The 57,671-nt window shown below is 58.6% G+C and carries 29 protein-coding genes and 1 pseudogene (2 of these 30 only partly in view); 16 read left to right on the top strand and 14 right to left on the bottom strand.

Annotation, left to right across the window (positions count from 1 at the left end):
• The 6 genes from LT85_RS09320 to LT85_RS09295 form a co-directional block, all read right to left on the bottom strand.
• Positions 1 to 18,444, bottom strand: the 5' portion of a protein-coding gene (locus LT85_RS09320; RefSeq protein ID WP_038487793.1) for a non-ribosomal peptide synthetase. The gene continues 1,107 nt to the left of window position 1, outside the view; only the first 18,444 of its 19,551 coding nucleotides appear in the window; the start codon lies at positions 18,442 to 18,444; its stop codon lies off the left edge, out of view.
• Positions 18,445 to 18,521: 77 nt separating this feature from the next.
• A complete protein-coding gene (fabD, locus tag LT85_RS09315) occupies positions 18,522 to 20,429 on the bottom strand; it encodes an ACP S-malonyltransferase (RefSeq protein ID WP_038487790.1) in 1,908 nt (635 codons plus the stop codon).
• A gap of 171 nt (positions 20,430 to 20,600) precedes the next feature.
• Positions 20,601 to 20,873, bottom strand: a complete 273-nt coding sequence (locus LT85_RS09310) for an acyl carrier protein (RefSeq protein ID WP_216595056.1) — start codon at positions 20,871 to 20,873, stop codon at positions 20,601 to 20,603.
• Complete coding sequence (locus tag LT85_RS09305) at positions 20,870 to 22,141, bottom strand: aminotransferase class I/II-fold pyridoxal phosphate-dependent enzyme (RefSeq protein ID WP_038487787.1); 1,272 nt, start codon at positions 22,139 to 22,141, stop codon at positions 20,870 to 20,872. The genes LT85_RS09310 and LT85_RS09305 overlap by 4 nt, the downstream gene beginning before the upstream one ends.
• Before the next feature lie 38 nt (positions 22,142 to 22,179).
• The gene (locus tag LT85_RS09300; protein WP_216595055.1) at positions 22,180 to 23,208 is read right to left on the bottom strand and encodes an NAD-dependent epimerase/dehydratase family protein; all 1,029 of its coding nucleotides are present in this window, start codon (positions 23,206 to 23,208) and stop codon (positions 22,180 to 22,182) included.
• On the bottom strand, positions 23,205 to 39,461 hold the full coding sequence (locus LT85_RS09295; protein WP_038487782.1) for an SDR family NAD(P)-dependent oxidoreductase: 16,257 nt from the start codon (positions 39,459 to 39,461) through the stop codon (positions 23,205 to 23,207). The genes LT85_RS09300 and LT85_RS09295 overlap by 4 nt, the downstream gene beginning before the upstream one ends.
• A gap of 283 nt (positions 39,462 to 39,744) precedes the next feature.
• On the opposite strand from LT85_RS09295, the gene LT85_RS09290 reads away from it, so the two are divergent.
• The 7 genes from LT85_RS09290 to LT85_RS09260 all read left to right on the top strand — a co-directional run bounded on the left by LT85_RS09290 (position 39,745) and on the right by LT85_RS09260 (position 44,282).
• A complete protein-coding gene (locus LT85_RS09290; RefSeq protein ID WP_216595054.1) occupies positions 39,745 to 39,987 on the top strand; it encodes a hypothetical protein in 243 nt (80 codons plus the stop codon).
• A gap of 150 nt (positions 39,988 to 40,137) precedes the next feature.
• The gene (locus tag LT85_RS09285; RefSeq protein ID WP_038487780.1) at positions 40,138 to 40,422 is read left to right on the top strand and encodes a hypothetical protein; all 285 of its coding nucleotides are present in this window, start codon (positions 40,138 to 40,140) and stop codon (positions 40,420 to 40,422) included.
• Between the two features lie 47 nt (positions 40,423 to 40,469).
• Positions 40,470 to 41,360, top strand: coding sequence for a LysR family transcriptional regulator (locus tag LT85_RS09280; RefSeq protein ID WP_038495640.1), 891 nt, complete (start codon positions 40,470 to 40,472; stop codon positions 41,358 to 41,360).
• 136 nt (positions 41,361 to 41,496) lie between these two features.
• Positions 41,497 to 42,168: an epoxyqueuosine reductase QueH gene (locus LT85_RS09275; RefSeq protein WP_038487777.1), complete on the top strand. Its 672-nt coding sequence runs from the start codon at positions 41,497 to 41,499 to the stop codon at positions 42,166 to 42,168.
• 39 nt (positions 42,169 to 42,207) lie between these two features.
• Positions 42,208 to 42,390 (top strand): hypothetical protein, encoded by a 183-nt coding sequence (locus LT85_RS09270; RefSeq protein ID WP_038487772.1) that lies wholly within the window; start codon positions 42,208 to 42,210, stop codon positions 42,388 to 42,390.
• Positions 42,381 to 42,803 carry a hypothetical protein gene (locus LT85_RS09265; protein ID WP_038487770.1) on the top strand — a complete coding sequence of 141 codons (423 nt, stop codon included), beginning with the start codon at positions 42,381 to 42,383 and terminating at the stop codon, positions 42,801 to 42,803. The genes LT85_RS09270 and LT85_RS09265 overlap by 10 nt, the downstream gene beginning before the upstream one ends.
• Before the next feature lie 21 nt (positions 42,804 to 42,824).
• On the top strand, positions 42,825 to 44,282 hold the full coding sequence (locus LT85_RS09260; protein WP_038487767.1) for a methylenetetrahydrofolate reductase C-terminal domain-containing protein: 1,458 nt from the start codon (positions 42,825 to 42,827) through the stop codon (positions 44,280 to 44,282).
• A 225-nt stretch (positions 44,283 to 44,507) separates the two neighbouring features.
• On the opposite strand, the gene LT85_RS09255 is transcribed toward LT85_RS09260, so the two are convergent.
• The 4 genes and pseudogenes from LT85_RS09255 to LT85_RS09240 all read right to left on the bottom strand — a co-directional run bounded on the left by LT85_RS09255 (position 44,508) and on the right by LT85_RS09240 (position 47,661).
• The gene (locus LT85_RS09255; RefSeq protein WP_038487764.1) at positions 44,508 to 45,017 is read right to left on the bottom strand and encodes a flavin reductase family protein; all 510 of its coding nucleotides are present in this window, start codon (positions 45,015 to 45,017) and stop codon (positions 44,508 to 44,510) included.
• A gap of 119 nt (positions 45,018 to 45,136) precedes the next feature.
• Positions 45,137 to 45,503: pseudogene (locus tag LT85_RS09250) on the bottom strand (transposase); the annotation flags it as partial.
• 118 nt (positions 45,504 to 45,621) lie between these two features.
• On the bottom strand, positions 45,622 to 46,650 hold the full coding sequence (locus LT85_RS09245) for a methionine synthase (protein ID WP_172656964.1): 1,029 nt from the start codon (positions 46,648 to 46,650) through the stop codon (positions 45,622 to 45,624).
• Between the two features lie 27 nt (positions 46,651 to 46,677).
• Positions 46,678 to 47,661, bottom strand: coding sequence for a DUF1852 domain-containing protein (locus tag LT85_RS09240; protein ID WP_038487759.1), 984 nt, complete (start codon positions 47,659 to 47,661; stop codon positions 46,678 to 46,680).
• Between the two features lie 650 nt (positions 47,662 to 48,311).
• Between LT85_RS09240 and LT85_RS09235 the strand changes: the two genes are divergently transcribed.
• Genes LT85_RS09235 through LT85_RS09210 form a run of 6 tightly spaced genes read left to right on the top strand, consistent with a single transcriptional unit; the run spans position 48,312 to position 52,646 of the window.
• On the top strand, positions 48,312 to 48,971 hold the full coding sequence (locus tag LT85_RS09235; RefSeq protein WP_052134952.1) for a GbsR/MarR family transcriptional regulator: 660 nt from the start codon (positions 48,312 to 48,314) through the stop codon (positions 48,969 to 48,971).
• 7 nt (positions 48,972 to 48,978) lie between these two features.
• The gene (gene cydP, locus LT85_RS09230; RefSeq protein WP_038487756.1) at positions 48,979 to 49,206 is read left to right on the top strand and encodes a cytochrome oxidase putative small subunit CydP; all 228 of its coding nucleotides are present in this window, start codon (positions 48,979 to 48,981) and stop codon (positions 49,204 to 49,206) included.
• On the top strand, positions 49,203 to 50,795 hold the full coding sequence (locus LT85_RS09225) for a cytochrome ubiquinol oxidase subunit I (RefSeq protein WP_038487754.1): 1,593 nt from the start codon (positions 49,203 to 49,205) through the stop codon (positions 50,793 to 50,795). The genes cydP and LT85_RS09225 overlap by 4 nt, the downstream gene beginning before the upstream one ends.
• Positions 50,796 to 50,806: 11 nt before the next feature.
• Positions 50,807 to 51,946, top strand: coding sequence for a cytochrome d ubiquinol oxidase subunit II (gene cydB, locus LT85_RS09220; protein WP_038487751.1), 1,140 nt, complete (start codon positions 50,807 to 50,809; stop codon positions 51,944 to 51,946).
• 35 nt (positions 51,947 to 51,981) lie between these two features.
• On the top strand, positions 51,982 to 52,155 hold the full coding sequence (cydX, locus tag LT85_RS25860) for a cytochrome bd-I oxidase subunit CydX (protein ID WP_038487748.1): 174 nt from the start codon (positions 51,982 to 51,984) through the stop codon (positions 52,153 to 52,155).
• Positions 52,152 to 52,646 carry a DUF2867 domain-containing protein gene (locus LT85_RS09210; RefSeq protein WP_038487745.1) on the top strand — a complete coding sequence of 165 codons (495 nt, stop codon included), beginning with the start codon at positions 52,152 to 52,154 and terminating at the stop codon, positions 52,644 to 52,646. Before cydX ends, LT85_RS09210 begins: the two co-directional genes overlap by 4 nt.
• On the opposite strand, the gene LT85_RS09205 is transcribed toward LT85_RS09210, so the two are convergent.
• Positions 52,639 to 52,878 carry a hypothetical protein gene (locus tag LT85_RS09205; RefSeq protein ID WP_038487742.1) on the bottom strand — a complete coding sequence of 80 codons (240 nt, stop codon included), beginning with the start codon at positions 52,876 to 52,878 and terminating at the stop codon, positions 52,639 to 52,641. The genes LT85_RS09210 and LT85_RS09205 overlap by 8 nt on opposite strands.
• A 126-nt stretch (positions 52,879 to 53,004) precedes the next feature.
• On the opposite strand from LT85_RS09205, the gene earP reads away from it, so the two are divergent.
• The gene (earP, locus tag LT85_RS09200) at positions 53,005 to 54,150 is read left to right on the top strand and encodes an elongation factor P maturation arginine rhamnosyltransferase EarP (RefSeq protein ID WP_038487739.1); all 1,146 of its coding nucleotides are present in this window, start codon (positions 53,005 to 53,007) and stop codon (positions 54,148 to 54,150) included.
• A 138-nt stretch (positions 54,151 to 54,288) separates the two neighbouring features.
• Positions 54,289 to 54,858: an elongation factor P gene (locus LT85_RS09195; protein WP_038487736.1), complete on the top strand. Its 570-nt coding sequence runs from the start codon at positions 54,289 to 54,291 to the stop codon at positions 54,856 to 54,858.
• A 327-nt stretch (positions 54,859 to 55,185) separates the two neighbouring features.
• Here the strand turns inward: LT85_RS09195 and LT85_RS09190 are convergent, their stop codons facing one another.
• Complete coding sequence (locus tag LT85_RS09190) at positions 55,186 to 56,439, bottom strand: MFS transporter (protein ID WP_081992198.1); 1,254 nt, start codon at positions 56,437 to 56,439, stop codon at positions 55,186 to 55,188.
• Positions 56,440 to 56,661: 222 nt separating this feature from the next.
• Entirely contained in the window at positions 56,662 to 57,096 is a 435-nt protein-coding gene (locus tag LT85_RS09185; protein WP_038495631.1) for an Rrf2 family transcriptional regulator, read from the bottom strand.
• 110 nt (positions 57,097 to 57,206) lie between these two features.
• Between LT85_RS09185 and LT85_RS09180 the strand changes: the two genes are divergently transcribed.
• On the top strand, positions 57,207 to 57,494 hold the full coding sequence (locus LT85_RS09180) for a helix-hairpin-helix domain-containing protein (protein WP_038487732.1): 288 nt from the start codon (positions 57,207 to 57,209) through the stop codon (positions 57,492 to 57,494).
• A gap of 14 nt (positions 57,495 to 57,508) precedes the next feature.
• Here the strand turns inward: LT85_RS09180 and mmsB are convergent, their stop codons facing one another.
• A protein-coding gene (mmsB, locus tag LT85_RS09175) for a 3-hydroxyisobutyrate dehydrogenase (RefSeq protein WP_038487728.1) crosses the window boundary here: on the bottom strand, positions 57,509 to 57,671 show its end. The gene runs 731 nt beyond the window's last position; only the last 163 of its 894 coding nucleotides appear in the window; its start codon lies beyond the right edge, outside the window; the stop codon is at positions 57,509 to 57,511.

Genomic DNA, 57,671 nt, shown 5'->3' with positions numbered 1-57,671 from the left:
AGCATCCTGCAGTTCCTGCGCCGTGTGCCAGCCTGCGATCTCTATCATGCCGGAACTGCCGCGTTCGGCCCATGCCAGCATGCCGCGTTGCAGTGCGCTGAACGGGAACGCATCCTCCCTTGGCGCCGCCGCTATGGCCTCGAGATAGCTGGCGAATTGCGTTTCGTGAGCAGCAGGCAGCTGCTCGACAGGAGGCAATCCCAGCGCGCCGATGCCTTGCGATTCAAACCTCGAAGCGGCGCTTTCGAGGTTCTCGCATATCCGGATGAAATCGGGCCGACCCTCGCTTCCCATCTTGCTCAGTTTGTCTTTCAGCTCCCCTGCCCTGGACGAATCGGCTTGCTCGACCAGCAGTACGGCCACCTTTCCTCCAACGGCATCCAGCGCCATGTTCTTGCATCGCCAGCCACGGCTTTGCAGCCAATCGTCCAGGCCGAGGTCGTTCAGCGAGGACGCCGCGCCCAGCGTCCTGAGCGTACGCTGTTGATACACATCGGTGACGCTCAGCGACAAGCCTTGCTCACGCAAGCGGCCAAGCATGCGCACCAGCAGGATCGAACTGCCGCCGAGATCGAAGAAATTATCGCCGCGGCCGACTTGCGGAACATTCAGCAATTCTTGCCAGACCGCAGCAATCAGCCGCTCGGCGGCGCCTTCCGGCGCTTCGTAAATTGCTTGCTGAAATGCGCTGGCGGCGAGTGCCGGCAAAGCTTTCCGATCCACCTTGCCATTGCCGTTCAAGGGAAATACATCGAGCGCCATGATCGCCGCCGGGATCATGTAGTCCGGCAGCGTCATGCGCAAGTGCACTTTCAACTCATCCACCGCCACAACACCTTTCAGCGTGACATACGCTGCCAGTTGCGTATTGCCGGTTCCGAGTTCGCACGCTACCACCACCGCCTCACGTACGCCAGGGTGATTGAGCAGGCTGCTCTCGATCTCGCCCAGTTCAATGCGGAAACCGCGGATCTTTACCTGGAAGTCTTTACGGCCGATATATTCCACCTGGCCGTCGGGCCAGCGGCGGCCCAGGTCGCCGGTCAGGTAAAGACGCTGTTCGGCGGCGTGCCGTGCATACGGGTTGGGCCGGAACTTGCTCTGTGTTTCCTCGGGACGGTTGATGTAACCCCGCCCGACCGCCGGGCCGGCCACCGCAATCTCGCCCACTGCGCCCAGCGGCACCCGTTGCAGCAAGTCGTCGACCAGATGCATTTGCGCATTGGCGATAGGCGTTCCGATCATTACGCGCTCGACAGGCGCATAGATCGGATGAAAAGTGACGCCATCCGAGCACTCCGCCGGACCGTAGTGATTCATCAGCGGCAAGTCCGGATAGCGCTCGAACCAGCGTGCAACCAGCTCCCGCGGCAACGCTTCGCCCACCGAAATGACCCAGCGCAGATGCGGCAAAGAACGGACGTGCTGCAGCACCGCCTGGATCAGCGAGGGCACCGGCTCCCAGATCGTCACGGCCTGCCGATGGAGGCAAGCCAGCAGCGCTTCGGGATCGCGGGCGACGTCGCTGGCGACCACGTAGACCTTGGCCCCCAGCAGCAAGCCGGTAAGGAACTGCCATACAGAGATGTCGAAGCACTGCGGCGCTGTCTGCGCGATCACATCATCCGATGACATCGACAACAGTTCGTGTTTCGCACGGATGTTATTGATCATCCCGCTATGTTCGATCATCACGCCTTTGGGCTTGCCGGTAGAGCCAGAGGTGAACAGCAGATAGGCCAGGTCGCCGGGAGCAGGCGGCGCCAAGTCCAGCGCCGGGGTTGCTGTTGTTGCGGCGGCAACCAGTTCCACTGTCGAAACCACCTTGTCCGCCAGCCAATGGCCGTCGAGCCAGGCGCGCTGCACAGCCAGCTGATCGCCGACCACCACCAGGCCGGGCTGGGCCTCCTGGATAATTTCGAGCCATCGCTGCGTCGGATGGCTAGGATCGAGCGGCAGATAAGCGCCGCCAGCCTTCAGCACAGCGATGATCATCACCAGCAAGTCAGTGCCGCGCTGATCAAGCAACGCCACCGCCTGGCCGCCGCCGATACCTCGCTCCCGCAGCGTTGCCGCCAGCCGTGAGGTAAGTTCATGCAGCTCGCGGTAGGTAAGTTGCCTGGCTTCGCATTGCACGGCGATGCGGTCCGGTGTGCGCAAGGCCTGGGCTGAGAACAGCTCCGGCCAGCTGCGTTCGATCAGCTCCGGCCTGTAAGTATCGTTGCAAGCCGATAGCCAGCGCGCCTCTTGCGCACCGAGCACATCCAGCTGCCGCACCTGCTGCCCTTGCTCATCTGCCATGGCGCGCAGCGCGTGCTTGAAATAGCCCAGCCAACGCTCGACCGTACCATGGTCGAACAGCGCCGTGGCATATTCCAGGCCGCCCGTAATGCAGCCATCGATTTCGGCCAGGTCCAGCGACAGGTCAAACTTGGACGGCCGATAAGCTATGGGCTGAGGCGCGATGCGCAAACCGTCCAGCTCGACTGCCCCGGCCGCACCGGCCACATCCCCGCTGAGCCAGTTGAACATGACCTGGAACACCGGCGTATGCGCCAGGCCACGCGGCGGCTGCACCGCTTCCACCACGTGCTCGAACGGTATCTGCTGATGCCGCTGCGCGCCCAGTGTCTGCTGTTTCACGCGCTCCAGCAGATCGGCCACCGTCAGATCACCCGACAGGTCGATCCGCAATGCCAGCATATTGACGAAGAAACCGATCAGCGACTCCACCTCCACCTGGGTGCGATTGGCCACCGGGCTGCCGATCACCAGGTCCTGCTGTCCCGACAAGCGGCTGAGCACGATGGCCCAGCCCGTCAGCAGCGTCATGAACAGGGTCGCGCCGCGGTCGCGGCTGAAGCTCTTCAATGCCGCTGTAAACTCCGCATCCAGGACTACCGGAACATAGCCGCCGTCGTATACCTGCTGAGCTGGACGTGGGCGGTCGGTCGGCAGCTCCAGCAGCGTGGGTGCGCCGTTCAGGGTGTCGCGCCAGTAATCGACCTGCTCCTGCAGCCATACGCCCGCCAGGCATTGGCGCTGCCAGACAGCGTAGTCGGCATACTGCACCGCCAAGGGCGGCAACGGGTCGGCTGCGCCGCTCCGGTAGGCGTTGTAGAGCACGCCCAGTTCATGAATCAGCAATCCTTGCGACCAGGCGTCGGTCACGATATGGTGCAGGGTCACCAGCAAAATATGCCGGTCTGCCCCCAGTACAAGCAGGCGGCCACGCACCGGCGGACAGCCGGCCAGATCGAAAGGCGTATGCATCTCCTCCTCGATCAGCGGCTGCAGGCGCCAGGCGTCGGCCGGGGCGCTGAGATCATGTTCCGTCAGCCTGAAGCCATGATCAGCGGCAGCGATGCTCTGATGCGGCTCGCCGCCGATCAGCGCAAAGCGAGTCCGCAACACTTCATGGCGGGCAACGATACGGTCCAGCGCGCGATATAAAGCGGCACGGTCGAGTTTTCCCTGCAGATCCAGCATGCCGGGCAAGTGATAGGTCTCGCTGCTGCCTTGCATTTGCGACAAGAACCATAGCCGCTGTTGGGCGAACGACAATGGCAGCGGGCCGTTACGGTCTGTCGGCACGATGGCCGGATTATCGCTGTCGACTGCGTTGACAAGCACGCGCGCAAAGTCCGCGAACACAGGGAATGCGAACAGATCGGCAATGTTCACCTCGATCTTCAGCTCTTGCCGCAACCGCCCGACCATACGTGCGGCCAGCAGCGAGTGGCCGCCTAAATCGAAGAAGCCGTCGTCCCGGCTGACGCGCTCGATCTGCAGCAATTCCTGCCAGATCTGGGCCAAGGTCATTTCAAGACTTCCACGCGGCGCATGGTAGGTATCAGCCTCAGCTTTGATCTCAAGCGCCAGCAGCGCCTTGCGATCGACCTTGCCATTGCCGTTCAAGGGCAAAGCATCCAGCAGCACGACGGCGGCCGGGATCATGTAATCCGGCAGCGATGCGCGCAGATGCGCCTTGATCTGCTCTGCGCTCACCGCGGTTTTTAGCGTGACATAAGCCACCAGTTGCTTGTCGCCGCGAGCCGTTTCGGATGCCACCACTACTGCTTCACGTACCGACGGATGTCTGGCGAGGCCGCTTTCGATCTCGCCCAGTTCGATGCGGAAGCCACGGATCTTGACCTGGAAGTCTTTGCGGCCAATGTATTCCACCGTGCCGTCGGCAAAGCGCCGGCCGAGGTCGCCGGTCAGGTAAAGACGCTCTTCAGTCGCATGGCGCGCATACGGATTGCGGCGGAATTTGGCCTGTGTTTCCTCATTGCGGTTGAGATAGCCGCGGCCGACCACAGCGCCGGATACAGCGATTTCGCCGACCACGCCCAGCGGCAGCAGCCGTAGCTGGTCGTCCACCAGGTGCATTTGCGCATTGGGCATGGCTGCACCGATCAGCACGCGCTCAACTGGAGCGTGGATTGGATGGAAGGTGACATCGTCCGAGCATTCGGCCGGGCCGTAGTGATTCATCAGCGGCAAATCCGGATATTGCTCGAACCAGCGCTCGACCAACTCACGCGGCAGCGCCTCGCCGACCGAGATGACCCAGCGCAGATGCGGCAGCGGCCTGCGGTACGGCAATGCAGCCTGGATCAGCGACGGTACCGGTTCCCAGATCGTCACCCCTTGGCGGTCGAGACATTCCAGCAGCGCTTGCGGATCGCGTGTGACGTCGTTGGCGACGATATACACCTTCGCCCCCAGCAACAAACCCGTGAGGAATTGCCATACCGAGATATCGAAGCATTGCGGCGCAGTCTGGGCGATCACGTCGTCTGCCGACATCGCCAACGGCGCAACCTTGGAACGCATGTTATTGACCATGCCGCGATGTTCGATCATCACGCCCTTAGGCTTGCCGGTCGAGCCCGAGGTAAACAGCAGGTAGGCCAGGTCGTCCAGACTTGGAGGTAACAGCTCCTCCGCAGTGCTTGCGACAGCCAGCAGGCCGGCCGTCGAACGCAACTTATCGGCCTGCCAATGCTCCTCAAGCCAGCTTCGCGGCTCGGCCAGCGTGTCGCCGACCACCAGCAGGCAAGGCTGTGCTTCATGCAGGATATCCAGCCAACGCAGCGTCGGATGGGTCGGGTCGATGGGCAAATAGGCGGCGCCTGCCTTGAGCACGGCGATAATCATCACCAACAGGTCGGTGCCGCGGTGATCTAACAAGGCCACAGTCTGCCCGGGCGCCACGCCCTGCCGCCGCAAAGCCGTCGCCAGCCGCGACGTGCGCTGATGCAGCTCGCCGTAGCTCAGTTGCGCCGTTTCACATTGCACAGCGATGCGCTCAGGCGTGCGCAAGGCCTGGGCTGCGAACAGCTCCGGCCAGGTGCGGTCGATCAAATCCGGCCGGCAGGTATCGTTGAAACTGAGCAGGCGGCGCTTTTCTTCCGCGCCAATCAGATCCACTTGCCGTACGCACTGCTGTTCCTGCTCCACCATTGCCCGCAATGCACGCTCCAGGTAGCCGCTCCAGCGCTCGATCGTCTGCCGTTCAAACAGCGCGGTCGCGTATTCCAGGACGCCGCTAATGCAGTCGCCGGCTTCGGCCAGGTCGAGCGTGAGGTCGAACTTGGACAATACTCGTGGCGCGCTCTGCGGTAATATCTGCAAGCCGTCCAGGTTGATCGCGTCGGCGACATTCTCGCTCAGCCAGTTGAACATAACCTGGAATATCGGCGCATGCGCCAGGCTGCGCGGCGGCTGCACCACCTCCACCACCTGCTCGAACGGCATCTGCTGATGCCGTTGCGCAGCCAGCGTTTGCTGCCTCACGCGTTGTAGTAATTCACCCACCGCCGGTTCTCCCGACAGGTCGATGCGTAGCGCTAGAGTGTTGACGAAGAAGCCGATCATCGGCTCCAGCGCCGCCTGCATGCGATTTGCCACCGGACTGCCGATCACCACGTCTTGCTGCCCGGACAAGCGGCTGAGCACGATGGCCCAACCCGTCAACAGCGTCACGAACAAGGTGGTGTCGTGACGGCGGCTCAGCTCTTTTAAGGCCGTCGTCAGTTCCGCATCCAAAGTGAAAGCCACCACGTCGCCGTCGTATTTTTGCTGCGCCGGACGCGGCCAGTCGGTCGGCAGCTCCAGCAGCGCCGGTGCGCCAGCCAGGTTGGCATGCCAGTAGCCGCTCTGCGCCTGCAGCCAGCTCCCCCCCAGCGACTGGCGTTGCCAGGCTGCGTAATCGGCGTACTGTACCGTCAACGCGGGCAGCGGATCTTCAGCACCCATGAGGTAAGCGTTATAAATGATGCTTAGCTCACGCACCATCAACGCCAGCGACCAGGCGTCAGTGATGATATGGTGTTGCGTGAGCAGCAACACATGCTCTTCCGCATCCAGCACGATCAGGCGGCCACGAAGCAGCGGACCGGAAGCCAGGTCGAACCCCGCGCCGGCCTCCTCCTTGATCAGCGCCGGCAGACGTTGCTCGGCATCGGCCGCGTGGCTGAGATCGTGCTCGATCAGGGCAAAGCCCTGCCCGGCGGCGTCGATGTGCTGGTACGGCTCGCCGCCGGCCAGCCTGAAGCAGGTGCGCAGCACTTCGTGCCGCTCCACGATCCGGTCCAGCGCGCGCCGCAGCGCCTTGTGATCCAGCCTGCCCTGCAGACGCAGCACACCGGGTACGTGGTAAGTCTCGCTTACTCCTGGCATTTGCGACAGCAGCCACAGCCGTTGCTGCGCCAGCGACAGGGGCAAGCCGCCGTTGCGGTCGACCGGCGCAATGGGCGGCAGCGCATGGCTGCCTGCGTTTTCCACGAGCGCCGCCAGATCGGCAAGCACCGGATTTGCCAGCAAGTCCACCACCCCAAGATCCACCCCAAGCTGTTCGCGCAAGCGCGTGACGGCGCGCATCGCCAGCAATGAATGGCCACCCAGCTCAAAGAAATTGGCGGTAGCGCTAATCTGCTCCGGTTGCAATTTCAGCACCGATGCCCAGATCTCGGTCAATACGGTTTCGTTTGCAGTGCGCGGCGCAACATAAGCCGCTTCAAAGCCGGCGCCGACGTCTGGCTGCGGCAATGCCTTATCATCAAGCTTGCCGTTAGCGGTGAGCGGTAGCTGGTCCAACGGCACAATGTACTGAGGCACCATGTATTCCGGCAGCGAACGTCGCAGGAAATCACGCAGCAGCGCCAGAAACCGGGCGGTCTCGGCCGGTTCCGCAGTTGCTGTAGTAGTTTCATTGCGCTGCACGACCCAGGCGAACAAGCGCTTGTCGTCCTCGTCTCCGCGCACCAGCACCGCGACATCCTGGATTGCCGGATATTCGCGAATCCGATTCTCGATTTCGTTCAATTCAATACGGAAACCACGCAGCTTGACCTGACGATCACGCCGGCCAACGCACTCGATGCGGCCGTCGTTCAGCCATCGGCCAAGGTCGCCTGTACGGTAGACCCGGCTACCCGGCCGCCACGGATCGGCGATGAATTGCTGAGCGCTCAGGTCAGGCCGGTTGAGATAGCCTTGCGCCACGCCTTCGCCGCCAATCCAGATCTCGCCAAGCAAGCCGGGGGCACACAACTGGCCCACGCTGTCCACCACATACATCGTCGTGTTGGCGATGGGACGGCCGATTGAAAGCTTCCCGTCGAAATTGTCGCCCTCACCCATCCAGGCCGAGGACAGGATGGTCGTCTCGGTCGGTCCATAACCGTTGACGTAGCGGCAGTGCTTGCTCCAGCGCTGCACCAGTTCAGGGGTCGGCGCCGAACCGGCGGTGAGCAAGCTCATGCCCTCCGGCACCAGGTCGGGGTCCATCTGCTGCAAGTAAGGCGGCGGGAAGGCGGCGAAACGAATCCGTTGCCCGGTGAAGTACTGGGCCAGAGCGCGCGGCTCCTGGATCAGCTCGTCGCTGAGCAGGTGCAGCTCTGCACCGTTGAGCAAAGCGCCGAAGATCTCTCCTGCCGAGGCATCAAAGGTGTGTGGCGCAAACTGCGAAAATCCTTCGCCGGCCCGGGACAGCCCGGTTTGGCCGAACCAGCAGCAGAAATTGACCAGGTTACGGTGACTGACCAATACCCCCTTGGGCTTGCCGGTCGTTCCCGAGGTGTAGATAACATAAGCGGTCGAGTAAGAGGCTGGCGCCGGCAGCGCCGAACCATCTTGCTGCGCAGAGATGCCGGGATGCCCGTCTTGCAGACAATCTTCCAAAAACAGAGGCGCTACGCCCCAGCCGTCTGCCTGTTCCTGATGACCGCGCCGCGTCACAAGCCGTTTGATGCCCGCATCTTCCGCCATGAAGCTGCCGCGCTCCGGCGGACAATCCAGCGCCATCGGCACATAGGCGGCGCCGGCACGCATGATGCCGAGCATGGCGGCGATCAGGTACGGTTCCTTGCCCAGGCTGAGGGCGACCCGCTCGCCCGGCTCGACCCCACTCTGGGTCAGCCATGACGCTATCGCCTGCGCCCGTTCGGCCAGTTGCCGATAAGACCAGCGCTCAGTTCCCGCGACGACCGCGATCTCGTTCGCGCGGGTGTCGGCCTGTATCTGGAATAGTTGGTGCACGCAGCGATCGAGGGGATAGGCGGCATCGGTGGCGTTCCAGTCCCGTACCGCGCGCTGACGTTCGGCCTCGCTCAGCACGGACAACTGCGAGAGCGGCTGCGCGCCGCCTTTGGCGAAGCTCGCCAGCAACTCGTTCAGGCGCTGCAATAGCTGCAGCGTCGGGGCAGCATCGAATTGCGTTGATTGATATGCCAGTTTGAGCGTCAATCGTTCACCGGGATACACGATTAGGCTCAAGCCGAGATCGCTGCGTTCGACGCCCTGGACGTCAACCATGCGCAGGCCATCGGCCGCATCGGCAGATAGCAACGCGCGGTCAAGCGGGAAATTTTCTACCACCACCAGCGCATTGAACAGCGACTGGCCGAGGCGCGAGCCGCTGCAGCGTTGGATATCCGCCAGCGGCAGGAAGCCGTGATCCTCGTGATCGAGCTGTATCCGCTGGATCTCTTGCAGCCAGGAAGAAAGGCTCTGATCGGCGACGATCTTTAAACGGATGGGCAAGGAATTGATGAACAGCCCGACCATGGTCTCGATGCCGTCCAGGGCAGCAGGACGACCGCTGGTGGTATAGCCGAACAGCACTTCCGGTTCGCCGCTGTACTTGCTCTGCAACAATCCCCACGCGGCCAGGATCAGCGTGCCGAGGCTGACTCCCTCGGCCTGCGCCAGTTGCCGCAACTGCGTCGTAGCGTCGGCAGAAAGTTCGATCGAATGGGCTTTCTGTTCTTGGCTGCCCGCCTGCCCAGCGTCAACACGGCCCTCGGCTTCCGTCTCCAACGGCAAGCTGGCGCTGGCGGCAAGCGCTAAGCCGTCGAAATAAGCACTCCAGTAGCGCAGTGCAGTTTTCCTGTCTTGAGATTGCAGCCAGGCGATGTAGTTCTTGTACTCAGGCGCCGGCAGCGCCTGAGCTTGCGGTGCGGAGTAAATCTGAAACAATTGCTTTACCAACAACCCCATCGACCAACCATCGATGAGAGCATGGTGGTGAGTCCAGGCCAGGCAATGCTGGCGCTCGCCGGTACGCACCAGCAACAAGCGCATCAACGGCGCGGCACCGAGATCAAACGATTTGCTGCGCTCGTCGGCAAGCAGCTGTTCCAGCACTTGCTGCAGATCGCCGGCACGGTTCGGGGAATCTGTCGAAACCGCTGTGCGGAGGTCTAGCTCGCGCCACGGCAAGTCGACTTCGGCCATCACCATTTGCAGCAGTTCATCCTGCCCAATGTCGACAAAAGCGGTCCGCAGTACGGGGTTCCGCTTCACCAATTCCTGCCAGCTTTGGCGCAGGCGCGCCGGATCGACTGCCTCCAGTTGCATCCGCAGCTGGGTGAGATAAAGCCCGTCTTTCGAAGCGCGGTCGGCGAGCAGCAGCAAACCCTGCTGCATTCCTGTGCATGGGTACAGATCCTGCAGTGCGGGGTATTTCGCCTGCAATGCACTCAGATCGGCCGGCCCGATCGCGGCCAGCGGAAACTGCGAGGATTCGCGCCCCAAGCCAGAATCCGGCCCCGGTCCGCCACTGTCACAAGTCAGCATGTCCTGCAACACCCCGACCAGGCGCGCGGCCACAGCCTCCATCGTCTCGCGCCTGAACTGCCGGCGGCTGTAATCGATATGCAAGGTCAGTGCGCCCGCGCTGATCATGCCGTTGATATTCAGCGCATGGGTTCTGGCTCTGCGTGGGCTGACGAAACTGCCGCCCCGCACATCCGGATCGACCTGGCCCAGATAATTGAACAACACTTCGGACGTATGGCCGCCGAGTGTTGCGCCGGCAGCCATAAGATCCTCGTCATGCGCAAGGCTGGCCAGTAAGCCGTAACCGATGCCGTTGCGCGGCACCGCTTCCAGCTGCCGCCCGGTTGCGCGGACGTGCTCTGCCAAACCGGCCCGGACGCCGACCACATGGATGGGATACAGCGCAGTGAACCAGCCTACGGTCTGGCTGAGGTCGAGCCCCTCGAATGCAGCTTCTCCTGCCATATCGTCGCGGCCATGGCTTTCGAGATCGATGCGGATGTCATCGGCATCGAGCCAGTCGCCCAAGGTTCGGCTCAATGCCGCAATCAGCAACTGATGCGTACGAACCTCGAAGAAAGTGCCGGCCCGGCCTAGCAACAAGGCTGTTTCCTCGCGGCTCAAACCGACGACTACCTGCTCCGTCGTTTCCTGAACCGGAAAATCAAGACCGCCGGGCTCTTGCTGCGCCGCGTCGCGGTCGTACGCCAGGACGGCCGCAGGCGCTTCCAACTGCTTCAGCCAATAGGCTTTCTCTCGCTCCAGCGGCGCACTATAAGCGTAGTCATGCAGACGCGCCGCCCATTCCTGGTAACTGCTCGATGCGGCAGCCAGCCTGACTGGCTCGCCGCGGCAGGCATGCTCCAGCGCCATGTTCAGATCGTCTTGCAATACTTGCCACGAAACCACATCGACGATGAGATGGTGCATGATCCAGATCAGCTGCGACTGATCTCCGTCGCGCAGCCAGACCCAGCGGCAAAGCTTGCCTTGCCTGATATCAAGCCCGGCCTGTGCGCGCTCTACTTCCGCTCTGATGCGGGACCGTGGGTCGGCTGAATTGCCGGCAGTATCTTGCGCATCGGCTTCGACGATCATCTCATCGAATACCCCCGCGACGTCGGACAGCAACTCCGGACGATACTGTGCAATCCAGCCGGCTGCCGTCTGCCGGAATTTCAAGCGCAGCACATCGTGGCGCGCGACGATCGCCGCCAGCGCCGTTTTCAACAATTCCAGGTTTGCCTGGCGCGGCAAGCTGACCGCAGCGTATTGGCAATAATGGTCCACATCGACGCCATCGCCCTGCAGGAATCCGATCTGGATGGGTAACAAGCGCTGCTCGCCCTTGATTGCTTCGCGCTCATGCGCCGGTTCGGCCACGGCGGCGACATCTTCTTTCTGCGCCAGCCTGGTAGCCAGATTGCGGATAGTCTTTTCCTCGATGATCAGGCGCGGCGTAAGGACAATGCCCTGCCTGGCCGCGCGCGCCACCACCTGGATGGCGAGGATGGAATCGCCGCCGATGGCAAAGAAATTGTCGGTCACGCCAAAGGACGCCGCCTGCAGTACTTCGCTCCAGATTGCCCGCAGTTTCCGCTCGCAATCGTTGCCCGGCTCGGCATAGGCAGTGTGTACGTAGGCGGACGGCCCCGGTTCTGGCAAACCGGCACGATCGGCCTTGCCGTTCGCGTTGCAAGGCAGCGCTTCCAGCAGCACGAATGCTGCGGGCACCATGTATTCCGGCAATGCGGCCTGCAGTTTTTCCCTGCACGACTGGATCAGCTGCGATGCGGCGCGATCGTCCTCCAGCGCCAGGTCTTTGGCGACGAGATAGGCGACCAGTTGCTGATGGCCGCCATCCGCCCTGGCGATCACCAGCGCCTGCCTGACATTCTCGTGCGCAGACAAAGCATGCTCGATTTCGCCGAGCTCTATGCGGAAGCCGCGAATCTTGACTTGATGGTCGAGACGGCCCAGGTACTCTACCTCGCCGTCGGCGCGCCAACGCGCCAGATCGCCCGTGCGGTACAGCCGTTCTCCCGGTTCGAAGGGGCTGTCGATGAAGCGTTCGGCCGTCAAATCGTCACGGCCCAGATAACCTCGGCCGACCGCGACGCCACCGACATACAGTTCGCCGCCGACACCGGTCGGAACCGGCTCCAGGTGCTCGTCAAGCACGTACAAGCGCGTGTTCCAGAGCGGCCGGCCGATAGGCACGATCGCGCCGTCGGCGGACTTGACCTCATGACCGCTGACATCGACCGCAGCTTCGGTAGGACCGTACAAGTTGTACAGCCGCGCCTTCGACAAGGACAGGAAGCGCGCCGCCAGTGCTCCCGGCAGCGCCTCGCCGCTGACGAACATGCGGCGCAGACTGGTGCATGCGTGCAGCTCGCCGTGGTCGGCAAATACCTGCAGCATCGAAGGCACAAAACTCAACGTAGTGATGCCGTGCCCGCGGACAGCCTGACTCAGATAGGCCGGGTCGCGATGGCCTCCCGGCCGGGCCATGACCAGCGTCGCCCCCGCCAGTAACGGCCAGAAGATTTCACGCGCGGAGACATCGAACGAGAACGGCGTTTTCTGCAGCACCCGGTCACTCGCATCCAGGCCGTGACTTGCCTGCAGGCACTGGATGTAATTGACCAGTGCGCCATGCTGGTTCATCGCCGCCTTTGGCTTGCCGGTGGAGCCTGAAGTGAAGATCACGTAAATCAGGTGTCCCGGCGTGACGCCAGTCGCGGGTGCCACGGCCGGATACTGCGCCATCTGAGCCCCTTCGGCGTCCAACCGCAACAGCCGCACCGCCGCGTCGACTTGCGACAACGGTCCGGCCGCCAGCGGCGCCTGGGTCAGCACCAGGTTGAGGCCGATATCGGTCACCATGGCGGCCAGCCGCTGCGGCGGCAGTTCAGGATCCAGCGGCACATAGGCGCCGCCGGCCTTCAGAATCCCCAACATTCCTACCACCATCTGCGTGGAGCGTTCGACGCACAGCCCCACCACCACATCGGGCCCGACCCCCAAGCTACACAGATGTTGCGCCAGGCGGTTGCTGCGCTGGTCGAGTTCTCGGTAGCTCAAGCGTTCTTCCTCGCACACCAGGGCCTCGGCATACGGGGTTCTTGCCGCTTGCTCCGCAAACAGCTCGTGCATGCAACGATCGGCGCTGTAGGCATGATCCGTCTGGTTCCATGCAGACAGCGATTGCCGCCGCAATGCCGGCGGCAGCAGCCGCAACTCGCTCCAGGCGGCATCCGTTTGGTCGATCAGCTGTCGCACGCAATGCGCATAGATCTCCAGCCACATGGCGACAGTCGCCTCATCGTACAGGCTGGCGTCGTAGCCTATTCTGACGCCATAACGCGGCGCTACTGCCGCTGGCCCAGTTTCGTCGATGCCGCAATCCTGTTCGATCAGGCCAAAAATGAAGCGATAGTTGGTCGACTCGTAACCAGACTCCAGAACAGGACGCAACTGCGCATGCTGCTCGCCGTAGCGCTGGCTCTCGATATTGAACAAGCTGTTGAACAGCTCGTCGTCGAGCCGGGGTTTTACGGTTTCATGGATATGCGACAAAGGAAAGGCCGCACAGGCGCGCATGGCGTCCAGCTGCGCGTTGACGCTGGCCAGCAGGCCGGCCGGCGTGCTTGTGGAATCGATGTTCAGCACCAGAGGCAAGGTGTTGACGCAACATCCGGTGATAGTGTCGAAGCCGGGAATCTCTTCCATCCGGCCACTCTGGATGACGCCGCAGCGCACCTGCGCCTGGCCGCCCAGATAACGCAGCAGGCAGGCGTAAGCTGTCAGCCACAAGCTGTTGGCCGTGACGCCGAGCACACCGGCGCGGGCGCGCACATCCGCCGCCAGGTCGCGCTCGATGCTGCCGAGATAAATCCGTGTGTCCGGCCGCGCCGCAGCGTGGCCGTTGAGCGGAGCCGCGCAAGGCAGCTGGCTGGCGCTGCGCTCCCACGGCAATGCCAACCAGTAGGCGCGCCATGTCTCGCTGGCCAAAAGGCGGCGCTGCTGCTCCACGATATCCGCCATGCCGGCCAGCGGCGCACTCGGCCTGGACTCGTCTTCCCCGAGGAAATGGCGATAGCTGCGCAGGAGGTCGTTCAGCAGCAGCTCGATCGACCACCCGTCATGGATGATGTGATGGATGGACAGCACGGTCAGGAAACTGTCGCCGGCTTCGTCCACGGCCTGCAGATCGAACAGCGGCGCCTGGCTGAGCTGCACCGGCTTACCGCGCGCCTGTTCGATCAGCTGCTGCGCGAATGCCGCGCCCTGGCCTGGCGGCGCCTGGTGCATGCGCGTCTCCGCAGCTACCGACGTCAGCACGACCTGATGGATTTCGCCGCCACCCCGTTCGCTGTCCCATTCCTTGATGACCGTGCGCAGGCAATCATGGCGGCCAATCCAGTCGGCTACCGCCAACTGCCAGGCCGGCCAGTCCAATCTGCGCGGCATGCGGTAGCACATGTGCACCTGATAGGTGTCCTTGTGCCGATGCATGGTGCGTTGCATGTCTGTCAATGGATAAACTGCCTTTACCGTTGCCGGCAACGCATCGGCCTGCGCCTGCGTCAGCGCCGCAACCGGAAAATCGGAAGGCGTCCAGCGGCGGTTGGCGTCAACCACGCAATGATCGATCACTTCCCGCAAGCACTGGATCAGGGTCTCTCCCAGCTTGTCGGCCAAGCCGTCCGGCCATGCCGCCGGATCAAAATACAAACTGACAATCAATTCGCCATCGCGAATCTCGCTTTCCACCGACAGCGCATAGGGACTGGCGTTGCCCTCGCCCATTTCGATGGCGGCCATCGGCACCGTACGCCAGCTCTGGTGGCTGCGCTGCACCACGCCCGAGAAGTTGAACAGCACCTGCGGTGAGCGGTAACGCTCGAATTGTTCACGCACCGCCGGATCGCGGCTCAGGTAGCGCAGCGCGTAGAAATCGCGCCCGCGTTGCGGAATCGCGGCACGGCATTCCTTCAGTTGGACCAGCCAGTCCCCCAGATCCTGCTGCGCCGGCACCGTCAGACACAAGGGATGCACGCTGGTGAACCAGCCCACCGTGCGATCGAGGCCCTGAGGACCGGCAAATGCCTCGTCGCGGCCATGCCATTCGACATCCAGACAGATACGCTCCAGCTTGCAGCTGCGCGCCAGCGCCAGATAGGTCGCCGCAAGCAGCAACTCTTCTGCGCTCTGGCGGTAGCAGGCTGCCGCCTGCCCGGTCAAACGCGCGGTATCCTGGCGCGACAGGTGGTGCTGTCCGATCGTAATCGAGCTGCGCCCCGCCTCCCTCTTCGCCAGCGGCAGCGCCTGCGCGCTTTCGACCGCGCGCAGCACCGGAAGCCAGTCGTCCAGCAACGCACCCTGTTTTTCGGCGAGGTGCGCGGAAAATTTTTCCGACCAGTCCAGGTAGCTGATGCTTTTGCCTGGCAATATCGCTTCCAGGTCGTTGCCATCGCTAACGTAAAGATGGCGCAGATCGTCCAGCAGCACGCCGTGGCTGATGGTATCGACCAGCAAGTGATGCAACACCCACAGCACGCGCGAGCGACTCGCTGTTTTCAGCAGAACGATGCGGAACAGAGGCGCCTGTTCGATGTGCAATTGAGCCGCAAGCGTGGTGCGCCATTGCTCGCTCGCCTGTTCCAGTTCTGCTTCTGCAACCTCGATCGATGGGATCGCCGGCAATGCCAGCGCTGCGCTGGCGATCTCCTGACGCCAGGGAAAAGCTTCCTGCGCAACCGTTCCGGTACGGACGAAATGGGCGCGCAATTGATCGTGGTATACCGCCAGACCGGAAAAGGCCCGATGCAAACGCTCGGCGTCAAGGTCTTCCTCGGTCTCGAAGGACAAGGTCTGGCAGAATGCCCCTGGCCGCGCCAGTTGCAACTGAAAGAACCAGCCCTGGATCGGACTGAGCGGCGCAATTCCCTGGCGGCTGGCATAGTCGCGCTGCAACCGGCGCTCGGAATGCCGCAGCAGTTCGGCGAAATCGGCCAGGCGAGGATGCGACAGCAGTTGCGACGAAGTGATCTGATAACCCAGCCGCTTCAACGCAGACATCACCACCAGCGCAGTCAGCGAATCGCCACCCAGGTGGATGAAATTATCCTCGCGCGAAATATCCGGTTGCTGCAGGACACCGCGCCAGATGTCGGCGATCTGCGCTTCCAACTGGTCGGCGTGATCCGCCGACCGCGACGGCGCATCGTTCTGCAGCAGCCGCGCTTGCAGCGCGCGATAGTCGGTCTTGCCGTTCACCGTGAGCGGCAGCTCGGACAGCCAGAGAATCCGGTTAGGCATCGCCCAGGCCGGCAGAACCTGGCCCAGGCCGGTCCGGATCGTTTCTTCCGGCTGCGGCTTGCCTACGCAAAACACCACCAGCTGCTTGGCTCCCTGGACCTCGGTGACGATGACAGCCGCATGCTCGATCCCCGGCAAGGTCAGCAACGCTGTCTCCACTTCGCCCGGCTCCAGCCGATGCCCCCGCAGCTTGATCTGATTGTCGACGCGGCCGGCGAAGAACAGGCGGTTTTGATCGTCGAAGCAGGAAAGGTCGCCGCTGCGGTACCAGCGCATACGATCCGCCGTAATGAATTTATCCCGCGTCATTTCTTCGCGCTTGAGATAGCCGTGCGTCACACCCGCGCCGCCGATCAGCAGTTCGCCGATGGCTCCACGCGGTAATGGCTGGTTGAAACGATTGACTACGCGGACCTCGGTATTGATAATCGGAAAGCCAATGGTCAAGCGCTCTTGCTGTTCAATCTGATGGCTGGCCTGCCAAAGCGTCGACAGAATCGTCGTTTCTGTCGGGCCGTATGCATTGACGTACTGCAGATGCGGTTGCCAGCGCCGTACCAACTCGTGATCGGGCGCCGATCCCGCGGTCAGCAGGGTCTTCAGTTGCGGCAATTTCTCGGGCCAAAGATGTTTTGCGTATTGCGGAGGAAAAGCCGCAAATGTCACCCGCTGCTCGCTCATGTAGGCCTGCAGCCGATCGGGACTGTCGATCAGTTCCGCCGGCAGAATCACCAGCGTGGCGCCGTTCAGCAGGGCTGAATGGATTTCACCGACTGAGGCATCAAATGTAACGGGGGCAAACTGAGACACGATTTCATCCGCGCTCATCAGTTCTTTCAGATGAGTGACGAAATTGAGCAGATTGCCATGACTGACCTTGACACCCTTCGGTCGACCGGTCGATCCCGATGTAAAGATCACGTAGGCCAGATCGTCCGTGCTCAGCACATCCAGCAGCTGTGGACGATGCAAATCAGTATCGGTGACAACAGCGGCGGCAGAAGATGCGACGTCCAGGCATAGCACGGCCGGCAACGCTTCGCGCATCGACGATACCCAGGATGTTTCGGTCAAGGCGACGCGCATCTCAGCGTCGTCGGCCATTGCCTGCAGGCGGGTCGCCGGCTGCGTGGCATCCAGAGGGACAAACACCGCTCCCACTTTCAGCGTCGCCAGTTGCGCCGCAACCATGCGATGACTGCGGCCGAACGCCACACCGACGTAGTCCCCACGAATAACGCCCGCCGTGTGCAAGGCCTGCGCCCAGCGTTCGGACAATGCGTCCAGTTCGGCGAAGCTCAAACTGCCATCGGCGTCGACGACAGCGATCTTGTGTGGATGGGCGGCAACCGATGCAGCAAAACGTCCGGGCAGATTGCCGGCGATCGACTTCGCCGGCCCGCTCATATCGGTCTGCGAAGGCGCATAAGCATCGAGACCTTCGAAACGGTTCTCAGCCGACAAGCGCGATGCCGGACTTTCCAGCATCCGCGTGACCAAATGCGCCCACATTGCCATCACGAAGCGCTGATAGGATGCGCTGAAGCGGCTGGCGTCGCAATCGACAAACCACGCCTCGCAATCGCGCACGATCATGAACTCAGTCTCGCTCGCCTCTTCCGAGACACCATGCAGGCAGATAGCATGACAGCGCAACTGATCGGCCAGGCCGGGATGATTCGGATCATGCAAATCAAACCAGTCGCTCTCGTTGTCCACCCATTGCTGTTTGACATCAGCCAGCAGTTCGCCCAGGGAGGTGTGCTCGCTGATCGCGGTGACCAGTGGCCAGCATTTCTCGGGCTGCGCGCCCAAAAGACAGGTCATTACGGGTTCGTCGTTATATCTCAGCCAATGCAGAACGCCATGCCATGCCGCCACGCAGATCGGCAGATCGGCATGGCGCGGGAAAGGCATGCATTCCAGCATCCGGCGCTGGCCTTCGTATTTTGCGTTGGCCATACCGTCGTTCAGCGAGCTTGACAGCTCCATCCCATAACCACTGTGCGATATGCTCAGACCGACCGTCGATTCTTGTCCTGATAACATTATGTCTCCATGATCTTCAATAACGATTCATCCACGCTGCCCACCTTTCGCCTGCTCCAGCTCCGGCGACCTATCCGCTAAGCGGAAAGCCTGGTCAACAATTTGGATACCGTTTCGATGTTTTTCCCGAACTGATTGATCGATACGGCGTGATCAACGCGATTGCCAAAGCCGTACTTGATGAAGCTGGATAAGGTTCCGGTCGGCCCAAGGTCAACGAAGCGGACGCCTTCCTGTCCGCTCAACGAGCCCATCAGCTTGTAGAAATCGACACGCTGCCGCAGCACATCCCAAAAGTACTGATCGTCAAATGCGTCGATCGCGCGGCCATGCATGGCCGAGTAGATCGGCAGGCGCGGCGTCTGCCGTGGGAGGCTTTGCAAGAAACGGCGGAACTCAGCCTCTATCGGCTCCACCGCCGCCGAATGAAAGCCGTGATCGACCGACAGAAGCAGCGATACAATCTCCTGCGCGTCCAGCCGCTCCTTGATCGCAAGCAGTGTCCGCTGGTCTCCGCTGACCACGAAGTTACCGCTGAAGTTGACGCTCGCCAGCGTGCCGCCCCGGTACACATCAGCATGGCGTTCAAAATGCTCCACCGGCGTCAGTACGGACAGCATGCCGCCGCCAGAGGCTTGTTCGCTGAGCAAGCGCGCCTGGCAAATAACCATAGCCATCGCATCCTCCAGAGAAACCACTCCCGCAACCGTCGCCGCGACGTACTCGCCTAGGCTGTAACCCAATACCCCATCCGGCTCGATACCCGCGTGCAGCAGCACCTGGGTGAGGCTGTAACCCAGGCTGAACAGTGCCGGATGCGCCAGCAGCACATCCGTCATCTCCTCGTGCCGCTTGGTGTCGTTGTACAGCTCCGCCAGCATGCTGCGGCCGGTGTGCGCACGATGCAGCGCATCGCAAGCATCCATCGCTTCGCGGAACGGCGCGCTGTTCTGGTACAGCTCCTTCCCCATCAGGTAATACTGGGAGCCCTGTCCCGAGTACATGAACACGGTACGCCGCGAAGGCTGTAGCGGTCCATCAACAGACTTGCGGCCGGTCACTGCCTGACTGTTGCGCGCCTGCACCGCGGCAGAGGCGTCTGCGCTGTCGCCCAGCCGTGACGGCAGCGGCATCGGCATCGGCTTCTGTTTGATTTTGAAAAAGAGCTTGGTGAGTACATCGCCCGGCCCTACTTCTTCCAGTGCCACCGCACCCCGCGACAGCAGCCGTGAGACCGACTCGTACCACTTGACCGGATGCGTGATCTGACGCGCCAGCAATTCCTGATAACCGCTCATCGGATAGGGATGCGCCGTGCAATTGGCAATGACTTCCGCCTTCAGCGTATGCAAGGGCATGCGTGCGAGGTAAGCAGCGAACTGCTGCTCGACATCGCGCATGAATCTGGAATGGAAAGCCGCACTGACATTCAAGCGTACATAACGGCCGCCTGCCGCCACAAACAGTGCGTCGCAGCGCGCGATCTGCTCTTCCTCGCCCGAAATTACTATCTGCTCTGAGGAATTGATATTCGCGATGTCGATCTTGTCGAAAGGCGAGGATGCCAGCAGTTCAAGCACGTTGTCCTGATCCAGGCCGATGACGGCCGCCATGGCGCCGGGTGTCGCCTGCGACATTAATCGGCCCCGCTCTGCCACCAGGGCGACCCCAGTCTTGAAATCGAATCCGCCGGCGGCGAATATGGCGTTAAATTCACCCAGGCTGTGTCCTGCGTAGACATCGGGCGGCGCACCGCCTTGCTCGCGCCTGGCCAGAAACGACAGTGCCGACGTGACGAACAACGCCGGCTGGGTGTATTCGGTCTGCTTGAGCACATTCTTCGGATCGTCCAGACACAACTCGCGAATCGAATAACCCAATACCTCATCCGCCTCGCGGACGAGCTGGGGAAAGCGCGCAAATAACTCCGCGCCCATGCCCTTATGCTGAGATCCCTGCCCTGGAAATACCCACACTGATGTCATGCCGTCACTCTCATGTTTTGATTTTTAGATGGCGTCCGCCGCATTGGATGGCGGCGCAGGATTGCCGTAGTGGATTGCCGTAGTGGATTGCCACAATGGCCTGCTGCAGCCGCAGGCAGGCGGCGTCTGGTAAAACGCCGCCTGCACCGCCTCACCTCACATCACCTCACATCACAAGGTCGCCGCTACCGGGACGAGTTTGCTTTCCAGAAGATTGATGACGTCATCCAGGGTGTACAGATCGCGTTTTTCCGCGTCCTGCACACGGATATTCAAACGCTGCTCGAGCTCGTACCAGATTTCAAGCATCTCCTTCGAATCGACGCCTAGATCCCCGCCAAGATAGAAGTCCTGCTCTACCGAGTCTCGTGTAAATCCGGTTTTTTTTATGTTGTTGATGACATCCAGCACCGTTTCCAACATCACTTCTTTCTTGCTCATCATGCATTCTCCAGAGTAGTTTCATTTTGCAAAGCGCCAAATTCACATGCGGTTTCCACAATCAGCGATACGGCTGTGTCGATTTCCTCGCGTGTGTGGGTCGCCATCACCGACAGTCGCAACCGCTCCAGTCCAGGCGGCACCATCGGGTATTCCATGATGTTGGCGAACAGTCCGCGCTGGTACAAGGCGCGATTGATCTTGCGCACCACGCCATCCTCCTCGAAGAACACCGGAATAATTCCTGACTCGCCGCGGATGATGCGAAGTCCCGCCGCTTCCAGTTGATCCTGCATGTAGCGCACGTTCTTATGCAGCATCTCGATGCGTTCCGGCTCGCTTTCCAAGATATCCAGCGCAGCCGAAATTGCCGCGATGGTCGGCTGCGCCATTGCCGAGGTGAACAAATAAGGATAGGAGAAATTCCGCAGCAAGAAGATCAGTTCCTTGCTGCCGGAGACGAAGGCGCCTTGCGCGCCGATCGCCTTGCTGCAGGTGGACATGCGCAGGTCGACCTGGCCCAGCAGATCCAGGTGCTCCAGGGTGCCGCGACCGTACTTGCCGACGGTGCCCAGCCCGTGAGCGTCATCCAGGATGGTGATAACATCATGGGCTTTGCAGATCTCGATATAGCGTTTCAGTTCGATGATCGATCCGTCGATCGAACGCACCCCTTCAACCGTCGAGAAAATCTGCACGTCCGCCTTCGAGCGCTGTTTGATCCGCTTCAGCAGCGTCTCGAATTCATCGAGTTTCTCGGGATCGAATGTATAAAACGGCACACTCGTCATTTTGATCGCATTGATGACGCTGGCATGGCTGTTCTTGTCGTAGACGATGACATCGTTACGATTCATCAGGCCGTTGACCCAGCACAGGTTTGCCATGTAGCCGCCCGGAAGCAGCACGGCATCCTCGTGATCAGCCAGCCTGGCCAGTCTCTTTTCGAGATCCTTGTGTTGTTTGGTGTAGCCGGAGAAGGCTGGTGAGCCGCCCGAGCCGATGCCGTATTGCTCGACCGCCTCCGTCACTTTGCGCTTCACATAGGGATCGTTCGACAAACCGAGATAGCTATTGGAACCGAAGATAAGTACGTCGTGAAAAACTTCGCTGTGCAAGTCCTTGTATTTCATCCGGCGATCGACCGGGCCGAAGCCCTCCCGGCCGGACATCATGCCCTGCCCCACTTCATTTAAATAAACCGAATACTGCTGGGCCAGCCGTTGTTTGAATGGCTGCCGTTCGAGTTCGATTAGCGCTCTGGAATCCATAGTGTCTCCCCTGGTTCAATGATGTTGGTAATTTTCAATTAATCACGGCTACTGATGAAGCCATGACGTTGGTACCACTGCACACAGTCATGCAGCATCTGTTCGAGTGAAACCGGCCGATAAGACAACTCACGCTCGGCCTTGGCGCTGTCAAAGTAATACGTGCCGCTGAAAACCCGCATCCGGTACGGTTCGACGATGGGCTTGCCGGGCAATAACGACGGAAACTTCTCTTGCAGAACCGATTTGACATACAGCCAGCCGTAGTTGACGTTCGGCTTGTCGAAAACCTGCCCCAAAACCTTGGCGATGACCGCCAGGAAATGCTCGTAGCTGACGTTATCGCCGCCGAGAATGTAGCGTTCGCCGGAACGTCCCTGCGTCAATGCGCTCACATGGGCCCGTCCGACTTCAGCGGCGCTGCAGAAAGTGCCGCCGCCGGGCGGCATGAAGGGCACCTGGTTGTGATGTACAGCCAGTACCATCCGCCCCCATTGCATCGAGTAATCAAAAGCGCCCAGCACTTCTGCAGGATTGAGGATGACGCATTGCACACCATGCTTCTGCGCATCGAGCACAGCCCGTTCGGCTCTCTGCTTGCTGATCCCGTAAGGGCTGCGCGCTCGAAAACCCTTCAGCACCACGTCTTCATTCGCAACATGCGCTTGATCCTTGAAGGCGCCGATGGTTGAAGTCGTGCTGGTATACACAATCCGCGGGATGCGGTTTGCGATCGCGGCCTGGACCACGTTGCGCGTGCCTTGCACATTGACCTCTTGCAGCAGCGGCCAGTCGCGCTTGTTGCAACTGGTGTTGCCGGCGGTGTGGATCACTCCTTGCGCTCCGCTCATCGCTTTCGCCACGGCGCTGAGATCGCTCAACTCGCCGCGCACGATATTGACGCTGCCAACACCATCGACACCGAATGACTCCAGATAAGAAACGTTTGATCCAGGCCGGACAAACGCAGTGACGCGATGTCCGGCCGCCATCAGCGCGGAGACAATATTGAGACCGACGAAACCGTTGGCTCCCGTCATGAACACTTGCATTCCATTCCTATTCATAGATTCACCTTATCCAGGGTGTTCCAGAAAGTTTCCCGGCTCTCGCGCTTGGTGCGCATGGTCAGGGCTGCCGGGGTCTTTTCCGGATTGGCGGCAAGACCTTCCAGCAACACCTGAAAATGATCGAGCAGCGTGCTCAGCTTTTCGCCTTCCGCTTTTGCCGAGCGATAAGTCAGATTAAGATCCAGCCCGTCGCTGTAGATGTTTACCGTCAACTTCATGGCGACGCAGGCCGGCAATTGCGCTGTACTTTCTGCGGCAACTGTTGCAACCTCGACCGCATCGGCCTGCGGCCCGTAGCTCTTCTCGAAGACAATCGCGTTATCGAACAGGTTCTCGACGCCGATCCAGCTTTCAATCCGATGGATCGGCACATGGGCATAAACACGCTTGCGATTCAGATTGCGCTGCAAACCTGTCAACCAGCCCGCAATTTTTTCCCGGCCGGCCGTGCAAATCCGGACCGGCACAAAATTGTGCAACTGCTGATGGCTGCCGGCATCGGACTCGATGACTGCGCTCGGTACAGGTGCGAATTCCTTCAAGATGCCGAATTGCGAGCAACGCACCTTGGTGTAGCGGTTGATCAGGATGGCCCAGGCCGCCGCGATCAGCGTCTCCACTTCAATCCGATGCAATTGAGTGCAACGTTGCAGGGATTGGGTCAGCTCGCATCCTAGCGAACTCGAGACGGAGTGCGCCGGCAGTTCGTCGGTTGCATCCTGTCCGGCATACTCGAATAGTGCCGGCGCGAGCAGGAAACTGGTTTCGGCGATGTCTTGCAGATGACCGATCCAGTACTGCCTGGCCATTTCGTCGCCCTCGTCGGCGCTGCCGTCAGCCTCTTGCGATACCTGATTCGGAGTGGACTCCAGACTGAACCACTCTTGGCTTCCTTGTGGTTCGTCTTCGGTCAAAGCGTTTTGGCGCGGCGCATCCAATTCAGTTGAAGACGAGGCGGAAGTATCGCTTCCCGGTGTAACCTGACGTCTCCCGTGCGCCCCGGCGACTCCGACCGCGTCGCGCAAATCGCAGCTGAACGTTTCGAATGGATACGCCGGGAAGGACACCCGCCGCCGGTTCGCATTGACGTGCAAGCGCGACCAGTCAATAGCGCATCCACGCGCCCAGATCGAGGCTAATTTGTTCCACTGCCGCGCTTGCAGCAGTGCATCGATGAATTCCTGTCCGGCATTCCCCGCCAGAAGATCCGGCAACTCCTCCTGCGAGCGGCCGCCGTCGGCAAAGATACCGAGCGCCGCGACAGGACCGGATTGCAAGTACTTGCCTGCCTTGGCGATGAATTCCAGACGGTCGGTGGCGACGATTGCCAGGCGATACTCGAACGTTGTCCTTCCGATCTGACTCGAATACGCCAGATCGGCAAAGTCCGCAGCCGACCATGTTTCACGATCACTATGTGTCAGGAAAGCCAGCAATGCGCTTGCATAAGCCCGTAAGCGGCCTTCGCTTTTTGCCGACAGTACGATGATCGACGGCTCGGCCTGACCGGTCGCCGGGTTTTGCCTGGATGCAGCCGGATCCTGGGATTCGAGCACCACGAACACGTTCGATCCCCCCATCCCGAAGGAATTGATACCGGCCGCGCGCGTTCCTCGCTGGTTTACATTCCATAGCTGCGGCTCGAGCGGAAAGTGAAATGGCGAGAACTCGTGTTCGAACGACGAATTCACCGAAGTCAACTTTGCGCACGGCGACAAACGTCCATGTTTCATGCTCAACAACACCTTGATCAGCGAGCAGATGCCCGAGGCAGCTTCCATGTGACCGAGATTGGCCTTGGTGCCTATCGCACAGAACCGTTCCGCCGAAGTAGACTGCCGCAGCGCATTGGCCAGCGCCTTGAGTTCGATCGGATCACCCAGTTCGGTACCGGTGCCGTGGCTCTCGATGTAAGACAAATCCTCGGCACGCAGGCCGGATTCGCGCAGGCTGCGCATGGCCGTTTCCTCAAGCACCTTGAGATTAGGCAGGTATTGGCCGGCGCCGGTGCCGGCATGGCTGATGCTGGAGCCTCGGATCACACCGTAGATCTGGTCGCCGTCCGCCAATGCGCTGCTCAAGCGCTTGAGCAGCACCATTCCCACGCCTTCGCTCGGCACCAGGCCGTTGGCTGACTCATCGAAGGTGCGCTCCTGGCCATCCGGCGACAGTACCTTCATATCCTTCAGCATGAGATACTTGCTGGGATGCAGGCTCAGGTTGACGCCACCGGCCAGCGCGATATCGCACTCGCCGCCCAGAATCGATTTCCGGGCCATGTGGACTGCCGTGAGCGAAGACGAACATGCCGTAGACACGGTCAGGCTGGGGCCGCGGAAGTTCATCAGGAAAGAAATCCGATTGGCCAGTTCACTGACCACCGAACCCGGCCCCTGGTACTCTCCGGTGCGGGTGTACAACTCCGACATGATCCAGGTGAAGTCTTCGTTCATGGCGCCGACATAAACGCCGACACGCTCCGGTAATAACGCCTCCGGGGTGTAGGCGGCATCCTCGATGGCATGCCATGCGGCGCGCAACAACACTCTCAATTGCGGGTCGGTCTTTGCCGCCTCGGTCTGCGACATCCTGAAAAATGCGGGATCGAAACGGTTCGCGTCGCTCAGGAAGCCCCCCATGTTGCAATAACCATGACGCGCATCGCGCTGGCCGGTCGTCTGCCAGCGATCCTCTGGAATCGGCGACAAGCAGTCTTTGGCCTGTTGCAGGTTGCTCCAGAATTCGCCCAGGTCGGCCGCCTGCGGGAACTGACCCGCCAGGCCGATGATAGCGACCGCATCGTCCGCGGCAGGCGCTACGCCAGCTGCCGTGGAACGGCGCTTGCCAGAAACCGGTAGCGAAGCAGGCGTCGACCTGGTGACGATCGTAGTAACCGGGGCAGTTGAGACTAGTGCGCCCACGACCGGATCGGCCATTTTTTTATCGGCCGCCGCCGGCGCTGATTCCCCCAGACAGGTCCGCAAGGCGTCGAGGTGCTGCTGCATCAGATATTGCGCCAGACGAGCCGGCGTGTCGTATTCAAACAGCGCGGTTTTAGGCAGGCCGGGGAAATCCTGAGTCAGGCTATTGCGCAACTCCATCAACATCACAGAATCCATGCCGAGCTGCTCGAAGGTGGTATGCCCACCGATATCGCTAGCCGCCACTTTCACCACAATCCCCAGTCGTTCCTTGAGATAGTGCTCGGCGCGGCGCTGTTGATCTGATAGTCCATCGGAGGATGCGCCGGAAGGCAAGGCCGTCATGTTACTGTCACTGGTCGTACGCGCCGCCGAAACCGTCTTAAACGGCAGCGCGCGCGGCGTCGCCTGAACACTGGCTGGCGCCTGTTCGACGTGCACGCGCAGCGCACGCCCGATTTTTGCTGCGTCACCCACGGCTAGCAGTACCTGCTGCATATCTCCACGCAACAGACGTTCAAAGGCTTCGATACCTTCGGCCTCAGTAAGTGCTGACATTCCCGAGAAGCTGAATAGCGATGCATCCTCAGCCGAAATCTTCATGCCCCCGGTCGCCCACAAAGGCCAGCCGATCGAGAGACTCTTGCCAAAGCACTGACCTTGCTTGCACAGCGCGTCGCGCCATACGGCGTAGCTATCCATGAAGCGATTGGCTACGGCATAAGCGCCGGAACCCAGGTCGCCCAGCATCGCAGAGACCGAAGAGAAATTGACGAAAAAATCCAGCGGCTCACTCCGGGTAGCGCGGTCCAGCGCCAGCAGGCCGTCGATCTTCGGCGCCAGCAATTCGGCAAAGGCAACCTCATCCAACTCCGTTATCAGCTTATCGCTGGCCACCCCCGCGCAATGCAGGATGCCATCGAGCCGGCCATAGACCTGTTTGGCGACAGCAAGCAAAGCATCGGCCTGCCCGGCTTGGGCGATATCGGAGCAGTGGTAATGCACATCGGCGCCTGCGGCGCGCAGCGCCTCGATCTGCGCCAGTGCTTCGTCGTGCAGCCGCTCGCTGCGTCCGCTCAGTATTAATCTTGCCTGGTAGTGCGTAGCCAGGTAACGAGCCAGCACCAGGCCAAGCTTGCCGGCGCCGCCGGTGATCAGATACACGCCGCGCGACTTGAGCGGAAGCGCATTCTGCGACATGCCGGATGGATCGAGAGGCGCCAGGCTGCGCAGGTAACGGCGCCCGTTCCAGAGAGCTATTTCAAGACCGGCAAGCGTCCCGGATGCCTCAAATTCATTCTGCAACATGGCGGCAAGTTCAGCCGTTTTAGAGCGCTCGGCCCGGACCGTGAACAATTCGAAGCGATGATTAATGGTCAGCAACGATCTGGCATAGCCGGAGATCGCATCGTGCTGCGGCTGGATCGCTTCGCGTGCGGCCTCGAATACATAGGCGCAACGTATGCTCTGGCCGGGCATCGTCTGTTCAAGTGCATTGAACAGGTGACGCATCGACAACATCCCGCGACGCAGGCTCTGCACGTCGTCATGATCGACCGCCGTAGTGAAGTCCTGCACATCTTGCAAGTAATGGGTAATATGCGACGGCCGCAGATCCTGACTGGCCAGATGGGTCAGCAGTTCCGTATAGGAGTGAGGATTGGCCGGATCGAAGCAATAGCGCCGCTCGCCCAGCCTGGAAAATGCAGCGCCGGACTGCGCCAGCACGACATTGACGGATGATGCAAAGCGAAGTGCCAATGTTTCGGCCAGCGACGTATCGTCTGCGATCACCAAAACAGTGCGGTCTGAGAGCGCTGACGCTAGTGCAGGCAGTGCGGGGGTCTCCAGCCAGTCATAGCCGTAGTACTGCAAAGTACGCAAGGCTTGCGGCTCTGCCTTGGTTAACTGACGAGCGGAGAAGTTCCAAAGCTTGATCAGCACACGCCCATCGCAATCGGTAACGGCGATGTTGTATTTACGCAGGCCGCTGTGCAGATCGGGCTGCAAATTGGCCTGCATTTCGGCATCGGGCACTGCGGTCGCGTATGCATAGCATTCCTCGGTGAGCGGGTGCCGGATCTCCAGTTCGCCCAGCGCAAACGGCACCAGCGGCACCGTTGCATCCAATGACTCTGAACCGATGGCCAGGCAGGTGCGCAGCGCGCCATCGAACAGCGACGGATGCAGACAGAAAGCCATGGCGTCATGCCGCAAAAACTCCGGCAGTCTGAGGCGGCTGAGCGCGCCGTCTGCCATGCGATAGCGCGTCTCGGTAACCTGATAGCTGCTGCCATAGTGGAAACCCATGCGACGGAAGCTGTCATAGATTGCTTGCTTGTCTTCCTCGATGAGGCCGCGGTTGCGCAGGGCATCGAGGTCGAGCCACTCATCCGCCACCGCTGCTTCGTCACGGCGACGATAATGCAATTCTCCTTCGACGCTGGCGTCCCGGGTCGCGCTGCGGGTGATGTTGAATTCCACTGCATCGTCGACTTGCGTCAGCGTCACCGTCACTTCTTCGGCAGCGTCCTTGATCTCGACCGGTTGGATCCAGATCAGATTGCGTATCCGGTCCACCGACCATTCCTCGCCCATCGCCAGCTCACCGGCGGCGCGCGCCATTTCAAGGTAGGCGACGCCAGGCAGGATCACCCGCTTCTGGCCCGCTTCGACGATGTGATCGCGCAGGTAGAACTCCTGACCGGTCAAGAGCTTGGCATAACGCTGCTGTGTCAGTGTCGATACATTGCGGTCGAGCAGAGGATGCAGTGCATCGTGACGGCTGGCGTCGGTCGCGACTGGCTTTTCTTCCACCCAATGCCGTTTTGTCAAGAACGGCATCACCGGGAACGAGAGACGACGGAGCGAGGCTGTGCGCCCCGACAAAGCCGGATCGGCGGCGAACAACAGATCGGCGTAGCGACTCCATTCGATATCAAGCAGCGACACCCAGGCTTTGGCGAGTTGTGGCAGCCGTTTATCCTGTAACAAGGAGCGCACCATCGCGTCGCGTTGCGTGTCATCCAGGATGGCATCGAGTTTTTCGCTGTGTTTCTTGACGCTGCCGCGTTGCGCCCGGCTCACGACAACGCCCCGCCGGTACTGAACAAGTGCGTCGATCAGGTCGTCGAGGCTCGACATCACGACAGCGAGCCGTTCATTCATCGCCTCGCGTCCTATCAGCGACGAATAGGCCAGGGAGCGCAGATCGAGCCTGCTGTCGCCCTGCTGGTGCTGGACCAGGAACGCCAGCACACGGTCGATGTATAGCGCCAGACGTTCCTCGCTGTCGGCCGACAGCACGAACAACAACGGCTGGGGCAGCGATGCCGAAACAGGCTGCATCGCAATAGCGGTCGCAGCCTCGTATTCTTCGATAAGAATGTGCGCATTCGCGCCACCCGCTCCGAATGAGCTGATGCCCGCGCGCCTGCTTGCCGACCTGCCGCCAGCGCCCGGACGAGCTGGCGCATGCCAGTCTTCGAGCGCCTGCACCACACGGAACTGGGTCGTTGAAAAATCGATATTCGTGTTCAACAACGCTGAATGCAGTGACGGTGCAATACGCCGATGACGCATTTGCAACAGAATCTTGGTCAGCGCCGCTATGCCGGCTGCGGATTCCAGGTGGCCGATATTGGATTTCACCGAACCGATGCGGCAGGACTGCGGCGTCATCGCAGCTGCGCCACCGCCAGCCTGTTTTTCCATATCCTGTGCGGCAGAGTTGAAGGCTTTCGACAGACCGGCAATTTCGATCGGATCGCCCAGTGAAGTACCGGTGCCGTGCGCCTCGATGTAGTCGATCGAACTCGGGTGCCAGCCGGCGCGACGCAGCGCCTTGCCGATCACATTGCTCTGTGCGACCTGGCTGGGCACGGTATAACCGTTGGTCTTGCCGCCGTGATTGACGGCTGAAGCCTTGATGACAGCGTGGATCTGGTCACCATCTTCGATCGCCTGTCTGAGCGGCTTCAACAGCACCGCACCGACACCCTCGCCCGGTACATAGCCGTCGCCGCCATCGCCGAATGCGCGGCAGCGTCCGTCGGTGGAGAGAAATTGTCCTTGCGCCAATAACTGATACTTGAGCGGATGGACGATCAGGTTCACGCCGCCGGCAATCGCCATCTGGCAATCGCCATTGCGGATCGCCTGGCTGGCCAGATGGATGGCGGTCAGCGAGGACGAACACATCGTATCGAGCGCTACGCTGGGACCATTCAGATTCAAGAAATAAGACACCCGATTGGCGATCGAGGAAGACAACGCAGCCGGCCGGCCATACTTGCGCTGCTGTTCGGACACGTCGATGGATTCGTAGTGTCCCCACATCACACCGACGAATACGCCGACGTCGCGATCCTTCAGCGCCTGCCGGGTATAGCAGGCATCTTCCAGGCACTCCCAGGCGGTCTGCAGGAACAGGCGTTCCTGCGGATCGGTGATCTCCGCTTCGCGCGGGGAAATACTGAAGAAGCCTGCATCGAACTGATCGATATCGTCGATGAAGCCGCCCCACTTGCTATATACCTGTCCCTTGGCATTGCGGTCGGGATGGTAGTACTTCTGGTGATCCCAGCGCGATAACGGAATTTCGCTGATGCTGTCCCGGCCCGCACTCAGGTTCTGCCAGAATTCCTCGACGTTGCTGGCACCCGGATAGCGGCCGCTGAGACCGATGATGGCAATCTCCTGATCCTGATGCATGGCCGACATCGCCATACCGCGTGGCTGCGCGAATCGTTGAGAAAATCGCGACAAATCAGGCGTTCTCGACTTAGTGCGCGGCGCGCTCGGCCATGCCTCGGCATCAGCACCGGCCTGCACACCATCGGCACTCACGTCCACTGCGGTTGCCTGGGCGCGACCGACGTGCTGCGGCGATGCTGCCTGGATCGCTGCAGCCCAATCGTCCAGGCTTTCATGGCGGTACATGGAGCCAATGTCGATGCCGCCAAATTCCTGCCGCAACGCATGCTGCAACCTGACATGGCTAACCGGATCGATCAGCCATTCGGTCAATGCCGTAGCTTCTGAGAAATTCCGAGCTTCCTCGCCCATGATTTTCTGCAAGCAGGCTAATATGCGTGAGCGTATCTCCGCCAGACCAACGCCGGCAACCTCAATCACCGCCGCAGCTTTCGCCTGCGGGCTTGGCACCGCACCATGGTTCGGCGATGCGGCCGTGAGACCACGCACCTGCTCCATATGGCTGTCGAGGAAGTATTCCGACAAGCTGTGCAGATCCTGATATTCGTAAAACAAAGTCTTCGGCACTTCACCGAAGGTTGGATGAAGCTTTTCGGTAAGGGCAAGAATCATCACCGAATCGATGCCGTAATTTTCCAGTGCGCTTTTCGGGTCGATTTGCTCGGCCGGAACTTTCGTCACCGTCGACAGCAATGCGACCAGATGACTAACCACGGCGGCTTGTAGCACATCCTGACCGACTGGGGCGCTCATGACGTCGATCGATTGCAGTTGCGGTGCCGACGCCGCAGCGAGGACTGGCGATGCGGCCGCGAGACCGCGTACCTGCTCTGCATGGCTGTCGAGAAAGTATTCCGACAGGCTGTGCAGATCCTGATATTCGTAAAACAAGGTCTTCGGCACTTCACCGAAGGTCGGATGCAGCTTTTCGGTGAGCGCAAGAATCATCACCGAATCGATGCCGTAATTTTCCAGCGCGCTTTTCGGGTCGATCTGCTCGGCCGGAACCTTAGTCACCGTCGACAATAACTCCACCAGGTGAGTCACCACGGCGGCTTGCAGTGTTTCCGGACTAACTGCGTTGCTGGTGGCGGCGCTCAGGCGCGGCTGCACCGAGACCGACGTGATAGCCGTGATGCCCGTGGTAGCTGCCATAGCAACGCGCCGCACAGGTTCGCTACCCCTGACGAGAGATCGGCTGATGCCAAGAGACGGCGCCGCCTGGATCACCAGTTGTTCAATCCGCGCCAGCACTTGTCCGGAAGCATCCAGCAGGTCGATGTCGTAACTGTGCTGATCGCCGTGGCTCGCCCCGGCATCGGCGCGACGCGCATGGGCGAAGCAACTACCGCCGATCGGCAGCAACACTTCAATGCGCTGCAGCCGTACCGGCGCATGCACACCGCGTAGCGCCGTCCCCAGGCCGCCGATACCCAATGCGGTCCTGACTGCGCCGTCCAACAGCGACGGCGGCAGCGTAAAGCCCGCAGCAGCCGGGACATCAAGCTGTGTCGGCAGGTTTAGTTTCGCCAGCGCTTCGTCCGCATTGAAATGCAGAATGTCGAATACCTGGAAGCTGGGGCCGAAGTTGAAACCCATCTGAGTGAACGCGGCGGCGATCGCTTCGCGGCTCTGCATTTGGCAGCGGCCGATGATGGCGTGCAGGTCAACTGCGCCCGCAGGGGCCGATGGGGCCGACACCTCGAACTCCAACACACCTTGCGAATAGATTTGGCGCGCATCGCCATGCGTTTGATAGATCTCGAAATGGATGCCGTCGGTCGCCGGAATCAGGCCGATATCGAAGGTATTGCTGCCTTGATTGACGAAGATCGGCTTCAGCCATTGCACATCGCGCAAGGCGCTCACCGGACCGCTGCTGCCGAGCCGTCCGGCGGCCAGCGCCATCTCCAGATAGGCTACGCCAGGCAGGATGCGATTGCTGCCGAGCTGATGGTCGCGCAGGAAGAATTCTTCAGCGCGGAAAGTCTTGCGGAATGTCTGTTCTTCCAGGGTCGAGACATTGCTGTCGATCAGCGGATGCAACGCCACGCTAGTAGCGACAACGCCAGGCTTGGTAACCCAATAGCGCTGGCGCTGATATACGTAGCCTGGCAGCGACAAGCGTTTGCGCGCCTGTGGCGCGTGCAGCTGCGTCCATTCGACGGCATGGCCGCCGACCCAGGCTTTGGCCAGATGACGCAGCTCGCCCTGGGCCAGCCACTGCGCCACCGGCAGCGGCGATGCAGCAGCTTTGGCCTGATCACGATGACCGCTGAACAAGTCGGTGTATGCATCGCTACCGCTACTGTATGTCCGCAACGCAGCGACCAGTTCTGCGCCACGCACGGCCACCACTGCCAGCCGGTGCTCCATGGCGACGCGACCTGTCTGCAAGGTGTAAGCCGCGTCTTGCAGCGATAATTCCGGGTTGACCTCGACGAAGGCCGCTAAATTCTCGGCCATCGCCTTCAGCGCAGTCTCTTTTCTTGCCGATAGCACGATCAACGCCGGACGCTCGCGATCCTGATCGTTAGAGCCTGCCGGTTCTGCGTATTCCTCGACGATCAAGTGGGCGTTGCTACCCCCCGCGCCGAATGAACTGATACCCGCCATGCGCGGCAGCTCCATGCGCCGGATGCTGCCGTCCTGATCCGTGACGTCGAGCAGCGGACGGCTCCATTCCTGCAACTCGCGCTGCACATAGAAGGGGCAGTTTTTGAAATCAATGTACGGGTTGAGCACGTCCGACTGGATCGAAGGCACCAGCATACGGTGCTTCATCTGCAGCAGGATCTTGGTCAATCCTGCAATCCCGGATGCCGCCTCCAGGTGACCGATGTTCGACTTCACCGAGCCGATGGCGCAATACTGGTGCTCCTGTTGCGCGAAGGCTTTATTCAAACCTGCGATCTCGATCGGATCGCCAAGGCTGGTGCCGGTACCATGTGCCTCCAGATAGCTGACATGACGCGGGTTCACGCCAGCTACCTGCAGCGCATCCTGGACCAGCATGGCCTGTCGTTTCGGATTGGGCACGGTAAAGCCCGAGGTCTTGCCGCCGTGGTTGACCGAGGTGCCACGAATAATGCCGTAGATGTGGTCGCCGTCGGCGCGCGCCTGCGCCAACGACTTGAGCAGCACTGCACCGACGCCCTCGCCCGGCACATAGCCGTCGCCGCCGTCGCCGAAGCTGCGGCAGCGACCGTCGGTGGACAGGAAATGCATATCCGACAACAGATTGTATTTGTTGACATGCAGCGAAAGATTGACCGCGCCGGCGATAGCGACGCCGATTTCGCCAGAGCGGATTGCCGCGCACGCCAGGTGAATTGCGGTCAGCGACGATGAGCATGCGGTGTCGATCGTAATGCTGGGACCGGAGAAATTAAAGTAGTGCGAAACCCGATTGGCCGCCGCCCAGTAGAACGAATGCGGCGTGGCCCAGGTGTGCGGCTGTCCTTCCACGCCATGCAACTGGTAGTCGCCCCACATCAAGCCGACATAGACGCCGACCGGATTTTCTCGGACCCCTGCCGGTGAAGCCAGCTTATCCGCGGTGTAACCCGCGTCTTCGATGGTGAGCGCAGCCGTCTCCAGGAACAGCCTTTCGTTCGGGTCCATGTTCTCCGCCTCTTTGGGCGAAATATTGAAGAACAGTGGATCGAACTGATCGACCCCTCTCAGGAAGCCGCCCCATTTGCTGTAGGTCTTGCCGATCACCGCCGGTCCAGGCTGGAACGTGGTCTCGATATCCCAGCGGTCGGACGGAATCTCGACCACGCAGTCACGGCCGAATTTCAGGTTTTCCCAGAATTGCTCCAGGCTTTCAGCCTCGGGATAACGTCCCGACAAGCCGATGATAGCGATGTCGTCATGTGCGGCAGCGGCTGAAGGCGTGCTGCCCGCAGCGGCCAGCGTCGCCGGCGTGCGCTCATCCATGGCAGCGCTCTCGGAACGCACCAGCTCGGCGGTGGATTGGCCGCCCAACTCCGCTTGCGCGATGACCCCGCATGACTCGGCGTGATGCTCGATGAAGAAGGCCGTGAGTTCGCCCAAGGTTTGGTGTTCGAAGAACAATGTCTTAGGCAAACTTCCGAATTTTTTCTCCATCAAATTGACCAGGTCGATCATCACGATCGAATCGAAGCCGTATTCCCGGAACGAGCGGCCCAGTTCAAAATCCGATGAAATCTGCAGTTGCGCAGCAAATAGCTCAGCCAGATAGCGCGAAACCGCCGCGCTCCGATCACCCGTTGTTAGCAGGGGTTGACTGTGTGCATATGACGCGGCGTGTATTTTTGCAGGCAAGGCGGCAGCAACGACAGCTGCAACCGGCACTGGCACGGCAACGACACCCAGTACTTCCTGCACTTTGGCGGCATCGCCAGGCATCACTACCAGCTGGCTATGCAACCGGGTGAGAGCGTATTCGAATATCTCTATCCCTTGTCCGCTCAGCAAAGGGACCAGGCCGAAGCTGCGATGCAGGTTTTCTTCTTCCTTATCGCTCAGCCGCATCCCACCTTCTTTCCAGTACGGCCAGTTGACCGACAGAGTTTTGCCGTTACGCGATCCTTGCCGGCGCGAGGCGTCGCGCTGGTGCGCGAAATAGTCCTCGAAGGCGTTGCCGAAACCGTAATCGCACTGCCCGATATTGCCCAGCACGCCGGTAACGGAAGAAAACAGCGCGAAGAAATCCAGCGGTTCATCTCGCGTTTCGACATCAAGATGCCAAGTCCCCAGCGTCTTTGGCGCGACCACACGGGCAAACGATTCCGGACTCTTGCGGAGGATGAAATCATCCTCGATGACACCGGCGGAATGAATCACGCCGTTGAGTTGATGGCCTGCCGCATGAATGCTATCGACCGCGCGACGCACATCGTCACGGTTGACGACATCGCAGGTCAGGAACGAGGCATGGCCTCCCAGCGACGACAGCTCATTGAGCGTAAGACGGTGCTGCTCGGTCGGGGCGGAACGACCGGTCAGGAACACCGTTGCTTGATAGCGCTCACATAAATAGCGCGCAAAAATCAGGCCCAGCGCACCCATGCCCCCCGTAATGAGGTAAACACCTTCTTTGCGCAAGCTGGCCGTCAAGTCGGCAGAGACAGCCGGCGGTAAAGAATTGGCGTCGAGCTGGCGAAATTTTCTGACTGACCGGACATCGCCGCTGTAGCTGACATCGACATATTTATCGGCAGTGTTAAATTCTTTAAAAACCAGCTCTGCCAGGCGCTGCGCGGACAATTCTGCCAGATCGCACTGTACGACCCGGCCGCTATAGCTGGGTTTCTCGATTCTCAAAGTTTTATAGAGTCCGCTCAGGCCCTGGTATTCAGGACGTTGCGGCTGCCTGGAAACCAGGTGAAGGAATTTTGCGCGCTTGGTGCCACGCATCATCGCCTTGACGAGAGAAAACAGGTTTTGAGCACTCTTGCAAACCTGAGAATCCAGGCTGTCCGATGCAGTTTGCGCAATATCGCTAGTCAAACGCGGTGCAATCAACAGTACGTGATCAAGCTTGCCGCCCTTGGCCACTAGTGCCGCGACAGCCGCCTCGTAGTCTTCCAGACGGCCCGGCCTGACATGCAGTGCGCCGGCATCTTCCACAGCAGCCTCGGATCCGAAATATAAATGCTCGATCCGGGTCGACGCAAACTGCGAAGTAGCCCGAAGCTGATGCGTCAGCCAGCTTACGTCACTAGGATCACCCATCAGGAGCAGATGCTCGATGGCCCCCTCGGACGTAGCGCCAGCGATCGGCTGCGTGGTCCAGACCGGGGTGTACAAGCTCTGCTGGAGCTCTTGCGACAGGCGTGTCTCGGAAGACTGCGCCATGGACGGCGCGAATGACACATTCGCTGCCATCGGCCGGATGCTGAGCCCTCGAAACGCCAGGCATACGCGGCCATCCGCATCGATCACATCGATATCGACCTTTTTGTTTGATTCGCCAGCGGAATACCCCGGTGCATAGCGCACCCAGACGTGCATGGCAGCCGTACAACGGTGGTACACATCCAGTCGATCCAGGGCGAAGGGTAAAAACGTCGTGCCCGACGCATCGGAAACCCCGGCGCCGTCGACAAACGCCACCGCAGCCTGAAGCGCCGCATCTGCTGTACTGGGATGAATGACATAGGGCGCACTGCCTGCTACCAGTTGCGCAGGAAGGGACAGCTCCGCGACGCACTGATGCGTACCGCTGTGAAGCTGAACGATTGCCTGCTGGGCAGGGCCGTAATTCAAACCCAGATTTGCCAGTGATCGATAGCACTGCTCTGCGGAATACACCGGTCCGTCACAGGCACTCTTCAGCCCTGCAATATCAAGCGCTGCAGCATTTTCGGCCGGCACGATGTCGACGCTGCCGCGACAATAGATCTGCGGGAGTGCGCCGGCCTCGGCGCTCGTCACCCGGAACGCCAGGCGGGTGACGCCCTGCTGGTCGACAGTGGCAGAATCAGCGCTCTCAGGGCGCAACTCCACATGCACCGAAACCGGATCGCCTGCGACCTCAAGAGGCCGCATCCACAACACATCGGAAAGTTGTACCGCCCCGGTGTCTGCGCCCAATGCATCGACAATCGCGGCCCGGACCATCTCCAGGTACACCACGCCCGGCAACACCTGCTGGGTCCTGATCACATGGTCGGCCAGGAAAAATTCCTTGCCGGTAAAGGTAGATGCATAGCGCTGCGTTCCAATCATGGAAACGCTACGCTGCAGCGCCGGATGCAGCACTTGCCGCCTGTCCATATCATCCGCGCCGTCACTTTCCGCGATCCAGAAGCTGTCGCGCGAGAAGGGATAAGTCGGTAACGAAACTGGCTTTACAACAGCCTCTCTGAACAGTGCAATCCACGGCAGGTCGACGCCTGCGACATACAGGTCTGCCAACTGTTGCAGCGCCACCGGGTATTTCGCGCCCTTCAAACCCGGCTTGGAGCCGAGCTGCTTGAGCAATTTCTGTCCCGCCTGAAGTGCGTCTGGTGCGGGCGGCTCCTGGCTCTTTACGCTGGCGCCCGCGTCGATAGCGATGGACTGGTCGAGTTTTTCGATCAATTCCTGAACATTGGCTGCAATGCAGGAGAACCGATGCTGAAAGTGATCGCGTCTTGTCAACAAGGTGGCGCTGATATCCAACAGATCGCTGTGCCCAGCGTCATTGTGCAGCCACGCCAGGATATCTTCCTGCTTTTTCTGCAACGCTTCGTTACTCTTCGCCGACAAGGCGATCAGATACGACGGACGCTTGGACCGCGACGGCAGCGCTTTCTGCGAAGTTTGCGATAGCGGCGCTTCTTCCAGCACCAGGTGGGCGTTGGTGCCGCCGAATCCAAACGAACTGACGCCAGCCCGGCGCGGCTGATCCTTATTCTTATCTTCCTGGGTCCACTCGCGCGTTTCGCCGAGAATATAGAACGGCGTTTCGTCGATCGAAATCTTCGCATTCAGTGTTGTAAAATCGTGCAGCGCCGGCAAGGTGCGATGCTTGAATGACATCAAGACTTTGATCGCGCCCGCAACCCCCGCTGCAGCTTCCAGATGACCGATATTAGTCTTGACTGAACTCAAGCCGCAGAACGCATTATCCAAGCGGATGTCTTGCTTATCGGCCAGGATCTGAAAGGCTGTCAGCAAGCCTTCGAATTCGATAGGATCGCCCTTCGGCGTTCCCGTTCCATGCGCTTCAATATAGCCGACGCTGCCGATCGGAATGCCTGCCCGTTCATGCGCAGCAACGATGACCTCCGCCTGAGCCCGCGGGCTGGGATAGGTCAGCGTATAGGTTGCGCCGCAATGATTGACGGCGCTGCCTTTAATTACACCATATATAGAGTCGCCATCTGACAGCGCTTTATCCAATGGCTTGAGCAGCAGCAGACCAGCGCCTTCTCCGCGCACGTAGCCATCGGCGCTGTCGTCGAAAGTCTTGCAGGTCCCGGTCGGCGACAACATGCCCATCTTGGAAAACGAGATATGCCGTGTCGGCGTCAGCAGCAGATTGATCCCGCCAGCCAGCGCCATCTCGCAATCGCCGTACTCCATTGCCTGGATTGCGCTGTGGATGGCGTTGAGCGAACTGGAGCAGGCCGTGTCGATCGGAATGCTGGGACCGCGGAAATCGAAATAGTGCGACACGCGATTGGCAATCATGGCGGTCGCCGTGCCGGTGGAATTGTGCGCCTCGATCGATGGCGCATCGCGCTCTTGCAATTCCTTGTAGTCGTGATTGAATACGCCGACGATGATGCCGACCTTTCTTCCCCGTAGCTGCGATGGCGGAATGCCTGCGTCCTCCAGGCATGACCAGGTCAGTTCGAGCATGATGCGCTGCTGTGGATCCATGCTCTGGGCGACCTTGGGCAGCACGCCGAAGAACTGGTTGTCGAAAGCATCCACACGCTCGATGAAGCCACCCCACTTGCTCAGGCTCTTGTTGGCCTCGGTCCGGGAATCACCCCAGTAGGATTTCCAGTCCCAGCGGCTGGAAGGCACAACGGAAATACTGGCTTTGCGTTTGGCCAGATTGGCCCAGAACATATGGTGATCATTGGCGCCGGGAAACCGGCACGCGATTCCGATAACAGCAACATCCATTCTATGAACCCCAATCTAGTGATCACGCTACGACATGAAATTTATTGCGGACAGCGCCACGTTCTGGTCATTACGCCAGATGACTTTCAATGTGAAAAAATGTTACATAGCTATCTTGGCCGGGAGATAGTATTTTTCATCCAAGTGGAAAACAACCTGTAAACCTTTACAGGTGTCAGCAGCGGATGCAAAAAACTGATACAGCGCAGCGATTGAAAGTTGACACACCAATTTGAGAAGAAGGCTGCTTTTCGTAACGTCCTTGATACCCAAAGAGGTGTATGTGGAAATTCAATTATTGAAGAAGCATGGATTGAGCATGCTGCAGATCGCGGTGGAAGCTGGCCGCACGGTGAACACGGTGCGGCGGCATCTGGCACTAGAGGAAGTACCGAAATACGAACGCAATGTGAAAGGTGCTTGCAAACTTGATACGCACAGGGATTATCTGCGCAAGCGACAGGCGGCGGCCCGGCCCAAGTGGATTCCGGTCACGGTGCTGTATCGCGAAATCGTGGCGCGCTAAACCGGTGAGCCTTGTTATTCTATGCAGCGACAGTATTGATTTACGCCGAAAACTGACCCACCTGACCCACGTATATGCGTATTAAAAATTTGAGACAGTTGGCGGTAGGCGTCTGTCCGCCAAGAGCCGCCCTTCATACTTAAGCATCCGATGTTAGACAGAACTGCGGCACGTTCAATAGTCGTAGCGCAGTGTCGCGACGAACCTGCACGGCTCACCAACCTGCAGTGCGACGGCATAGCGTCCAGCGTCGCCGAAAGCCATCCGCTGGATGCACTGTCGCGCAACAACATGGCCATCTACGACCGTGTCGAGTTCGTACGCGGCGCCACCGGCCTGATGCAGGAGGCGGGCAAGCTGAGGTTATGGATGGCGACCATGGTTCTCTCCCGAAAAATCCTTGAATTGGCGGATCGCAAGTGCGCAGTATTATGAAGTAAAATAGTTTTATATCAACAAATTATGAATTTAACTCATTGATCATGATTGATCGCATCCATTTATCCATCGTGCAAGAGGTGGAAAAGCAAGGTTCGCTGACTGCAGCCGCCGGCGTGCTCCATGTGACGCAGTCGGCTTTAAGCCACAGCATGAAGAAGCTGGAGCAGCAGCTGGGCACCGACATCTGGCTGCGCGAAGGCCGCAGCCTGCGTCTGACCCAGGCCGGGCAATATCTGCTGGCCGTGGCCAACCGGGTGTTACCGCAGCTGGCATTAGCGGAAGAACGGCTGCACCAGTTCGCCCAGGGCGAGCGTGGCGCGCTGCGCATTGGCATGGAGTGCCACCCTTGTTACCAGTGGTTGCTAAAGGTGGTGTCGCCTTACCTGGCGGCGTGGCCAGATGTGGACGTGGACGTGAAGCAGAAATTCCAGTTTGGCGGCATCGGTGCCTTGTTCGGCTATGAAATCGATTTGCTGGTCACGCCCGATCCGCTGGACAAGCCCGGCCTGGTGTTCGAGCCGGTGTTCGACTACGAGCAAGTGTTGGTCGTAGCCGGCAGCCACAAGCTCGCCAAGGAGGAGTACGTCAAGCCCAAACAGTTGACCAACGAGATACTGGTGACTTACCCAGTGCCGGTCGATCGCCTTGACATCTACACCATGTTTCTCACGCCGGCCGGCATCACGCCCAAGCGCCATAAAGCCATCGAGACCACCGACATCATGTTGCAGATGGTCGCCAGCGGGCGCGGCGTGGCAGCGCTGCCGCGCTGGCTGGTGCAGGAATACGCTGGCACGATGGATGTGGTTCCGGTACGGCTCGGCAAGAACGGCATTGCCAAGAACATCTACCTGGGCGCACGCGAGGCAGATGTGGGCGTCGATTATCTGCGGGCTTTCATCGAGCAGGCGAAGAGGCCCGTCGTCGCTTGATCCGTCCTGGCGGCAAGCTCTATGAATATTACTCATAAAACCATGAAAACATATCCATTTTCATGAAGCCAAACCGGGGCGACAATACTGGGTTACCCAGTCCGGCGAGCGCGGGCGTACTTCATGGAGACTTCTCATGGCATCCACAACTGAACGCAAGCCGCTGGCCTTGCCTGGTGAGCACAAGAAAGTGCTGCTGCATTCCTGCTGCGCGCCGTGCTCGGGCGAGGTGATGGAAGCCATACAGGCCTCCGGCATCGACTTCACGATCTTTTTTTACAATCCCAACATCCATCCGCTGAAGGAATACGAACTTCGCAAGCAGGAGAACATTCGCTTTGCAGAGAAATTCGGTATTCCCTTCATCGACGCCGACTACGATCGCGACAATTGGTTTGAACGCGCCAAGGGAATGGAAAACGAACCGGAGCGCGGTATTCGTTGCACCATGTGCTTCGATATGCGTTTCGAGCGCACCGCACTGTATGCGTATGAACATGGTTTCCCCGTCATCACCAGCTCGCTGGGCATCTCGCGTTGGAAAGACATGCAGCAGATCAACGATTGCGGGGTGCGCGCGGCCTCGCACTATCCGGACATGCTGTACTGGGAATACAACTGGCGCAAAGGCGGTGGTTCAGCTCGCATGATCGAGATCAGCAAGCGCGAGAACTTCTATCAGCAGGAGTATTGCGGTTGCGTCTACTCTTTGCGTGACACTAATCGGCACCGTCTGGAGGGCGGTCGTGAACGCATCCAGTTGGGTGTGAAGTTTTACGGCGACGAAGATGCCGCAGCCGAGGACTGAGTTTCGGCCATGCCCTCAGGAAACGTCTGAATAGTCGAAATGGATTTACCATCCGCGCAGCGTCCGGAAATGATTCAGCAGGTCAAAAGTACCCGCTACAGCATTGCACGTCGCTATGGGCGCGTAACTATCGAAGGGCATACCTATGTGTATGAGCGCAGCACGGACACGCTGATGCGTCAGGATGCGTACCACCGGCGCAAACAGAGCACGTGCTGCTAGCCCACGCGCTGAGGTGGATGCAGGCCGCAGCTGGGAGCCAGTCGGTTCAATGGAGCACGCCTGTTGATCGGCTTCCTGTCGCTGACGACATTGCTGATGCCCCTGCTCCCCAGACATTGGCGCTGGCCATCGGCTTTGCCATCGGTATGCTGCTCAATGGGACGATGGCTAGCCTGTACACGTTGGTATCTCAAAGCTATCCTGTCGTCGCGCGAACCAGTGGAGTCGGGCTTGTGCTGGGTGTCGAGTGTGTGGGCGCTATGCTGTCGCCAACCGTTGCCGGCTGGCTGCTGGACGCAAGTTGGGCGTCCGCGCAATTGTTCCTCTTCTATGCCGCCAGCCTGCTGCCGGCTATCATCGCCGTCGTTGCTCGGCACTATCGCCAAGAGGCCGCGGCAACGACGCCCCTCTGATTTACAAGGTATCGAGCTGTCTTGAGTAAATTAAAACAGGCGCTGAACGAAGGACGCTTCGTCTACGTGCTAGAGGTCGTTCCTCAACAGTCCCCTTCGCGCTTGGCCGCGCTTGAGAAAATCGTGCAACGCGGGCACCTGGCAGGCTGGCCATTACTGCCAGCCTTCGCCGATCGCGTCGGCTTGCATTCGGACTTGAGCCCCTTGGAGGGCGCTGGGGCATTGGCAGATCCTGCCTCATCCTTGCTACACTTTTCAGGCAAGGATCGCGAGCGTGCAGACTTGCTGTTTCAGATTGAGTCGATGAAGGCCCGTGGTCTGGAGCAATTGTTGCTGCTCAGTGGTGATCGCTTGCCAGGCCACCATCCTGATCAGGCGCCAGTGCACTATCTGGAGTCGGTACCCGCGCTGCAAATTGCCCGTGAGCACTGCCCGGACTGGCTGTTGGGCGCTGCGTTGAACCCGTTCAAATATCGCGAAGAAGAAGGCGGCGCACAGTATCTGAAGGCGCAGAAAAAGCTTCTGGCTGGCGCTGATTTCTTTACCCTGCAACTGGGTTTCGACGCCGCCAAGCATATTGAAGCCCAGACCTGGATGCGCGCTCAGGAACGCATGAAACCCATGCTGGCCTGTGTGATGAACCTGACCGACAAGCGCGCGGCCGTTCTGCAGGCCGTGCCCGGCATCGTCATCACCGAATCCATGCGCGAGCTGTTAGGCAGGGAGCAGCAGGTATCGCTGGCCTATGCCAGCGCACGAAGCCTCGAGCGCCTGGCGCTGCAGATAGTGGGCCTGCAATTGATGGGCTATGCCGGTGCTCATGTGTCCGGAGTGCATACGCTGGACGAACTGCTGTCGTTGGAGCAGGCGATCACCGAGCAGCAGGACAACAGCATCACCTCACTGACCGATTGGGTCGAACGATGGCATGCAAGTTGGCGGATGCCTGGGGCGCCCCAGGTATGCTTCGCCCCCGAAACCGGCGCCTGGGAAATGGGGCAATCCGATGTCACCGCCACTCGCCGGGAGCGCCTGCGATACACGCTGCTCTCTACGGTACATGGCCAGCTCTTCAGTCGCACGGGATGGCTCAGCAGAGCCTTTGGCTGGAGCGTGACGCGGCCGATCTGGAAGGTCGGGGTGGCTGCGAATGCGTTACATGCTGTCGAACGGACGGTCAAACGGCCGCTGGTCGGCTGTGATACCTGCGGCCGCTGCCGCTTGCAGGACACCCTCTACGTATGTCCCGAGACATGCCCCAAAGGCCTGGCGAACGGCCCCTGCGGCGGTACCCGGCTCAATCGATGCGAATTTTCCGACCGGGAGTGCGTGCACAGTGTCAAATACCGGATTGCCAAATCTGCCAATCAGTTACCTGTGCTGGCGCAGACGTTGATTCCTTGCATCGAAGCAGGCAGCAGGCACCGCAGCTCCTGGCCTGAATGGTTCGAGCCAGAAGATTCGACGCCAGGGTGTTGAATCGCCCCCCTCCAGAGAATGATAGCTGGCCAGGCACCAATGGCCCCCGCCGAATAGCCCGGACCGATAATTAAGGCCACTGGAATACTAAGGGTGATCACCACCCCGTCCCACCATTTGGTGGATTTATGTAGTGCCGCTTCGGCTCCGGTGCCAAAAGTATTCACAAAGATGGTAAGGCTCTCGATTGATTGAAGCGTAAAAGAGAGCAGCGGAGGTAAACGCTCAAACTGCGCTATGCGCGGCGATGTTGCAATATTGTCCTTTGTAATACAGCAATGGCTGCGTAGCAGCAGCTTCTTGTAGGTTTAACGCTTTCACTTCACCAATCACGATCAGGTGATCACCTGCGGCGTATTCGGCGTAAATTTCGCAATCAAGCCAGTGCAGGCTGCCGTCAATGATCGGATTACCCAGCGGCGATTCCTGCCAGTCGACTCCGTGCCACTTGTCCGTACCTCGCCGAGCGAATTGGTTGGAAATCTTGACTTGCTCATCTGACAGGATATTGACTGCGAATCGACCTGCCTGACGGATTTTGGGATAGCTGGCCGAACTGGACATTACGCTGAATGACACCAGCGGCGGGCTCATCGACACGCTATAGAACGACTGGCAAGTGAAGCCAATTGGCTCGCCATCGATGTGTGATGTAATCACCGTGATACCGGATGCGTAGTGCCCGAGCGCTTCGCGAAGGCTCAATGGCTCGATAGCAGTACTAGAAAGTGACATAGTAGGTACTAAATACTGGGTGCAGTTCGAAAGTGTTAAGGAAAGCCTGAAGTAGCCCGGTAATTTTGGCTGACTTCAGCCTTTGCCAATTTTGTAAGCGGGCCATCGATCAAAACCGACCCTGCCGACAGCTCGTACCTCTCCGGCAACCGACGGAAGTTGAGGATGATGGTTTCGCCAGGAATGTGCTCCAGGCTCAACCCGGAGAATTGACGCAGGATCGTGGTCTCGTACAGCGCCTCTTCCATGGCGGGATCGCTGTAGCGGAACTAGTTCTGCATCAGATGCACGCGCAGCATCGCCATCATTGGATACACTGGCCGCCCCCTTGCCCTTTAGGTATACGGCTCGATCAGAGCAAGCAAACCCTTCCACGGCACCACCTGATCCATTTCGATCAGGAACAATTCCTTAGGGGGTCTGCTTACGCTTGCCTGCGTACTCGGCGTCGATAAAGGTCTTTGCTTCATCCGGATACTCTGGCAACCTGGGCGGCGTATTTCAACAGATTCGGGGAGTATTTTTAAGAATTTCCTCAAAACCTCCACCGCTTTCCATCTACCACGTCAATCCCCCGTACACCACTTCCGACATTAGCTCAGAACTAGTTCGAGAGTTCTCTTCGGACGATTTCTGCGCCTGCACTTAAAGCATTTAGCTTGCCTCTTGCTACTCGACGAGATAAGGGAGCCATGCCACAGTTGGTGGAAGGATAGAGCTTGTCAGCATCTACAAACTGAAGTGCTTTTCGTAAGGTATTGGCTACTTCCTCTGGTGTTTCAATGGTATCGGTTGCCACATCAATGGCCCCTACCATCACTTTTTTACCTCGAATGAGTTCAATGAGATCCATTGGAACGCGAGAGTTGTGACACTCCAGTGAGACTATATCGATACCGGATTTTTGCAGCTTGGGAAAAGCTTCTTCATATTGCCGCCACTCTGAGCCCAGAGTCTTTTTCCAATCTGTATTGGCTTTGATGCCATAGCCATAGCAAATATGTACAGCAGTTTCACAATTGAGCCCTTCAATTGCCTTTTCTAATGTGGCAACCCCCCAATCATTCACCTCATCAAAGAACACATTAAATGCGGGCTCATCAAATTGAATGATATCGACACCAGCAGCCTCTAATTCTCTGGCTTCTTGATTGAGAATTTTGGCAAATTCCCAAGCCAGTTTTTCGCGACTTTTATAATGGCTGTCATAAAGCGTATCGATCATCGTCATGGGACCTGGCAGAGCCCATTTGATGGGTTGTTTGGTTTGCTGACGTAAGAACTTGGCATCTTCAACAAAAACTGGCTTTTGTCGAGAAACAGCACCAACGACCGTCGGTACGCTCGCATCATAGCGATCACGAATTCTAACGGTCTCACGCCTCTCAAAATCAACGCCGCTGAGGTGCTCAATAAACGTAGTTACAAAATGCTGGCGCGTTTGTTCACCATCACTGACGATATCAATACCTGCGTGTTGTTGTTCTTGCAGTGACAAACGTAAAGCATCTTGTTTGCCCTCAATCAATCCCTCATCTTGCAATTTCCAAGGTGACCAAAGCGTCTCGGGTTGTGCAAGCCAAGAGGGTTTAGGTAAGCTGCCAGCAGTTGAAGTGGGTAACAATTTTTTCACAATAGACGACCTGGTGTTTTTGATTAGTCAAAGAGCGTAGTTAGCGGACCACTGCTCAAGAATAGATTGGTATGGCTTGATAAAGTGCTCCTCAACAAACCTTCCCTGCTCAATAGCCAGCCGGCTACGTTCTTCTCGATCATAAACAATTCGAGTTAATGAAAAATCCTGGTGCTTCAAACTTGGTTGATAGGATTTTCCGGCTGCAGAATTCGCGTTGTAAATCTCAGGTCGGTAAATTTTTTGGAAGGTATCCATCGTGCTGATGGTGCTGATAAGTTCAAGATTGGTGTAATCACCAAGCAAATCGCCGGCAAAATAAAAAGCCAAAGGCGCAACGCTATTCGGAGGCATGAAATAGCGAACCTTCAACCCCATTTTTTTGAAATATTCGTCAGTCAAGGAATATTCATCTTGCTGGTATTCGACACCCAATACAGGATGCTGATTTTCAGTCCGCTGATAGGTCTTACTACTCGAAACACTTAGGCATATAACGGGCGGTTTATTGAAATGATCTTTGTAAGTGTTTGAATTCACGAAGCACTTAAATAGCTTTCCATGCAGATCTCCAAAATTATCTGGAGTGCTGAATTCAGACTGATTCTTACCGTGTTCCAGCAATCGCACACTAAAGTCATAATCTCGCACGTAAGAGGAAAAATTATTCCCTACAATGCCCTCGATGCGTTCGTTAGTTTTTTGATCAACAATATTCGTTTTCAATATTTCAATCAGAGGGAGCGCATTACCACTGCTTTCACCATCAATATTCATTTCAACGGAAATGATTTCAAGTTTGACAGTATAACGGTCGCCTTTGGGGTTATCCCAATGCGCCAAGGCATTGAAACGATTGTCAATCATCCTCAAGGTGTTGCGTAAATTCTCCTGGCGACTCTTTCCTCTGGCTAAATTAGCAAAGTTGGTCGTGACACGCGTATTGTCTGCAGGGAGATAGTCTTCATCGAAACAAATGCTCTTAATAGCAAATGTAAATTCTTTACTCATGGTGATCTGCCAGCCTAATTTCTAAGATAAAACCTGCGTTTATTTCTTGCTTTTTCAGTACTTCCCAATTTTCTTTTCTGTTTTTTTTACTCAGTAGTTTTTATATTGTCGATAACGAAGGCGAATTCTATGCTGAGCCATTGATGAATAAAAATGAATTGATCTCATAAAATCATTAGTTATATTCATAATAGTGTGTGCAGTCAGTTGCAAAAACCCCTGTCCCGCAGGATTCACTGAGTCGTCCTGGCTTTCGAGAAGGCAGCTCCATTTAAGAGCTGCTAACAAAATTCCTTGAGGTCCGGTCGGTAATAGCCATGTGATGTTCTATGGCCCGACATCAAGAACTCCGCTTATCCCTGTTCAAGGGTATGGAACCCTTGCTGCCTAAGACTCACCGGTCGCGTGAAGCGCTTGTCCTCGGCTGGAGGACGAGCGTGTCCTCAATGGCGTTCTCTTCGTGCTGTGCACCGACACTCCTCGGAGGATCTTCCACAGGAGCTGGTTATGGCAGTGTTGATTTGCGTTTAAAACTGACCCACTTCGGCGTCACTTTACGGTTGCTTTCGCCATGATGCGGCACAGCATTTTGCTTGCATATATTCCTGCTTTATCTTATATTTCAGTAATTACTGAAAATTCAAAATATCATGCATACCATCCCTCCCGGCAACACAGCAGGGGCAAGCGCCCCGCTCACTCCCCTGACGCCGCTGACCCAGCGCTTCATCTCGCACTTCGGTGAAATGGGCAGCCGCTGGGGCATCAATCGCACCGTTGGCCAGATTTATGCGTTACTTTACGTCCTTGGGCAACCGCTGAACGCAGACCAGATTGCCGAGTACCTGACGTTCTCGCGCTCTAATGTCAGCATGGGTCTCAAAGAACTGCAATCCTGGCGCCTGGTCAAGCTGTTGCATCACCCCGGCGATCGCCGCGAGTATTTCGAACCGCCGAAAGATATCTGGGACATTTTCAAGACGTTGCTGGAAGAACGCCGGCGTCGTGAAATTGAGCCGACCTTGTCGATGTTGCGCGATGCGCTGCTGGAAAATCCTGCAAACGAAACCGACGTGCAGGCACAGCAGCGGATGCGGGAAATGTACAATCTGATCGAATTATCCAGCTCCTGGTTTGACGATGTACAGCGCCTCTCCCCGGAAACCCTGGCTTCGCTGATGAAGATGGGCTCCAAGGTCAAGAAGCTGCTGGATGTACGCGACAAATTCCGCATGCCTGGCTCAGGCAGCAAGACCAAGAGCAGCAGCGATCACCCAGATGTGCACCAGAACGCAAAGCTGAAGGAGTAGACGCCCTATGTCTTTCGCCTTAACCAAACGTTTTACGCGCTTGCCGCTGGCAGTCGAGATCATCCTGATCCTGGCGGTCAAGATTGCACTGCTGACCGTGCTCTGGAAGGCCTTCTTCTCTGAACCGCAAACAAAAAAAATGCGCATGCCTACTGAGCTGGTGGAGCAACACTTCCTCAGCGCTCCGCCTGCCGCGATCCCTTCCCACCTTTCCCCTTCGGAGACCCGCCAATGATTCCTATTGATGAAGTCGTCGCCCTCTCTCGCCTGCAGTTCGCGGCGACCGCGATGTTCCATTTTCTATTCGTACCGCTCACATTGGGGCTGGCATGGATCCTGGTGATCATGGAGTCGGTCTACGTGATGACCGGCAGCCCGATCTACAAGGACATGACACGTTTCTGGGGCAAGCTGTTCGGCATCAATTTCGCCATGGGGATCGCTACCGGCATCACCCTGGAATTCCAGTTCGGCACCAACTGGTCCTACTACTCGCACTATGTCGGCGACATCTTCGGCACGCCGCTGGCGATCGAGGGGATGATGGCGTTCTTCCTTGAATCAACCTTCGTCGGCTTGTTCTTCTTCGGTTGGGACCGCCTGTCGCGGGTCCAGCATTTGCTGATCACTTTCCTGGTGGCGCTAGGCTCCAGCCTGTCGGCGCTATGGATCCTGATCGCCAACGGCTGGATGAACAATCCGGTCGGCGCCGAGTTCAACTATGAAACCATGCGCATGGAACTGACCAGCATCGCCGACGTCATCTTCAATCCGGTAGCCCAGGTCAAGTTCGTGCACACGCTGTCGGCCGGATATGTGGCCGCATCCATGTTCGTACTTGGCATCTCCGCCTTTTATCTGCTGCGAGGACGCGACACCGCGTTCGCCCTGCGCTCGTTCGCCATCGCTGCCGGCTTCGGACTGGCTTCGACCCTGTCGGTGATCGTACTCGGCGATGAATCCGGTTATACCGCTGGCGAAGTCAACAAGGTCAAACTGGCGGCGATGGAAGCCGAATGGCATACCGAGCCGGCGCCGGCCGGCATCACCGTTGTCGGCTGGCCGAACGAGAAAGAGCAGCGCACCGACTACGCCATCAAGATTCCTTATGTGCTGGGCTTGATCGGCACCCGCTCCACAGACAAGCAGATCACCGGCATCAAGGACCTGAAGACAGAGCATGAGGTACGCATCCGCAACGGCATGCTGGCCTATGCTGCCCTGACCCGCCTCAAGTCCGGCGACAAGTCGTCCGAAGCGGTTGCCGGTTTCGACAAGCTGAAAGACGATCTCGGCTATGGCTTGCTACTGAAGAAGTACACGCCCAACGTCGTCGATGCCACACCTGAACAGATCGCCATGGCGGTCAACGACACCTTCCCGAAAATCGCGCCGATGTTCTGGTCGTTCCGGCTGATGGTCGGACTGGGCATGCTGTTCCTGTTCATCTTCTCTTGCTCGTTCTACTTCCTGATCCGCAAGCAACTGGCCAAGCAGCGCTGGCTGCTGCGCCTGGCGGTGTACAGCATTCCCCTGCCCTGGGTCGCTATCGAACTGGGCTGGCTGCTGGCTGAATACGGCCGCCAGCCATGGACCATCTCGGGCGTATTGCCGACCCACCTGTCGGCTTCGACCCTGCAACCTGGCAGCTTGTACTTCAGCCTGGCCGGCTTCCTCGGCTTCTATACCTTCCTGTTCATCATTGAAATGATACTGATGGTGAAGTACGCCCGCCGCGGCCCGAGCAGCCTGCATACCGGCAAGTACCACTGGGAACGGCTGGAGCAATCGGCCGTCGCTAACGACGCCACTATCAAAGCATAAAGGGAGCGACAATGTTTGATTATGAAACCTTAAAGATCATCTGGTGGGGCTTTGTCGGTGTATTGCTGATCGGCTTCGCCCTGACCGACGGCTTCGATTTCGGCGTCGGCATGATGCTGCCTTTCATCGGCAAGACCGACGCCGAACGGCGGGTCGTGATCAACTCGATCGGCAGCACCTGGGAAGGCAACCAGACCTGGTTCATCACCGCCGGTGGTGCGATTTTCGCGGCCTGGCCGCTGGTGTACGGCGCAGCGTTCTCGGGATTCTATGTCGCCTTGATGCTCTTGTTATTCTCGCTATTCTTCCGCCCGGTCGGCTTCGACTACCGCAGCAAGGTAGCCGACACGCGTTGGCGCAATGCCTGGGATTGGGGACTGTTCGCCGGCGGCTTCGTGCCACCGTTGATTTTCGGCGTGGCGTTCGGCAACCTGTTCCTCGGCGTACCGTTCCACTACGACGACACCATGCGGGTCGAATACACCGGCAACTTCTTCCAGCTGCTGAACCCGTTCGGCTTGCTGGCCGGCTTGCTGAGCGTGGCCATGCTGCTGATGCACGGCGCGGCTTACCTGCAGGTCAAGACCGACGCCTTGATTGCGCAACGGGCGCGCAGCGTCGCCAAGGTTGCGGGGCTGGCGACGATAGTGCTGTTCGTTGCCGGCGGTTTCTGGGTAGCGCTCGGCATCCATGGTTATCGCATCACCGGTATGCCGGATGCAAATAGCGCCTTCATGCCGATCGTCAAGACAGTGACCACCATCAACGGCGCATGGTTCGACAACTACGCGCGTTGGCCCGCAATCTGGGCCTTGCCGATCATCGCCGTCGCCGGCGCCTTGCTATGCGTGCTGTTCAGCGCCGCCAACAAAGCCATGGCAGCGTTCCTGTCGAGCGGCTTCTGCGTCACGGCGATCATACTGACTGCAGGTGCGTCATTGTTCCCGTTCATCATGCCGTCTTCGCTGGACCCGAACAGCAGCCTGACGATCTGGGACGCGGTATCGAGCCACAAGACGCTCGGCATCATGTTCTGGGTAGTGGTCATCATGCTGCCTATCATCATGCTCTACACCACCTGGGTTTACCGGGTCATGCGCGGCAAGGTCACCTTGCAGCACATCGAAGATAACAAACACACCGCTTATTAAGCCGGTAAGCCGCACTGTAAAAATAGGAGAAAATTATGTGGTATTTCGCATGGATACTAGGGGTTGGCCTGGCACTGGCCTTCGGCATCATCAACGTCATGTGGCTGGAGGCGAACTACGCCTTCGGCAGCCGCGACGAAGAAACCACCCGCGAGCGCTTTGAAAGCGCGGCGGCCGAGTACGAACAAAACCGGAACCGCAAAAAATGAACGGCACTGCGCTTGCCGTTGCACCTGACCCCGGCTGCGATTCGCTCCTGCCCGGCCATGACTTTGTCGACGCCTACCAGGTCCGGGCCGACGTTCCCGGCCTGGAGGCACGGCAGGCGGCGGACGCCATTCTCAAGCATCCGCCAGGCTGGATAAAGCAACTGATGGCGGCGCGCAACCGGGTGGTCAGGCTGTTTCAGCTAAAGACGGTTGAGATGGCTATGGACGATCCGCGTTCGCCGCAGGGCAAAGTGGGCGGTTTTCCTATCGTTGCGCAATCCCCGCGGGAAGTGGTGCTGGGATTCAACGACAAGCATCTGGATTTCAGGATCAGCGTGACGGTCCTTGCGGCGGGCGGCGCTGCCACGCTAGTGACCGTTTGCACCTTGGTCAAGACCAACAATCTGCTGGGACGCGCCTACCTGACGACGATTCTGCCGTTTCACCGGATCATCGTCCGCCATCTGCTGGAACACGCTAGTTTCAGCTAGGCACTACGCAGGCTGCGTCCGCCGGGGTCGCAGCATCCGCTTCACCTTCTTCGCCGCCGGCCACGTTGATGGCAATCACCACCTGCTCCAGCTTGGTCACCGCTACGTTCAGCGAATCGTTGATCTGCGCCTTGGTATGCGCAGGCATGGTTTCCGCTATCTGCGCCAACGCTCCTGCCAGGTCGATGACCGCCAGCGTCAGGTCGGCAATCAGGTCACGCTCATTAGTCATCTTTCATCGTCCTCGTCGTCAGGTATCATGCGGGGACGGCATTATTGCACTACCCGGCAAAATGCAAAACCACCGGACAATAAAAAACCGGCTACTGTTGAAATCTGAATCTTGAACCATCTCAAAATGCATCCCCAAACCTCGCTCGCCCTGTTTTGCAAAGTCGTCGACAACTACGGCGATATCGGGATTTGCTGGCGTCTGGCGCGGCAACTGGAGCAGGAACATGGCGTCGCCGTGACGCTGTGGGTAGACGACCTGCGAAGTTTCCGGCGTATTTGCCCGGAGCTCGCCATCGATCATGAAATGCAACAGGTCAACGCCGTGACGGTAAGGCACTGGCGCGATCAGGATGGCGCCTTTGCCGCCGATGACGTCGCCGATATCGTGATCGAATTCTTTGCCTGCGACATCCCCCCCGGCTATATCAAGGCGATGTCGCAGCGGACGCAGCGCCCTGTATGGCTCAACCTGGAAGGCCTGAGCGCGGAAACCTGGGTAGAAGGTTGCCATACCCTGTCCTCGCCTCAACCGCTGTCTTTGACAAAATATTTTTTCTTTCCCGGTTTCACTAACCGCACCGGTGGCTTGCTGCACGAATCCAGTTTGCAACAAGAGCGCCAGGCGTTCCAGCAAGATCCCGCAGCAATGGCAGCCTTTCTTGGCCGCTTCGGCGTGACGCCTGCAGAGATGACTTCCCTGAAGATTTCTCTGTTCTGTTATCCGCAAGCCCCGGTTGCTGAATTGTTCGCAGTCTGGCAACGCAACGCCAAACCGATCACCTGCCTTGTGCCGGAAGGGGTTGCCGCCGATGCCGTCCAAGCCTTCGTCGGCCAGGCAGCGGCAGCCGGCATCAGCGCGACCCACCGCGCGTTGACCGTGCACGTGCTACCGTTCGTGCCGCAGCCGGACTACGACAAATTGTTATGGGCCTGCGATCTCAATTTTGTGCGGGGCGAAGACTCCTTTGTCCGCGCCCAGTGGGCAGGAAAACCGTTCGTCTGGCACATCTACCCGCAAGACGAAAACTTGCATCACGTCAAACTGAACGCCTTCCTGCAAGCGACGACGGCCAAAACCGGGAGCCTGCTCGCATTCTCGCTAGGCTGGAATGCCGCCGCCAAGGAAAGCGTTGACTGGTCCGCAATCTGGCCCCAATTTGAGGCGGATTTGCCGAAAATTGCCGAATTATCTACGGACTGGCAGCAGAAAATGTTGGCAAATGGCGACCTGGCATCCAATTTACTAAGGTTTGCCGAAACAGTTAGGTAAGGGGCATTGAAAAATAGGTTAAAATATAGGGCTAATTTTTGACGCATTCTAAAATTCAATCATACGTGGGCTTGCGGTGCTATTTACCAGTAGGCTACAGATGATTTTTATGCAACCTACTTTTTACGTATATTCGCTATGAAACCAGCAAAAGAAATTCGTGTCGGCAACATTATCATGGTTGACAGCAAGCCTATGATCGTCCTGCGCTCTGACGTCAACGGCTCGAGCCGCACGGGCTTCACCTACAAGTGGAAGATGAAGAACCTGCTGACCAACAGCCCGCAGGAAAACGTTTTCCGCGGCGACGACAAGTTCGACGTGGTCGTGCTCGACAAGAAGCCAGTCACTTATTCGTACTTCGCCGACCCGCTGTTCGTGTTCATGGATGCTGACTACGAACAATACGAAATCGAAGAAGAAAACCTGGGCGACGCCCTGCACTACCTGAAAGACGGTATGGAATGCGAAGCCGTGTTCTATGACGGCAAGGCCATTTCGGTTGAACTGCCGACAACTATCGCACGTCAGGTGATCTACTCTGAGCCAGCCGTCAAAGGCAACACTTCAGGCAACGTCCTGAAAGAAGCCAAGATTGAAAACGCCATCGAAGCCCATCAGCACATCGTCATGGTGCCACTGTTTGTCAGCTCCGAAGACACGATCGAAATCGACACGCGCACAAACGAGTTCAAGAAGCGGGTCTAATACCTTCCTCGCATGCAAAAAAAACGCTGCCGATTTATTCGCAGCGTTTTTTTACGCCCATACAGAAATATAGAACGATCGATCAATTACACCGGCACCCGCAATTCACAGCAAAATCTCCTGCAAGAAATCACGGCACTACAAATTGGCTGACGCAAAAATTGAATGGGCGTTCGCACAAATTAGTGCTCGACTCACTGAAGAGCGCAAGCAAGAAAGGCTCATGGCTCGAACTCCAGTAACAACTTCCGCAACAAACCCGCCAACCACCCCTGATCCTCTGTGCTCGTGCAACAAAGCATGACGGGTAGTTGATTCGCCACTGCCTTATCTAGACAATATATCGGCCAGCTTCTTGTTACCCATCCCGAAACTGGCGATCACTACCAGGCTTGCCAGCGCCAGGAAACCGCCCAGCCACAGCGTGGCTGGAATCCCTACCGCATCAACCACCACGCCGCCGGTGAACGACCCCAACGCAATCGCTACCTGCACGATGCTGACAAACAGCGCCGAACCGGCTTCAGGCAGATCCGGCGAGGACAGTTGCAGCCAGATACTGAGACACAGGGGAATCGCGCCGAAAGCAATGCCCCACGCCAGCACCATCAGCGAGACCCCGGCGATCGACGTGTGCACCAGCGGCAGCGCTACCAGAGCCACCAATAAAATCGCAACCATGCCGAACAGCGAAGCCTGGAGATGACGCGTTACGGTGGTCGAGATCGCCAGGTTGGAGACAAATCCGACAAAACCGAAACCTAACAAAATCGTGGTGATGGCCGACAGGCTGAAGTTGTTTTGTACGAGAAACGGCGTGATATAGGTGTAAGACGAAAAATGTGCACCAAACACCAGCGCCACCATCAACAGGCTTTTACGCGCAGTAGCACGCCCCAGCAAAGCCCGCAGATCGCTAAAGCGGATTGCGGCTTTGGACGGCAAGGCCGGCAGCAACAATGCTTGCGCAGCCAGAGCGACGGCAGCAAGGATACCGGTCGCGATAAAAGATGCGCGCCAGGAATACAGCCCGCTGATAAACGTTCCGAGCGGCACGCCTAGCACGGTGGCGAAGGTAACGCCGCTCAGTATCATCGCCGTCGCCTTGGCCGCATGCTCTTGCCGCACCAGCCGTCCCGAGGTCGCCAGCGCCAATGTCCAGAAGCCACCGAGCGCTGCACCAAGCAAGGCACGCCCCAGCAACATGATACCAAAACTTGGAGCGAAAGCGGAGATCAGGTTCGACGCCAGCAGCAAGATCGATAACACCAGCAGAATAATGCGACGGTCGATGCGCCCCGCCCCCAGCATCAAACCCGGCGCTGAAATGGCGGCGATAATGCCGGGCGTAGTGACCATCAATCCTGCGGTGCCTGGCAAAACGCCAAGATCGGCAGCGATCTGCGGCAGCAGGCCTACCGGCAGGAATTCGGTCGTCACAAAAGCGAAAGCGCCGATTGCCACCGACACTACCGACAACCAGGCGCGTAGCGGCGATGCCTCGCCGGTCGTGACATGCGCGGGCGGCATATCGAGCAAGCTGTCGTTTTGTGCGCTGAGCGCAGCCAGATTTTTTTCCATGTATTTCCCCTTCGCCTGAACTTGAACCCAGCGCTAAAATTAACTGAATGCGTGAACTGAATCTCAGAAAGCCGGCATGACATCGCCTGCCGGCTGTACTGCATTTGCATCAAGGCCGGGCCGCCTCAATTAAACTGTAATATTATTTAATACAGTTAAGAATATAAAAATGGGATCGAAATGACCCCGCAACAATTGAACACTTGAAAACAAAAAATCAGATTATTTACTACTCTTGTCAACAATCTTGTTGACCAGCTCGGACAATTTTCTTTCCCGCAGAATTCCCAGCAAGGCGCTTTCAACTTCCGACACTACCGGATCGAGCACCATGTCCATGCCACAGCTGACAGGACAGCAAAGATCCTTCGAACGCGTATTATGCTTAAGCACCGGCCCCTCTTCCACCGCCTGGTAAATCTCCGCCAGACTGATGGCCGACGCTGGGCGCGCCAGTTGCACGCCGCCGCCTTTGCCTTCCTTAGTCACTACCAGCCTGGCCTTGCTCAGCTTGCGCAACAGCTCACGCACGAAAACAGGATTAGTATTGACGCTGGTCGCGATAGCCGTGGACGGGAAATACACCTCCCCACCTCTGGTGGCGTATTCCACGCTGACTAAAATATGCGCCGCGACGGCAAATCGACTGGACTTCATACTGTAATTATATTCCATACAGATAATCGTGCAACGACTATCTTTGCATATGTTTATGATAGTAGTATCGGCGCGCGTGGAATGTCATTCAAACAATTAACAGAAACACCATGCCTAAATACCTGGAAAGAGACGCTATAACGCAGCTGGAGGATTTGCCAAACATCGGCAAGGCCGGCGCTGCCGATCTGCGCTGCATCGGGATTCTGCAGCCAGAGCAACTCATCGGGAAATCGCCGCTACAGATGTATGAGGCGCTGTGCGCCAAGACCGGCGCCCGCCATGATCCATGCGTGATCGATGTTTTCATGTCGGCGGTGCGCTACATGGAAGGCGCTGAGCCGCTGCCGTGGTGGTCCTACACGGCAGAGCGCAAGCGCCTGCTCAAATCGGGCTGATCAACGACTCAAACTCATTCAGCCTTGGCCAGCATATTGAAGATGCTGGAAAAATCCAGGCCGCCGGCGCCGCTCTTGCTGTGAATGTCGTACAGGTTACGCGCCATGGCGCCGAGCGGCACGCTGCTGCCGGTGGACAGGGAGTTTTCCACTGCCAGCCCCAGGTCCTTCAGCATC

Origin of the sequence: Collimonas arenae (assembly GCF_000786695.1) — a bacterium.
Taxonomy (GTDB): Bacteria; Pseudomonadota; Gammaproteobacteria; order Burkholderiales; family Burkholderiaceae_D; genus Collimonas; species Collimonas arenae_A.
The sequence above is the reverse complement of the archived record's forward strand: the minus strand, read 5'-3'. Positions and strand labels throughout refer to the sequence as shown.

Bases quoted from the DNA above. Each gene is read 5' to 3' on its own strand.
- fabD (WP_038487790.1), bottom strand. From the start codon at position 20,429: ATGACATCAGTGTGGGTATTTCCAGGGCAGGGATCTCAGCATAAGGGC.
- LT85_RS09310 (WP_216595056.1), bottom strand. From the start codon at position 20,873: ATGATGAGCAAGAAAGAAGTGATGTTGGAAACGGTGCTGGATGTCATC.
- LT85_RS09305 (WP_038487787.1), bottom strand. From the start codon at position 22,141: ATGGATTCCAGAGCGCTAATCGAACTCGAACGGCAGCCATTCAAACAA.
- LT85_RS09300 (WP_216595055.1), bottom strand. From the start codon at position 23,208: ATGAATAGGAATGGAATGCAAGTGTTCATGACGGGAGCCAACGGTTTC.
- LT85_RS09295 (WP_038487782.1), bottom strand. From the start codon at position 39,461: ATGGATGTTGCTGTTATCGGAATCGCGTGCCGGTTTCCCGGCGCCAAT.
- LT85_RS09285 (WP_038487780.1), top strand. From the start codon at position 40,138: ATGTTAGACAGAACTGCGGCACGTTCAATAGTCGTAGCGCAGTGTCGC.
- LT85_RS09280 (WP_038495640.1), top strand. From the start codon at position 40,470: ATGATTGATCGCATCCATTTATCCATCGTGCAAGAGGTGGAAAAGCAA.
- LT85_RS09275 (WP_038487777.1), top strand. From the start codon at position 41,497: ATGGCATCCACAACTGAACGCAAGCCGCTGGCCTTGCCTGGTGAGCAC.
- LT85_RS09270 (WP_038487772.1), top strand. From the start codon at position 42,208: ATGGATTTACCATCCGCGCAGCGTCCGGAAATGATTCAGCAGGTCAAA.
- LT85_RS09255 (WP_038487764.1), bottom strand. From the start codon at position 45,017: ATGTCACTTTCTAGTACTGCTATCGAGCCATTGAGCCTTCGCGAAGCG.
- LT85_RS09240 (WP_038487759.1), bottom strand. From the start codon at position 47,661: ATGAGTAAAGAATTTACATTTGCTATTAAGAGCATTTGTTTCGATGAA.
- LT85_RS09235 (WP_052134952.1), top strand. From the start codon at position 48,312: ATGCATACCATCCCTCCCGGCAACACAGCAGGGGCAAGCGCCCCGCTC.
- cydP (WP_038487756.1), top strand. From the start codon at position 48,979: ATGTCTTTCGCCTTAACCAAACGTTTTACGCGCTTGCCGCTGGCAGTC.
- LT85_RS09225 (WP_038487754.1), top strand. From the start codon at position 49,203: ATGATTCCTATTGATGAAGTCGTCGCCCTCTCTCGCCTGCAGTTCGCG.
- cydB (WP_038487751.1), top strand. From the start codon at position 50,807: ATGTTTGATTATGAAACCTTAAAGATCATCTGGTGGGGCTTTGTCGGT.
- cydX (WP_038487748.1), top strand. From the start codon at position 51,982: ATGTGGTATTTCGCATGGATACTAGGGGTTGGCCTGGCACTGGCCTTC.
- LT85_RS09210 (WP_038487745.1), top strand. From the start codon at position 52,152: ATGAACGGCACTGCGCTTGCCGTTGCACCTGACCCCGGCTGCGATTCG.
- LT85_RS09205 (WP_038487742.1), bottom strand. From the start codon at position 52,878: ATGACTAATGAGCGTGACCTGATTGCCGACCTGACGCTGGCGGTCATC.
- earP (WP_038487739.1), top strand. From the start codon at position 53,005: ATGCATCCCCAAACCTCGCTCGCCCTGTTTTGCAAAGTCGTCGACAAC.
- LT85_RS09195 (WP_038487736.1), top strand. From the start codon at position 54,289: ATGAAACCAGCAAAAGAAATTCGTGTCGGCAACATTATCATGGTTGAC.
- LT85_RS09190 (WP_081992198.1), bottom strand. From the start codon at position 56,439: ATGGAAAAAAATCTGGCTGCGCTCAGCGCACAAAACGACAGCTTGCTC.
- LT85_RS09185 (WP_038495631.1), bottom strand. From the start codon at position 57,096: ATGAAGTCCAGTCGATTTGCCGTCGCGGCGCATATTTTAGTCAGCGTG.
- LT85_RS09180 (WP_038487732.1), top strand. From the start codon at position 57,207: ATGCCTAAATACCTGGAAAGAGACGCTATAACGCAGCTGGAGGATTTG.